Annotated in this window: 56 protein-coding genes (1 of these 56 only partly in view); 23 read left to right on the forward strand and 33 right to left on the reverse strand. The window is 50.8% G+C overall.

All coding sequences use genetic code 11. The features are described from left to right. Window positions 1-81 precede the first annotated feature (81 nt). The 5 genes from ACFQ3W_RS14700 to ACFQ3W_RS14720 all read left to right on the forward strand — a co-directional run bounded on the left by ACFQ3W_RS14700 (window position 82) and on the right by ACFQ3W_RS14720 (window position 4,757). Window positions 82-1,041: an ABC transporter permease gene (locus ACFQ3W_RS14700; protein WP_379319991.1), complete on the forward strand. Its 960-nt coding sequence runs from the start codon at window positions 82-84 to the stop codon at window positions 1,039-1,041. Continuing rightward, the gene (locus ACFQ3W_RS14705) at window positions 1,038-1,835 is read left to right on the forward strand and encodes an ABC transporter permease (protein ID WP_379319992.1); all 798 of its coding nucleotides are present in this window, start codon (window positions 1,038-1,040) and stop codon (window positions 1,833-1,835) included. The genes ACFQ3W_RS14700 and ACFQ3W_RS14705 overlap by 4 nt, the downstream gene beginning before the upstream one ends. Continuing rightward, window positions 1,832-2,962, forward strand: a complete 1,131-nt coding sequence (locus tag ACFQ3W_RS14710) for an ABC transporter ATP-binding protein (RefSeq protein WP_379319993.1) — start codon at window positions 1,832-1,834, stop codon at window positions 2,960-2,962. Before ACFQ3W_RS14705 ends, ACFQ3W_RS14710 begins: the two co-directional genes overlap by 4 nt. 12 nt (window positions 2,963-2,974) lie before the next feature. After that, window positions 2,975-3,751, forward strand: a complete 777-nt coding sequence (locus tag ACFQ3W_RS14715; RefSeq protein WP_379319994.1) for a DeoR/GlpR family DNA-binding transcription regulator — start codon at window positions 2,975-2,977, stop codon at window positions 3,749-3,751. A 118-nt stretch (window positions 3,752-3,869) separates the two neighbouring features. Next, entirely contained in the window at window positions 3,870-4,757 is an 888-nt protein-coding gene (locus tag ACFQ3W_RS14720; RefSeq protein ID WP_379319995.1) for an alkaline phosphatase family protein, read from the forward strand. 102 nt (window positions 4,758-4,859) lie between these two features. On the opposite strand, the gene ACFQ3W_RS14725 is transcribed toward ACFQ3W_RS14720, so the two are convergent. From ACFQ3W_RS14725 to ACFQ3W_RS14760, 8 genes are all read right to left on the reverse strand, one after another. After that, a complete protein-coding gene (locus ACFQ3W_RS14725; RefSeq protein ID WP_379319996.1) occupies window positions 4,860-5,030 on the reverse strand; it encodes a hypothetical protein in 171 nt (56 codons plus the stop codon). A 520-nt stretch (window positions 5,031-5,550) separates the two neighbouring features. Beyond that, the gene (locus ACFQ3W_RS14730) at window positions 5,551-6,804 is read right to left on the reverse strand and encodes a sn-glycerol-1-phosphate dehydrogenase (RefSeq protein WP_379319997.1); all 1,254 of its coding nucleotides are present in this window, start codon (window positions 6,802-6,804) and stop codon (window positions 5,551-5,553) included. Further along, complete coding sequence (locus tag ACFQ3W_RS14735; protein ID WP_379319998.1) at window positions 6,801-7,652, reverse strand: HAD-IIA family hydrolase; 852 nt, start codon at window positions 7,650-7,652, stop codon at window positions 6,801-6,803. Before ACFQ3W_RS14735 ends, ACFQ3W_RS14730 begins: the two co-directional genes overlap by 4 nt. Before the next feature lie 10 nt (window positions 7,653-7,662). Beyond that, window positions 7,663-8,442, reverse strand: a complete 780-nt coding sequence (locus tag ACFQ3W_RS14740; protein WP_379319999.1) for a glycerophosphodiester phosphodiesterase family protein — start codon at window positions 8,440-8,442, stop codon at window positions 7,663-7,665. Between the two features lie 56 nt (window positions 8,443-8,498). Continuing rightward, window positions 8,499-9,839: an ABC transporter substrate-binding protein gene (locus tag ACFQ3W_RS14745; RefSeq protein WP_379320000.1), complete on the reverse strand. Its 1,341-nt coding sequence runs from the start codon at window positions 9,837-9,839 to the stop codon at window positions 8,499-8,501. A 60-nt stretch (window positions 9,840-9,899) separates the two neighbouring features. After that, window positions 9,900-10,733 (reverse strand): carbohydrate ABC transporter permease, encoded by an 834-nt coding sequence (locus ACFQ3W_RS14750; protein WP_379320001.1) that lies wholly within the window; start codon window positions 10,731-10,733, stop codon window positions 9,900-9,902. 17 nt (window positions 10,734-10,750) lie between these two features. Next, window positions 10,751-11,629, reverse strand: a complete 879-nt coding sequence (locus ACFQ3W_RS14755) for a carbohydrate ABC transporter permease (RefSeq protein WP_379320002.1) — start codon at window positions 11,627-11,629, stop codon at window positions 10,751-10,753. Then, window positions 11,622-12,707, reverse strand: coding sequence for an ABC transporter ATP-binding protein (locus ACFQ3W_RS14760; RefSeq protein WP_379320003.1), 1,086 nt, complete (start codon window positions 12,705-12,707; stop codon window positions 11,622-11,624). The genes ACFQ3W_RS14755 and ACFQ3W_RS14760 overlap by 8 nt, the downstream gene beginning before the upstream one ends. 455 nt (window positions 12,708-13,162) lie before the next feature. On the opposite strand from ACFQ3W_RS14760, the gene ACFQ3W_RS14765 reads away from it, so the two are divergent. Then, window positions 13,163-13,924, forward strand: a complete 762-nt coding sequence (locus tag ACFQ3W_RS14765) for a DeoR/GlpR family DNA-binding transcription regulator (RefSeq protein WP_379320004.1) — start codon at window positions 13,163-13,165, stop codon at window positions 13,922-13,924. A 505-nt stretch (window positions 13,925-14,429) separates the two neighbouring features. Here the strand turns inward: ACFQ3W_RS14765 and ACFQ3W_RS14770 are convergent. The 4 genes from ACFQ3W_RS14770 to ACFQ3W_RS14785 form a co-directional block, all read right to left on the reverse strand. Continuing rightward, the gene (locus ACFQ3W_RS14770) at window positions 14,430-15,476 is read right to left on the reverse strand and encodes a 2,3-butanediol dehydrogenase (protein WP_379320005.1); all 1,047 of its coding nucleotides are present in this window, start codon (window positions 15,474-15,476) and stop codon (window positions 14,430-14,432) included. Window positions 15,477-15,732: 256 nt separating this feature from the next. Next, window positions 15,733-17,424, reverse strand: coding sequence for a methyl-accepting chemotaxis protein (locus ACFQ3W_RS14775; RefSeq protein ID WP_379320006.1), 1,692 nt, complete (start codon window positions 17,422-17,424; stop codon window positions 15,733-15,735). 118 nt (window positions 17,425-17,542) lie between these two features. After that, window positions 17,543-17,821, reverse strand: a complete 279-nt coding sequence (locus ACFQ3W_RS14780) for a hypothetical protein (protein ID WP_379320007.1) — start codon at window positions 17,819-17,821, stop codon at window positions 17,543-17,545. Between the two features lie 131 nt (window positions 17,822-17,952). Continuing rightward, complete coding sequence (locus tag ACFQ3W_RS14785; RefSeq protein WP_379320109.1) at window positions 17,953-19,551, reverse strand: bifunctional metallophosphatase/5'-nucleotidase; 1,599 nt, start codon at window positions 19,549-19,551, stop codon at window positions 17,953-17,955. Window positions 19,552-19,773: 222 nt separating this feature from the next. On the opposite strand from ACFQ3W_RS14785, the gene ACFQ3W_RS14790 reads away from it, so the two are divergent. The 4 genes from ACFQ3W_RS14790 to phnE (ACFQ3W_RS14805) all read left to right on the forward strand — a co-directional run bounded on the left by ACFQ3W_RS14790 (window position 19,774) and on the right by phnE (ACFQ3W_RS14805) (window position 23,344). Next, window positions 19,774-20,784: a phosphate/phosphite/phosphonate ABC transporter substrate-binding protein gene (locus tag ACFQ3W_RS14790; RefSeq protein ID WP_379320008.1), complete on the forward strand. Its 1,011-nt coding sequence runs from the start codon at window positions 19,774-19,776 to the stop codon at window positions 20,782-20,784. A 159-nt stretch (window positions 20,785-20,943) separates the two neighbouring features. Then, on the forward strand, window positions 20,944-21,747 hold the full coding sequence (gene phnC / locus ACFQ3W_RS14795; RefSeq protein ID WP_379320009.1) for a phosphonate ABC transporter ATP-binding protein: 804 nt from the start codon (window positions 20,944-20,946) through the stop codon (window positions 21,745-21,747). Continuing rightward, window positions 21,744-22,541: a phosphonate ABC transporter, permease protein PhnE gene (gene phnE / locus ACFQ3W_RS14800; RefSeq protein ID WP_379320010.1), complete on the forward strand. Its 798-nt coding sequence runs from the start codon at window positions 21,744-21,746 to the stop codon at window positions 22,539-22,541. The genes phnC and phnE (ACFQ3W_RS14800) overlap by 4 nt, the downstream gene beginning before the upstream one ends. Next, on the forward strand, window positions 22,538-23,344 hold the full coding sequence (gene phnE / locus ACFQ3W_RS14805; RefSeq protein WP_379320011.1) for a phosphonate ABC transporter, permease protein PhnE: 807 nt from the start codon (window positions 22,538-22,540) through the stop codon (window positions 23,342-23,344). Before phnE (ACFQ3W_RS14800) ends, phnE (ACFQ3W_RS14805) begins: the two co-directional genes overlap by 4 nt. A gap of 541 nt (window positions 23,345-23,885) precedes the next feature. Here the strand turns inward: phnE (ACFQ3W_RS14805) and ACFQ3W_RS14810 are convergent. Continuing rightward, window positions 23,886-24,380 (reverse strand): glutathione peroxidase, encoded by a 495-nt coding sequence (locus tag ACFQ3W_RS14810; protein ID WP_379320012.1) that lies wholly within the window; start codon window positions 24,378-24,380, stop codon window positions 23,886-23,888. A gap of 191 nt (window positions 24,381-24,571) precedes the next feature. On the opposite strand from ACFQ3W_RS14810, the gene ACFQ3W_RS14815 reads away from it, so the two are divergent. Together ACFQ3W_RS14815 and ACFQ3W_RS14820 are read left to right on the forward strand one after the other, a co-directional pair. Beyond that, window positions 24,572-25,024: a MarR family winged helix-turn-helix transcriptional regulator gene (locus ACFQ3W_RS14815; RefSeq protein WP_379320013.1), complete on the forward strand. Its 453-nt coding sequence runs from the start codon at window positions 24,572-24,574 to the stop codon at window positions 25,022-25,024. A gap of 94 nt (window positions 25,025-25,118) precedes the next feature. Then, the gene (locus tag ACFQ3W_RS14820; protein WP_379320014.1) at window positions 25,119-25,301 is read left to right on the forward strand and encodes a DUF2524 domain-containing protein; all 183 of its coding nucleotides are present in this window, start codon (window positions 25,119-25,121) and stop codon (window positions 25,299-25,301) included. Window positions 25,302-25,396: 95 nt separating this feature from the next. On the opposite strand, the gene ACFQ3W_RS14825 is transcribed toward ACFQ3W_RS14820, so the two are convergent. Further along, window positions 25,397-26,119 carry a glycosyltransferase gene (locus ACFQ3W_RS14825; protein ID WP_379320015.1) on the reverse strand — a complete coding sequence of 241 codons (723 nt, stop codon included), beginning with the start codon at window positions 26,117-26,119 and terminating at the stop codon, window positions 25,397-25,399. A 162-nt stretch (window positions 26,120-26,281) separates the two neighbouring features. Here ACFQ3W_RS14825 and ACFQ3W_RS14830 point away from each other — a divergent pair, with 162 nt between their 5' ends. Further along, window positions 26,282-27,553, forward strand: a complete 1,272-nt coding sequence (locus ACFQ3W_RS14830) for an MFS transporter (RefSeq protein WP_379320016.1) — start codon at window positions 26,282-26,284, stop codon at window positions 27,551-27,553. Between the two features lie 289 nt (window positions 27,554-27,842). Here the strand turns inward: ACFQ3W_RS14830 and ACFQ3W_RS14835 are convergent, their stop codons facing one another. The 10 genes from ACFQ3W_RS14835 to ACFQ3W_RS14880 all read right to left on the reverse strand — a co-directional run bounded on the left by ACFQ3W_RS14835 (window position 27,843) and on the right by ACFQ3W_RS14880 (window position 36,757). Then, window positions 27,843-28,877: a LacI family DNA-binding transcriptional regulator gene (locus tag ACFQ3W_RS14835; RefSeq protein ID WP_379320017.1), complete on the reverse strand. Its 1,035-nt coding sequence runs from the start codon at window positions 28,875-28,877 to the stop codon at window positions 27,843-27,845. A 180-nt stretch (window positions 28,878-29,057) separates the two neighbouring features. After that, window positions 29,058-29,891: a carbohydrate ABC transporter permease gene (locus tag ACFQ3W_RS14840; protein ID WP_379320018.1), complete on the reverse strand. Its 834-nt coding sequence runs from the start codon at window positions 29,889-29,891 to the stop codon at window positions 29,058-29,060. Beyond that, window positions 29,891-30,733, reverse strand: coding sequence for a carbohydrate ABC transporter permease (locus ACFQ3W_RS14845; protein ID WP_379320019.1), 843 nt, complete (start codon window positions 30,731-30,733; stop codon window positions 29,891-29,893). Before ACFQ3W_RS14845 ends, ACFQ3W_RS14840 begins: the two co-directional genes overlap by 1 nt. A gap of 121 nt (window positions 30,734-30,854) precedes the next feature. After that, complete coding sequence (locus ACFQ3W_RS14850) at window positions 30,855-32,243, reverse strand: ABC transporter substrate-binding protein (RefSeq protein ID WP_379320020.1); 1,389 nt, start codon at window positions 32,241-32,243, stop codon at window positions 30,855-30,857. 268 nt (window positions 32,244-32,511) lie between these two features. Beyond that, complete coding sequence (locus tag ACFQ3W_RS14855; RefSeq protein WP_379320021.1) at window positions 32,512-33,498, reverse strand: potassium channel family protein; 987 nt, start codon at window positions 33,496-33,498, stop codon at window positions 32,512-32,514. Between the two features lie 60 nt (window positions 33,499-33,558). Further along, a complete protein-coding gene (locus ACFQ3W_RS14860; RefSeq protein ID WP_379320022.1) occupies window positions 33,559-33,951 on the reverse strand; it encodes a DUF350 domain-containing protein in 393 nt (130 codons plus the stop codon). Next, a complete protein-coding gene (locus ACFQ3W_RS14865) occupies window positions 33,948-34,637 on the reverse strand; it encodes a signal peptide protein (protein WP_379320023.1) in 690 nt (229 codons plus the stop codon). Before ACFQ3W_RS14865 ends, ACFQ3W_RS14860 begins: the two co-directional genes overlap by 4 nt. Continuing rightward, the gene (locus ACFQ3W_RS14870; protein ID WP_379320024.1) at window positions 34,638-35,834 is read right to left on the reverse strand and encodes a glutathionylspermidine synthase family protein; all 1,197 of its coding nucleotides are present in this window, start codon (window positions 35,832-35,834) and stop codon (window positions 34,638-34,640) included. After that, window positions 35,831-36,532 (reverse strand): hypothetical protein, encoded by a 702-nt coding sequence (locus ACFQ3W_RS14875; protein WP_379320110.1) that lies wholly within the window; start codon window positions 36,530-36,532, stop codon window positions 35,831-35,833. The genes ACFQ3W_RS14870 and ACFQ3W_RS14875 overlap by 4 nt, the downstream gene beginning before the upstream one ends. 45 nt (window positions 36,533-36,577) lie before the next feature. After that, on the reverse strand, window positions 36,578-36,757 hold the full coding sequence (locus ACFQ3W_RS14880; protein WP_379320111.1) for a hypothetical protein: 180 nt from the start codon (window positions 36,755-36,757) through the stop codon (window positions 36,578-36,580). 543 nt (window positions 36,758-37,300) lie between these two features. Between ACFQ3W_RS14880 and ACFQ3W_RS14885 the strand changes: the two genes are divergently transcribed. Next, window positions 37,301-37,531 (forward strand): hypothetical protein, encoded by a 231-nt coding sequence (locus ACFQ3W_RS14885; protein ID WP_379320025.1) that lies wholly within the window; start codon window positions 37,301-37,303, stop codon window positions 37,529-37,531. Then, entirely contained in the window at window positions 37,528-37,971 is a 444-nt protein-coding gene (locus ACFQ3W_RS14890; RefSeq protein ID WP_379320026.1) for a hypothetical protein, read from the forward strand. Before ACFQ3W_RS14885 ends, ACFQ3W_RS14890 begins: the two co-directional genes overlap by 4 nt. Window positions 37,972-38,399: 428 nt before the next feature. Here ACFQ3W_RS14890 and ACFQ3W_RS14895 read toward each other — a convergent pair whose 3' ends face one another. Both ACFQ3W_RS14895 and ACFQ3W_RS14900 read right to left on the reverse strand, forming a co-directional pair. After that, entirely contained in the window at window positions 38,400-39,818 is a 1,419-nt protein-coding gene (locus ACFQ3W_RS14895) for a hypothetical protein (RefSeq protein WP_379320112.1), read from the reverse strand. Between the two features lie 171 nt (window positions 39,819-39,989). Next, window positions 39,990-41,774 (reverse strand): sigma-54 interaction domain-containing protein, encoded by a 1,785-nt coding sequence (locus ACFQ3W_RS14900; RefSeq protein ID WP_379320027.1) that lies wholly within the window; start codon window positions 41,772-41,774, stop codon window positions 39,990-39,992. A 228-nt stretch (window positions 41,775-42,002) separates the two neighbouring features. Here ACFQ3W_RS14900 and ACFQ3W_RS14905 point away from each other — a divergent pair, with 228 nt between their 5' ends. Genes ACFQ3W_RS14905 through ACFQ3W_RS14920 form a run of 4 tightly spaced genes read left to right on the forward strand, consistent with a single transcriptional unit; the run spans window position 42,003 to window position 47,218 of the window. Then, window positions 42,003-42,917: a proline dehydrogenase family protein gene (locus ACFQ3W_RS14905; protein WP_379320028.1), complete on the forward strand. Its 915-nt coding sequence runs from the start codon at window positions 42,003-42,005 to the stop codon at window positions 42,915-42,917. A 24-nt stretch (window positions 42,918-42,941) separates the two neighbouring features. Continuing rightward, complete coding sequence (pruA, locus tag ACFQ3W_RS14910; RefSeq protein ID WP_379320029.1) at window positions 42,942-44,510, forward strand: L-glutamate gamma-semialdehyde dehydrogenase; 1,569 nt, start codon at window positions 42,942-42,944, stop codon at window positions 44,508-44,510. 37 nt (window positions 44,511-44,547) lie between these two features. Then, a complete protein-coding gene (locus ACFQ3W_RS14915) occupies window positions 44,548-45,810 on the forward strand; it encodes a Glu/Leu/Phe/Val family dehydrogenase (RefSeq protein WP_379320030.1) in 1,263 nt (420 codons plus the stop codon). 4 nt (window positions 45,811-45,814) lie between these two features. Beyond that, the gene (locus tag ACFQ3W_RS14920) at window positions 45,815-47,218 is read left to right on the forward strand and encodes an NAD-dependent malic enzyme (RefSeq protein ID WP_379320031.1); all 1,404 of its coding nucleotides are present in this window, start codon (window positions 45,815-45,817) and stop codon (window positions 47,216-47,218) included. A 345-nt stretch (window positions 47,219-47,563) separates the two neighbouring features. Here the strand turns inward: ACFQ3W_RS14920 and ACFQ3W_RS14925 are convergent, their stop codons facing one another. Continuing rightward, window positions 47,564-48,175 (reverse strand): TetR/AcrR family transcriptional regulator, encoded by a 612-nt coding sequence (locus ACFQ3W_RS14925; RefSeq protein ID WP_379320032.1) that lies wholly within the window; start codon window positions 48,173-48,175, stop codon window positions 47,564-47,566. A gap of 159 nt (window positions 48,176-48,334) precedes the next feature. On the opposite strand from ACFQ3W_RS14925, the gene ACFQ3W_RS14930 reads away from it, so the two are divergent. Both ACFQ3W_RS14930 and ACFQ3W_RS14935 read left to right on the forward strand, forming a co-directional pair. Beyond that, window positions 48,335-49,222 carry an ABC transporter ATP-binding protein gene (locus ACFQ3W_RS14930; RefSeq protein ID WP_379320033.1) on the forward strand — a complete coding sequence of 296 codons (888 nt, stop codon included), beginning with the start codon at window positions 48,335-48,337 and terminating at the stop codon, window positions 49,220-49,222. Then, window positions 49,219-50,031: an ABC transporter permease subunit gene (locus ACFQ3W_RS14935; protein ID WP_379320034.1), complete on the forward strand. Its 813-nt coding sequence runs from the start codon at window positions 49,219-49,221 to the stop codon at window positions 50,029-50,031. The genes ACFQ3W_RS14930 and ACFQ3W_RS14935 overlap by 4 nt, the downstream gene beginning before the upstream one ends. 370 nt (window positions 50,032-50,401) lie before the next feature. Here ACFQ3W_RS14935 and ACFQ3W_RS14940 read toward each other — a convergent pair whose 3' ends face one another. Both ACFQ3W_RS14940 and ACFQ3W_RS14945 read right to left on the reverse strand, forming a co-directional pair. Next, window positions 50,402-51,103 (reverse strand): ABC transporter ATP-binding protein, encoded by a 702-nt coding sequence (locus ACFQ3W_RS14940; RefSeq protein WP_379320035.1) that lies wholly within the window; start codon window positions 51,101-51,103, stop codon window positions 50,402-50,404. Continuing rightward, complete coding sequence (locus ACFQ3W_RS14945; protein WP_379320036.1) at window positions 51,103-52,224, reverse strand: ABC transporter permease; 1,122 nt, start codon at window positions 52,222-52,224, stop codon at window positions 51,103-51,105. The genes ACFQ3W_RS14940 and ACFQ3W_RS14945 overlap by 1 nt, the downstream gene beginning before the upstream one ends. A 455-nt stretch (window positions 52,225-52,679) precedes the next feature. Here ACFQ3W_RS14945 and ACFQ3W_RS14950 point away from each other — a divergent pair, with 455 nt between their 5' ends. Beyond that, on the forward strand, window positions 52,680-53,096 hold the full coding sequence (locus ACFQ3W_RS14950; protein ID WP_379320037.1) for a hypothetical protein: 417 nt from the start codon (window positions 52,680-52,682) through the stop codon (window positions 53,094-53,096). Between the two features lie 207 nt (window positions 53,097-53,303). Here the strand turns inward: ACFQ3W_RS14950 and ACFQ3W_RS14955 are convergent, their stop codons facing one another. The 4 genes from ACFQ3W_RS14955 to ACFQ3W_RS14970 all read right to left on the reverse strand — a co-directional run bounded on the left by ACFQ3W_RS14955 (window position 53,304) and on the right by ACFQ3W_RS14970 (window position 56,372). Beyond that, the gene (locus tag ACFQ3W_RS14955) at window positions 53,304-53,825 is read right to left on the reverse strand and encodes a PadR family transcriptional regulator (protein ID WP_379320038.1); all 522 of its coding nucleotides are present in this window, start codon (window positions 53,823-53,825) and stop codon (window positions 53,304-53,306) included. A 93-nt stretch (window positions 53,826-53,918) separates the two neighbouring features. Continuing rightward, window positions 53,919-54,941, reverse strand: a complete 1,023-nt coding sequence (locus ACFQ3W_RS14960) for an HAAS signaling domain-containing protein (RefSeq protein ID WP_379320039.1) — start codon at window positions 54,939-54,941, stop codon at window positions 53,919-53,921. Continuing rightward, complete coding sequence (locus tag ACFQ3W_RS14965; RefSeq protein ID WP_379320040.1) at window positions 54,928-55,275, reverse strand: PadR family transcriptional regulator; 348 nt, start codon at window positions 55,273-55,275, stop codon at window positions 54,928-54,930. The genes ACFQ3W_RS14960 and ACFQ3W_RS14965 overlap by 14 nt, the downstream gene beginning before the upstream one ends. A 227-nt stretch (window positions 55,276-55,502) precedes the next feature. After that, a complete protein-coding gene (locus ACFQ3W_RS14970; RefSeq protein WP_379320041.1) occupies window positions 55,503-56,372 on the reverse strand; it encodes a M23 family metallopeptidase in 870 nt (289 codons plus the stop codon). A 320-nt stretch (window positions 56,373-56,692) separates the two neighbouring features. Between ACFQ3W_RS14970 and ACFQ3W_RS14975 the strand changes: the two genes are divergently transcribed. Then, on the forward strand, window positions 56,693-56,948 hold the 5' portion of the coding sequence (locus ACFQ3W_RS14975) for a DsrE/DsrF/DrsH-like family protein (protein WP_379320042.1). It continues 221 nt past the right edge of the window; only the first 256 of its 477 coding nucleotides appear in the window; its start codon is at window positions 56,693-56,695; its stop codon lies beyond the right edge, outside the window.

Below are 56,948 nucleotides of genomic sequence, written 5' to 3' on the forward strand. Positions count from 1 at the left end.
CATAAATGGAGGGGGCCTTGGAACAACCAAGGCGCCCCTCTTCCTTAACTCCATCCTAGTAAGAAACGTGGTGATTGCCTTATGAGAAAAAAACGCAGCACACGCGCTTGGTTACTTTTGACGCTGCTGCCTTTTGCCCTGCTGGTCGCCGGCTTCCAGCTCGTTCCCGTTGTGTCGATGCTGGTCAGCAGCTTTACAGGCGATGGCGGAGAAGGGTTTACCTTCAGCCAATATGTTACGGCGCTGACAAACGCCTATTATTATAAAGCGATCGAGAACAGCCTGTTGATCTCCCTGTTCTCCAGTCTAGCAGGGATTTTGATCGGCGCGGTGGCCGCCTACTCGATTACGCGGTTCAGCTCCGCCGCACGGGACCGGATTTTGCTCATGTCCAATATGACGTCGAACTTTGCGGGGATTCCGCTCGCTTTTGCCTATATTATTCTGCTCGGCAACAACGGTATTTTTACGCTGCTGTTTAAGGAATGGGGCCTCGATGTATTCGGCGGCTTCAACCTGTACAGCTGGGGCGGACTCATTCTCGTGTATGTGTATTTTCAAATTCCACTGGCGATTTTGCTCATGTATCCGTCGTTTTACGTCATTCGTGAGCAGTGGAAGGAAGCGGCGTCTTTGCTCGGAGCTACTACGCTGAAATTTTGGACGACGGTCGGTCTGCCCTGTATCGCTCCGGCCCTGCTCGGGACGCTTGGGATTTTGTTCGCCAATGCCATGGGGGCTTACGCCACCGCCTATGCGCTGGTCGGAAGCAATTACAACCTGCTGGCGATCCGCATCAGTTCGCTCGTGACCGGCGATGTCATCACCCGGCCGGAGCTCGGCTCGGCCTTGGCGGTGCTGCTGGCGCTTACGTCCATTGGAGCGGTGTGGCTCAACCATCTGATGACGCGAAAAGTGGCCTCTTTTAGCGGGACGGCTTCTGCTTCAGAGCGGGCAGGCGGGAAGCGCAAACGCGCCTTCCGGATGAACCGTAAAGTATCCGCCGGACCGACCGCGGCTACCGGGAGGGAAACCATATGACACGTAGGCTTGGCATGCACCGCCTGCTAATCGGGCTGGTGATGTTTTATCTGCTGCTGCCGCTGGCGGCCACCTGTTTGTATGCTTTTGCGGGAAAATGGGACCATACCCTGCTGCCCGAAACGTGGACATTCGATTGGTTCCGGCAAATGGCGCTCGATGCGCGTTTTTTGGAATCGCTGTGGAACTCGTTTTACTTATGTGCGATCGGCGTCGGACTTAGCCTTGTCGTGATGCTGCCGACCGTTTTTATCGTGACGGTATACTTTCCCCGCTGGGAGCCGCTGCTTAAAAGCATGGTCGTTCTCCCCTACGCCGTTCCTGGCATCGTTGCGGCGGTAGGCCTGATTCGTGCTTACTCCTCCGGCCCGATTGCCATTTCCGGCACGGTGTATATCATTATCGGCGCTTACTTTGTGGCGATATTGCCTTATATGTATCAAGGTTTGCGAAACAGCATGCTGACCGTGGATGCTCCATCCCTGCTCGATGCGGCGGAAACGCTCGGGGCCAGCAAAATTGCAGCTTTCCGAACGGTCATTCTTCCGAATATTTTGCCCGGTGTGCTGGTGGCGATGCTGCTGTCTTTTTCCGTGCTGTTCGGGGAATTTGTCCTGACGAACATGCTGATCGGCAGCCAGATCGAGACGGTCCAAATTTATTTGTATAAACGGCTTGCGGAAAGCGGCCATATCGCCAGCACGATCGCAATTTTGTACTTCGTATTTATTCTGATCATTTCAGCCCTGTTGACCCGGCTGGGCAACTTCATGAAGGGAGGCGTCCGGTTATGAGCTACCTGAAGCTGACCGGCATTACGAAAAAATTCGGCGGCACCCTAGTCCTGAACCAAGTCGATCTTACCGCCAGCAAGGGGGAGATGATTACCCTGCTCGGCCCTTCCGGCTGCGGCAAAAGTACACTGCTCCGCTGCATCTCCGGGCTTACTGATTTAGAGGCTGGCTCGATTGCGCTCGATGAACGGGAGCTGACCTCTCTAGCCCCGCGCGAACGCGAGGTGGGGATGGTTTTTCAATCGTATGCGCTGTTTCCAAACCTGAATGTCATGGATAACATCGGCTACGGCCTCAAAATGAAGGGGATCAAAAAAGAGGTTATCCGCGGGCGCGTCGATGAGCTGCTCAAGCTGGTTGACCTGACGGACAAGAGCCATGCCTATCCGCACGAGCTGTCGGGCGGACAGCAGCAGCGGGTCGCGCTGGCCCGGTCGCTGGCCGTTCAGCCCAAGCTGATGCTGCTCGACGAGCCGCTGAGCGCCTTGGATGCGAAAATCCGCAAAAACCTGCGGATGGAGATTCGTCAGCTGCAGCAAAAGATGGGCATGACGATGATCTTCGTCACCCACGATCAAGAAGAAGCACTGATGATTTCCGACCGGATCTGCGTCATGAATCAAGGCCGGATCGTGCAGGAGGGCAGTCCAGAGCAGATTTATACGGCTCCGCGGAGCGAATTCGTTGCCCGCTTTATCGGCAACTACAATGTGCTTGGGCCGGAGGAGGCGGTCAAGCTTAGCGGCCTCGGTGCTAAGTCTGGCGTTAGCTATGCCATTCGGCCGGAGTCGATTACGCTGATCCCTGTGGATCGCGATGGGAACCCGCTGATTGAATCGCGGGAAACGGCTGCCGCTGCGATTGCACCAGCTTCGTTAGGTCAGGGTGCTTCCGGGCGTTCCGGCTCCGGCATGGGCAATGCCCCGTTCACTTTACCGGGGAAAGTGGTCTCTCTCGTCATGCTTGGTAACATTTTGCGCTACGAGGTGGAAGCCGCCGGACTGTCCCTTACAGTAGATTGCCTGGCCGGTCAAGGGCTGGGAGCTCTTCGTCCGGGTGAACAGTCGAACGTGATCCTGAGCATAAATCCTGCCGACTGTATCCCTTTGGAGAAGGATGGTGCCTGATTCTTGTCCATTTTGGCAGAGCAACGCAAACAGGTCATATTAGAGCAGCTTAGATGCAGCGGTCAGGTCAAGGTGATTCACTTGGCGGAAAAGCTCTCCGTCTCGGAGGAGACGGTTCGACGCGATCTTCACACCCTGGAGCGAGACGGGCTGCTAAAACGCGTGTACGGCGGTGCGGTCCCGCAAAAATCGCCCGGCAATTATGAGCCGCCGTATCTCCAGCGGCAGGCGATTCATGCCGAGGAGAAAAGGGGCATCGGCCAGTGTGCCGCCGGTTTGGTGAAATCCGGCGACACGATTGCCATCGACGTCGGCACGACTACCCTGGAATTCGCCAAGTCGCTTCGCGGTTTACAGCAGTTGACGGTGCTGACTAACTCCCTCGCCGTGGCGTTTTGTCTGATGGAATCCTTGAACGCAGGGCGCATTAGCGGCAAGGTTATCGTGATCGGCGGCGAGCTAAACCCGCAGCAGCAATCGCTCTCCGGTACGGCTAGCGAGCTGATGATGAGACCTTTTACCGTTGATAAAGCTTTTCTGTCCGCCGGGGGGATTAGCCTTGACCGGGGAATCAGCGATTTTGATATCCACGAATCGAGCATGTCCCGGCTTTTTGCCGAATCGGCGAAGGAAGTCATCATTTTGGCGGACGTGAGTAAATTGGGAGAGAACGCCTTTGTGCAGATCATTCCCCTGGAGGAAGCAGATCTCATCGTCAGCAGCAGCCCACCGCCTGAAAAATGGCTGCCCTATCTGGAAACTTTTCGCGTGAACTGGATGGAAGCTTGATATAGATAAGTTGAACTAATAATTGTACGAATAGAGGCAGACGGGTGAAATATTCTTACCATCGCTTTTTCAGGATCATTTCTCCCTCTTGCCTACCCAAGGAGAGGATCGGTGGATTATGGAAAATCAATTGAATATGAACCGGATGGAGAACTGTGGTGGGGAAGGCTCAAAATGTATTGTGGTCGTTCTTGATGGTCTACGCTATAGCGCCGCTCGGAGCTGGCTCGGGTTCGTGGAGCATCTCGTGGAGTCGGGCAAAGCGGCAAGCTATAAAGTGGTGTCGGAGCTGCCAAGCCTTTCCCGCCCTCTATATGAGGTAATTTTGACGGGAACCCCGGCGTGGGAGAACGGCATTACCTCGAATCAGGTCGTTCGGCTCAGCGAGGAGGAAAGTTTGTTCCACCTCGCCCGGAATGCAGGCTTGACGACGGCTGCAGCCGCTTACCACTGGGTCAGCGAGCTGTACAACAAGGCGCCGTTCAACCCGCTGCGGGACCGTCATCAGCATGATGAATCGTATCCGATTATGCATGGCTCGTTTTACTTTGAGGACCATTACCCGGACACGCATTTGTTTGCCGACGCCGAGTTTTTGAGACAGGCGTACAATCCAGACCTACTTTACGTGCACTCGATGAATATCGATGACGCCGGGCACAAGTTTGGCGGGGACAGCAAGCAGTACGAGGGTGCGACCCGCATCGTTGACAGCATCCTCGCTCTCGCGGTTCCGGCGTGGATCGCGGCCGGCTATCAAATCATCATCACGTCGGATCACGGGATGAGCAGCTCCGGGCAGCACGGGGGTACCGCTCCCGAGGAGCGCGAAGTGCCGCTGTACGGCATTGGCAAGGCGTTCACCCCCGGCGTCTACGAGGAGCCGATACCACAGCTCGCCATCGCGCCGCTGATCGCCGGACTCCTCGGGCTGAGCCCTTCGCAGCGGATGCGGGTAGCGGCGGACATTCCGGGCGTGAAGCTGCCGGAGAGAAGCTTTGTTTAGCTCACTCAACGAAAGCCAATAATGACCTCAAAAGCCTAGTAAGCTATGTCAGCGAAAGTGAATAACGACCTCGGGCCGCTCTTGTCCGCCACTTGTCACTGATTAGACTAGGATGCTGACAAGTGGCTCCCAAATGCGTACGTAAACTCCCTCCGGTTCGTTATTCTCTTTCTTGAAGCATACAAACATAAGTGCACAAAGGCCGCTGGAGATGCTCTCTCCAGCGGCCTTTGTTTTACAACCAATGCGTCTCTTCACAGCAGCATTTTGCATATGCTCCAGTCCAACGCTTTTACGTCTCCTCTTTCCTCGCGTTTTTTCACATTTCCTCGTTTTTCATAGGTCCACGTCTCTACGTTTCCGCATTTCTACGTTTCCACATTCGCATTTCCACATTCTCTTTTTCACATTTCTACGTTTTCACATTCCAGGGTCTCACATATCTACGTCTCAAAATTTCACGCAACCCACTTCACTGACGACATCTAAATGTAAAAAGTGCATCTAATCAAGGGCCATCGGCCATTTCCTCCGATTTAGTTGCATTTTGTACATTTAAAAGCAACCTTTGCCCTAAGTAATCGCCTACTAGGCCTATTTAAATGTACTTTTTACATCTACTTTTCCCACATTGGTGAAAGACAGGGAAAATAGATGTACAAAATGCATCTAAACACCATATGGATACGCCAAAGCCCCGCACCGCCCCAAAAAAGCAGGCGACCTACCTCCAGCAGAATACGGAGAGTAAGTCGCCACTTTTAAATGGTCAGGAGATAGCCGCACCGCCAAGTCAAGTGCTCGCGACACGTCCCTCGTTGTACAGCTTCAGCAGCGTGCTCCGGCCGGGGCGCACTTGATGCGCCTCCCGGAGGCTGCGCTCCAGCAGCTCCGCTGAGATGCCGAGTTGCTCGGGAGTGGTGGGGCCGCCGACAGCGGCGAGCAGCTCGCCGAGCGTTCGGAAATCGGGAATTCTCCCGATTTCCCTGCGAATCTCCTCCCGGTTTTCGGCTAGCCGGGAGTGGGTTTCGGCGGCGGCTTCGTTTTCCCCGGCAAATAGGGAATCATCGCCCGTGTTGTCACCGCGGTCCAGCCCGAGTCCCTCCGCCGCAAGCCGGTGATACAGCTTGGAAATCTCTATGCAGGCGACGCCAACCTTGGCGCCATGCAGCAGCTGACGGCGGCGGAGGCGGAGATACTCCATCTCCCAGTAGTGCGACAAATGATGCTCCGCCCCGGAGGCCGGATGGGACTGCCCGAACAGCAGCATCGCCAGCCCGGATTCGATGAGCGCAGTCATCAGGACACGTACCCCTTCCTCGCTTCGCTTGGCAATCAGGTCCACTGAGTCTACGCATTTTTGCAGCGCAGAACGAGTGATCTCCGCGGCAAGCGGCAGGTAAGGCTCCCCGGCAACAGCAGCTCCGAACCGCCAATCGAACAGGGACGTATATTTCCCAAGCATGTCGCCAAAGCCGGCGGCCACGAGCGGTGCCGGCGCCTCTACCAGAATGTCCAAATCGGCGAAGATCGCCATCGGACCGATGGCCGGAATCGTCTGCTTCTCTCCCCGCAAAATAATCGGGGCTCCCTTCGAGTTAAATCCGTCCACCGATGGGGCCGTCGGAACCGACACGAACGGAATCCCCGTCGTATAGGCAGAATAGCGGCAAATGTCGTGCAGCGTCCCGCCGCCAACGGCGACTACGGCTTCGGCGTTATGATGCTGAATATCCAAAATCAGCTGGATGATAGAAGCCTCATCGGCGATGACGTCGCCTTCAGAGTCCGGCCGAATCATCGTCGTATGGACGGCCGGACCGGCTGCTATAGCCGCAAGCGACGCCGCAAGCTGCTTGCCAGCGGCTTCGAAAGTATTTTGATCCACCACAATGATGACACTATGGTAGTTTTTTTTCGCTAAATAATCAGCGGCCTGACGGAGCGCCCCCGGCTCCACCCGGATATCATCCAGATTGATCGCCTGACGGTATTGCTCACCCAGCCCTGCTGCCTGCTGCTGAATATGATGTAAAATATCGCTCATGAACCTGTTCCCTTCTCTTCCTGGTGAATAAAAAGCATGTCATTCACATCGCAAATGGATTCCCATATAAAATCCGGCTGGACCTGACTCATTCGCGCCATTTCCCGGTTCACCGAGCCCGTGAGCACCAATGCAGTCCGCATTCCCGCCGCAGCCCCAAGCCGAATGTCCGACTCCAGGCTGTCGCCGATGACAAGGCAGCGATCCGGAGGCAGCTCTAGCACCTCCAGCGCCGCTTGAGCCATTCTCGCCGACGGTTTTCCGACGACGACTTCCACTTCCCGGCCCGTTGTATGGACAATCGCGCCGATCATTCCAGCGACATCGATGCAATCGCCGCCGTCTCCGGGGAACATCCGGTCCGCATTCGTGGCGATGATGCGGGCACCGTGACGCACAGCCTGAAACGCCAGGTTCAAATCCCTGTAAGTCAACTGCTCGTGCAAAGTGATCAGCAGCCATGCAGCGTCCTTCGGCTTTTCCGCCAGCGCCACGCCAGCGAGCTGCAGTTCATCAATCAAACCCTGCTCGCCAAGCACCCATACTTTGCCGCCCTCTTCATCGCCAAGAGTCCGTAAAAACCTCGCAGCGACCGTGGAGGTGAGAAGGATCTCCTCCTCACTCACCTCCACCCCCATGCCGCTCAGCTTCTCCCGGCACATCCGCCGGGAAATGTTGCCGCGGTTGCTCAGGAACACCACGCGTTTTCCGGCTGCTCTGAGCACGCGAATCGTCTCTGCCGCCCCGGGAATTACCGTGTTCCCTCGATATACCGTACCGTCCAAATCAATGATAAATCCGTCAACATCAAGCCGCCCAAGGTCGTAATCCTTCCAATTCTGCACCATCCGGTCCTGCTTACGCCCCTGCCGGTACTGAGCTTATCCCCCGGCGATATTCCAGCGCCGGCAGCGGATTGTTGCAGGTCATTCCAGTTACACCGCACTCCACACTGTATTCAACCTGCTCTAGAGTATCCGGGCAATAGCTCCAAACGAGCATGCCCATCTCGCGGAACTCCTTAACACGCTCCGGGGTAAGCAGCACCATATCGAGCGCCATAACCCATATTTTCGAATAGGTGCCCCCTTCCCCGGGGATAAATCCTTTCATCACTTCGCCGGGAAATCCCTGGGTCTTCAAACCGTAAGCATCATGAACATGAGCGATAACTGCGGCATCAAAGCTCGTAAACACGCAGCGCGGCAGGTAGCCGAATTTGTCCAGCATAGCTACGGCCTGATCGGCGGCTTGAATCGCATCAGAGCTTGGCTTGATTTCCACATTAAGCAGCACGTCGGGATATGCCTGCAGCAGGGTGCACAGCTCCTCCAGCGTCGGAATTTGCAGTCCCGCAAATTCCGGACCGAACCAGCCACCCGCATCAAGGCGCTTCAATTCCTCCTGGGTATAGTCGCCAACCGGGCCGGACCCGTTCGTCGTCCGATCCAGCGTGCCGTCGTGGATCACCATGAGCACGCCATCCTTGGACAGATGCAGGTCAAATTCGATCATATCAACGCGCAAATCCAGCCCCTGGCGAAATGACAGCAGTGTATTTTCCGGGTATGCCGCTTTGTAGCCCCGATGCCCCGCCACCATCATGTAGGAAGGGTCATTTTTCAAACGCTCAATCATCGGTGATTCCTCCTCTTATGAATTGTCCCGCTCCACGTTGTTCAGCCTGGCGTCGATTAATTTTCAGCCAAAATCCGCTCTGCTTCTTTATTAAACGTGGCCAATGTCGCTGGGATATCCTTGCTGTCGTACATGATCGCTTCGATGGCGGAGAAGAACTCCTGCATCACTTCCGGCCAAGCCACATCCATATTCGTATCTACAGCATATTGCAATTGATCATAAGCCACTTTGCGGTTCGGCTCCTTCGCCCACAGCTCCTTGATTTCCGGAGATTCTACCATTTTCTTGGTAAACGGCAGATAACCCGATTGAAGAATAAACTGCAGTCCGCCCTGAGGATCGGTCTCCATCCAGCGGATGAATTCCCATGCGGCGTCTTTTTGCTTGGAACTAGACATCAGCGATACGTTCGCACCCCCGGTTGGGTTCGCAAACCTATCATTTTTCGGCAGGAAAGCCGTCACATAATCAAAATCAACGGAGCTGCTGAGACCACCGATCGCACCGGTCGATTGGAACATCATCGCCACTTTGCCCTCTGTAAACATGCCGTTCACAATGTTGCCGGAATCCTGCGCCGGCGGGTAATAAAGCGCCCCTGTGCTTTGAAGATCTTTCAAGTAGCTAAACACCTTCTCGCCCACGCCATTGCCGACAAATCCGGTAGACGTCTTTTCATCGTTAAAAAACTTTCCGCCCGCCTGGGAGATCATTGCGATGGGGTACCAGGTGTCATAAGGCATCGTTAAGCCGTAACGCGTATATTCCTTGCCCTTCTTTTCCACCAGGGCGTTCGCCACCTTCTTCAGCTCCTCCCAGGTGGTCGGAACGGCAAGCCCTTTTTTGTCCAGCAGCGTCTTGTTCACATGCAAAATCGGGGTTGAGCGGTTCAGCGGCAGCGACACCAGCTTGTCGTTAAAAATGGAATGTCCCATCAGCCCTGGCGTAAAATCATCCTTGCTCAGGCCGGATTTCTCCATGTAAGGCGTCAGGTCTTCCAGCACGTCCGAGTCCGCGAACATTTGCACATAAGCGCGCTCCAGCATGCTGACGTCAGGCGCGGTATCCGAAGCAATCGCCTGCTGCAACTTAGTTACGGTCTCGTCATAGTTGCCCTGATACGTCCCCACCACTTCAATGTCTTTATGGGAATCGTTGAACCGCTTGATCAGAGCGTCGATGTATTCGCCGTTTTTCCCGCCAAGGGAGTGCCAGAACTGAACTTTCGTTTTGCCGGCTTCGGCCGATGCAGTCTCCGTGCTGGTCGTAGCCGGATTTGCAGCTTTTCCATTCCCGGTATCCTGGCCTGCACCCGAATTTCCGCCGCCGCAGCCGGCCAAAATTCCAACCAGCACCGTTAAGGTGAGCAGCACATTCCACTTCTTTGTTCTCATGTTTCGTTTCCCTCCAATAAAATGGTTTTATTTTTTAAAAAGGGACCCCGTACGGATAAATCACTTGATCCCTGAGTAAACGAACGCCTTCACAATATGTCTGGAGCAGAACACGTACACGATCAGGATCGGTAGAACCAGCACCACGTTGCCTGCCATAATGATGTGCCAGTTGCTGATCCCCTCTGTTTCCCGCAGCATGGCGATGCCCAACGTCAGCGGCCGAATCGTCTCCGAGTTCGTCATGACGAGCGGCCAGAAATATTCGTTCCAGTGGCTGACGAAGCTGAACAAAGCGATGGTGGCGAGCGCCGGCTTAGCCATCGGAATCATGATTTTCCAAATTAGCTTGAGCTCTCCGGCATTATCCAGCCGCGCTGCCTCGATAATCTCCTCCGGGATCTGCATAAAATACTGCCGCAGCAGAAATATGCCGAACGCGTTGGACATAAACGGGATGATTTGCGGCCAAAGCGTATGAATCAGCCCAAAATCCGCCATCATCAGATACACCGGGATAAACGTGATCTGCCCGGGGATCATGAACGCCAGCAGAACGAAGCCGAACAGTATGCTTTCCCCCGCAAAACGGTATTTGGCAAAGGCATACGCAGCCGGAATCATCACCACAAACTGCAGCACGATGATGGACACGGTGATGACTACCGAATTTCTCGCATATAGCAGGAACGGTCCGGCGCTCATCGCGTCCACGAAGTTGTTCCACTGCGGCACGGCCGGAATCCAGGTCGGCGGAAACGCCAGCGTCTCCCGAAACGTCTGCAGCGAGGTGGAGATCATCCACAGGAACGGAAAAATAAACACCATCAGGATCGCGGCCTTCAGCAGCAAGCTCAGCGCCGAACCCAGGCTCCTCCATTCAAATGTCTTCACAAGCGGGCTCCTTTCCCTCATTGATAATGAACCTTCTTTGCCAGCAGTCTGAAATAGATGAAGGTCAGCACCCCGATAATCGCCATCAGGACGGTGCCGGTCGCTGCCGAATAGCCGATATTGGTCGTTCGGAATCCGTAAATGTAATAAACGAGCGTATTCGTCGCATTGTTGGGGCCGCCTCCGGTCATGATTTTGACCGTATCAAACACTTTGAAGGAGCTGATTGTCATAATGACCAGGATGAAAAACAACTGCGGCGAAATCATCGGCAGCGTAATCTTGGTAAACACCTTGAACTTGCTCGCATTGTCGAGCGCAGCCGCTTCGTAAATGCTCGGCGGTACGCTCTGCAGCGCCGCGACGATAATGAGCGTATAGTAGCCGATATTTTGCCATACCGAGACGATGATGACGGACAGGAGCGCCGTTTTGGAGCTTTGCAGCCAGTCGGAGGTCGGTAGGCCAATCATTTTCAGCATGAAATTGAGCAGCCCCTGCTCGGGGTCCATCAGCCACAGCCATACGAGCGAGATCGAGACGATGGAGACGATATGTGGGGTGAAAATCCCCGCCTGCACCAGCGCGTTGATGCGGCTTTTTTTGTTGAGCCACACCGCGATGATCAGGGACAGCACAATCGTCAGCGTGACTACGCCGGCTGTGTAAATAGCGGTATTTCCTAGCGCCTTGTAAAAATCGTCCCGAGTCAAAATTTGCTGGAAGTTATCCCAGCCGATAAACTTGCTTTTCGCCTTGTTCATCAGGTTGTATTTGTAGAAGCTCAGATATAGGAGATACAGGACAGGGTAAATGACAAACATACCGATGCCCACCATCGCAGGTGCTATCAGTACATAAGGCCGGAGCCGCTCCCACAATGAACGTTTATCCATGGCTTTTCCCTCTCAGTGCCTCCAAATAGCCGTGGATCCTCGGATCACTATCCTCTATGCGGAGTTCATCTGCTCCAAAAAAATGGATCTTGGCAGCCTCGACGCCAAGTACAACCTCTTGGTCAACCTGAAACGTGTCTTCAGGGGACTTCACCATAAAGGACAAGTCGCCCGACCTTATCTGGTAGATCGTCTCTGATCCGAGCATTTCGCGGGTGACGATGGTGCCTTGAAGGGCATAGTGCGGCGTTGGCCTGGTTTGCTCCAACTTCTCCGATGGCCACGACTCTGCCGCCGACAAACTGGCGTTCTCGGGGCGGAACCCGAATTTCACGCCATCCACGCCAAGATCGCCGACATTCATCGGCGGTACCCCGATAAACTGCGCCGTAAACAAATTACGGGGCTTATGATAAATGTCGTCTGGCGCAGCTTCCTGCTGAATCAGCCCTTTATTCATCAGCACGATCGTATCGGCCATGGACATCGCCTCGACCTGATCGTGCGTTACATACACAAACGTAGTGCCAAGCTTCTTGTGCAGCTCGATCAGCTCGATACGCATCTGAACCCGCAGCTTGGCGTCCAGGTTGGAGAGCGGTTCGTCCATGAGGAACACGGACGGCTTCTTGACCATTGCCCGAGCCAAGGCGACGCGCTGCCGCTGCCCGCCGGACAAGGCCGACGGCTTGCGGTCCAAGTATTCAAGCAAGCCCACGGTCTCGCTGATGCTTTCGACGAGCCGCACTCGCTCCGCTTTGGGAACCTTGTTGTTTTTCAGGCCAAACTCAATATTTTCCCGCACCGACATCGTGGGGTAAATTGCGTAGTTTTGAAACACCATCGCCACGCCGCGCTGGCCCGAAGGTATACGGGAAACGTCCTTGCCGTCGATAAGCACCTGCCCGGAGGTTTGCGGGCCCAGCCCAGCGATCATGCGCAGCAGCGTGGTTTTGCCGCAGCCGGACGGGCCGACGAGCACGGTAAATGCTCCATCTTCGATCGTTAGATTGAGATCCTGGATGACCGCGTTTTTCTCAAATGCTTTGGTTACACTCACAAATTGTATGGATGCCAAGTGCCATCCCCCTTATCTGAATTGGTAAAATCTATATGAAATGAGCATCAAATGTGCATTTTTTGATTTGTTTTGCTCATTTGAGCTTACTTTGATTGTAGAACCCATTCGTTTCGGGAATATAAGGACAAAATCAAGGATATGTAAACATGCTCAGAAGCACTTGACCGGACTAGTAAAGGGGGAGGAGCAAGGCAAGTTTTTTAATAGGAAGAAAGTTAATTGCGATCATGGAGAACCTACGGGAAAATCCCCTAAAATAACCGGGAAAATCGCCAATAATCGCGAATAGTCGCGGAAAATAGCCTCACATAACAGTGAAGATTGTATATTTGTTAACACGCAGCAAATATTTCTCCGGTAAAATCGATGTAAGTGTAAATAGGAAAGCCGAAAAATTTCAATAAAGATGTGCGCATTTTTGCGCATTTGATCTTGGGGAAGGAAGATGGGCCTTGCTGGCTGCGGAAAGAAAACGACGCATTGTGGAGTATGTCAGACAGTATCGAACCGCCACGGTGGCGATGCTGGCTGCGGAATTTAACGTTCATAGCGCGACCATTCGCCGGGATTTGGCAGAGATCGAGCAGGAGGGCATGCTGAGCAGAACGCACGGGGGCGTCGTTATGGAACAGTGGACGCATGACGAGCCCTCTTTTCAAGAACGAAGAAATCAGCATCTAGAGGAGAAGATACGCATTGGCCGTCACGCTGCTTCGTTGGTAGAGGACGGGGAGAACATCATCATTGATTCGGGTACAACTACACTACACATCGCTACCCATCTCGTCAATCGCTCTAATGTCACTGTCATCACGAACGATATGAACATAGCCGTCGAACTGCGCGATGCGCCGGGCATTAGGGTAATTCTCACGGGTGGGGAGTTGTATCCGTCAAGCTATATGCTTAACGGTATGTTCACGGATCATGTTCTGAAGTCATTGCATGTGGAGAAGGCTTTTATCGGAACGCCGGCACTGCATCCCCAGTACGGTCTAATGCATCCGGAAGCGCTGCTGGTGCCTGCCAAGCAAAGAATGATCGAGGCGGCCGGGGAAATTATCGTAGTCTGCGACCATACCAAAATCGGCAAGCTCTCCCTGCATACCGTTGCTCCGAACAGTGCCATCCACACCCTGATTACGGGGGAAGAGGCGACGGATTTCGACGTGAAGCCGTTTCAGGAGCGGGGGATGACCGTTTACCGGGTTTAAACCGGGCATAGTTTGTCACTGGATAAGACTTGACTTGGACGACGCCACACGATAGCCTAGGGGGCCGTAACGAACCTGAGACACACGATATTCGCCTCATTGTGCAGTCCCATCGACATCCCCAGGCTAACGAACTCAGGACACGCTATTCGCCTCATTTTGGCGGTTTTCCCAAGCTAACGAACTCAGGACACCTTATTTAGCGCCAGAGGCACCCTTTTGTCATCTTTTGAGCCAAATAAGGCCGCTGGAGTTCGTTAGATTCTCAAATCCGCATTTTTGCCTGCAATAACGCTTACTCAGTTCGTTGCAGATCCACCCTGCCCCCGCCCCGAAACTCGGGACTTGAATCCACTCGGATGCATAGAGGGAGTCCCTCTTTTTGCCAGCTCAAAGCAAATCACTACACCACCCGCAGGTGGTTTTTTATTTCGCACGCTTCGCTTACTTAAGCCACAACAAAAACCGGACCCCATAAAGGGACCCGGCTTCTCTATAATGAAGCTTATTCAGGTTTCACCAAAATTTTGACTTGGTTGCGTTCTTTCAGCAGACCTTCAAAACCTTCTTCGACCGCTTGATCCAGCTTAATGCGTTTAGTTACCAGCTTGTCGGCGCTGAAATAGCCCTGTTCCATCAGGCTGATAACTGCCGGGAATACATCACGGTAGCCGATGATACCGGTCACGGTGCGTTCTTTCAGAACAATGTTTTGCGGATGGATTGAGGCTTCTTTTTCGAAGATGCTGACGATCATTGTTTCTCCACCGATTTTCGTGGAGTTGATCGCTTGGGTCAGCACCGGAGGTACCCCGGTAACCTCAAACGATACGTCGACCCCGCCTTGCGTCCGTTTGTGGATTTCCGCAACAGCATCATATTGCTTAGGATCGATGACGATCGCTCCCATTTCCGCCGCTTTCTGTTTTCGTTCTTCCGACAGCTCGACCGCATAGATTTCAGAGGCACCCGCTGCCTTTAATGCTTCAATTACAAGCAGACCAATAGGGCCCGTACCGAATACAACGACTTTGTCGCCAACTTTAAGTTTACTAGAGCGTACAGCATGCAACGCAACTGCAGACGGCTCAACGAGAGCACCCTGCTCGTACGATACTGTATCAGGAATTTTGTGAATCATAACTTCCGGTACGGCTGCGTATTCGGAGAATCCACCACCCCCGCCGGACAGTCCATAAAAGCCCATCTTATCGCACAGATTGTATTTGCCCTGTTTGCAGGCCTCGCATGTTCCGCAGGAATAGATCGGTTCCACTACCACGCGATCTCCGACAGATGCCCGAGTGACGCCTTCACCGACTTCAACCACTTGTCCGGAAAATTCATGCCCCATCACAATCGGAGCTTTATCGCCGCTGAGCGGATGAGTTTCAAGCGGGATAAAAATCGGCCCCGCCGTATACTCGTGCAAGTCACTTCCACAAATACCGCACCACTCGACCTTTATTTTAACTTCGCCTTTAGCTGGCTTAGGTTCCTCAATGTTCTCAAGTCTCAAGTCTTTGACACCATGCCATCTTAGCGCTTTCATAAAACGTCATCCCCTAAATAGATTTGTAAAACTTCCATCTATTAGGGTACTCCTAATTTTAAAAGATTTAAAGTTATTTATTAAAATTTTATTATTTTTTGACTATGAAATGCAGCATGCCGTAGAGGCAGTACGAGGGGGATAAGTAGGGTTAACAAGCAGAGTCGCCATACCAAGCAGGATAATATGGAGCCTAATGCGGACGGAAAAGGAAAAAGAGGCAAGTCCTTTTCCGCCCGCGTAGGCGTTCTTATGTCTAGGAAACTTTAAACTTACTAAGCACCTGATGCAGCTCGTGAGATATTTGCGAGAGCACCGAGCAGGAGCGGTTGACCTCTGCCACTGCGGTGAGCTGATTTGCTGCTGAAGCCGCAACTTCCTCGGCGGAGGCGCCTGTATCGCGAGCGATATCTGCGATAACATTGACGGAGGCGGTCACTTCCTCCACCCCGGCGGAAATTTGCTCGGCCGCTGCGGCAAGCTGCTCAATCAAATCGGCGATGTGTCCGCTAGATTTAAGTATCTCCGCAAAGCTTCGGTCTGTCTCCTCCGTGATTTCAATCCCGGACTTCACTTCCCGGATAACCCCACCCATCGCCTGAAGGGATTCACGAATATTCTCTTCAATCTCTCCCATTACCTCGGCAATATGGTCCGAGGATGCCCCGGACTGTTCCGCCAGCTTTCTGATTTCCGTCGCAACGACGGCAAAGCCTCGGCCCTCTTGACCAGCGCGAGCCGCTTCAATGGACGCGTTTAACGCAAGCAGATTCGTTTGCTTGGACACGCCTTGAATCGCTTCAATCATCTCGGCGATTTTCTGCGATTTCTCGTTCAGCAGACGGATGGATGAACTGCTGGACTGAACGGAGCGATCGATAGAGCCCATCTGTTCCACCACCTGGCGGACCTGTTCGCCGCCTACCTCGGCTTGACGACGCGATTGCCCCGCCGCTTCGGCGGCTTCCGCAGCATGCTCGGCAATATTTTGCACGCCAATGGCAATCTCCTCAAAAGCTCTGGCATTCTCCATCGTACTCTGCGTTTGGTTTTCCGCCCCTTGGGCCACTTGATCAATCGCTGCAGCGATTACCGTAGATTCCTCCGTCGTTTTATCCGACGCCGCATGCAGCTCCTTCGCCGACTGGGCTACTTTTTCGGAAGCCAGCAGACCGCTCTGCACCAATTCCCTCAAATTGCTGCCCATCTGGTTAAAGCTATGGCCCAGCTTTCCGATTTCATCCCGGGATGCATCCGTAACTACCGAGGTAAAGTCGCCTTCTCCGGCGTCCTCCATCGCTTTAGCTACAGCGCCCAGACGTTTGTTGATTCTCCCTATGTATAACACAACTACAACAATGGATATGACAATGGCCACCGCGAACACGATTACAAAACGCTGAATGAATGACTTTTGGATGACGTCAATCAAATGCTGCGGAGCACCTACATAGAAAATGCCAATTACGCTGCCGTCCTTGCCTTTAACCGGCTGATAGGCAGCTTGATATGTTTTACCGACAACGACGGCCTCTCCAAAATAACTCTGACCGCCTGTCAGAACCTTTTCGGCCACTTTATCCGAGACCTTCGTGCCCACCGATCTTTTTCCATCCTGGAGCACATTGGTGGAAGCCCGCGTATCCCCCTGAAAAATCGTCACGGTATCCCCCGTCAGCTTCCCGATCTCATCGACCATTTCATAATTTTCATTGATTTTTACTTCACCTTTATACAAGGCATCGTCATGAATTTGCCAATCACCGGGATACCTGCTATCAACGTAACGCATGGCCAGCTCCAAATCACTTTTTGCCTTAGCTGTCGCAAACGTCTTAATCCCCTTCTCCATTTGCCCTACAGCTACATAACTAATTGCCGCGGAAAAAGCCAACAAAATTCCAATTACGATCAAGCTAATTTTTGTCCCGATGCTTCGAAAATTCATTACCTTCTGCCTCCCCTCACATGTTGTAATCATCATAGAGCAAACCATCAAAATATAGTAGAAAAGAAAAACCCAGCATCCCCACATTTTAGGGGCCTGGGCTTCTCTTTTTTCGACGCTAATCAAGATATCCGGCAAGTCCTTTTTCCATCAAGTAATCCATCTCCAAGTCGAGGATCGACTCTACCGTTAATTCGTCCAGCTTCAAGTCATGACGGCTCAGTACATAATCAACTAGTTCGTCGCTATCAATGTCAACCTCATCCTTTGCGCCTTTATGCGCGTTGTTGATGAAGTCCGCCTCATGTCCCAGTACAAGCCGAATATGCTCCGGGGACGCTTTAGAGCGGCTGGCAATATACTCGACGAGCTCCTGTTCGTTCACTTGATCACTCATTAGGGCCATCTCCTTTTATATAAGATGCTTCCAGTTCCTGTTTTCCAGAAATCTCATGCATTTTATTATCGTAACAGAAATCGCCCGGCATTATCCAAAAATTTCAGGGTTCCACCCAGCAGCCACCAGCATCAACCCTGAGCGACTACTTTCCAGTTATGGTCACACGCCGCTGTAATCGTTTCGCGCCGCAAAATATACTCGGCAACCAGCTCCGCCGCATCGCTTAGAATCTCCTTGACGACCGGTTTCCCACAGTACATGTCATAATTTCCGCCTCCACCGGCACGGTAATTATTCATCACCACATCGAACTCCTCGTCCTCCCGAATGTCTACACCATTCCGAGCGAATTGAACGACTCGTTGACCAATCGGGCGGGACACATCCAGCACATACTCGATGCCTTCCCACATATCGTAGTTGTAGTGCTGCGCCTTCGGCTCAATATATGCCGGGTTTACATCGATCTCCCCATCCGTGCCAATCACGAAATAATTCGCTGTCTGCTCCAATGCCTCGCGGATATCCCGCCCCGTCAGCCGCAAAACTGTCAGCGTATTGGGATACATAAAGTTCGTCAGGACGTCTCGCATCGTGATGCTGCCTTGAAAACCTTTGGATTCATTGCTAAGTAGCGAGGCATTTGAAATCTCCACACCAGATGCCTCCATTTGAACCCTATTCACGAACTCCATAAAAGGGTTATCGGCTAGCCGGCAGGCCAGCGGGCTGTGAATCGTCATGTCTCCAGTAACCTGACCGATCGGCTGATCCAGCCATTCCTGGGTTTCGGATTCCAGCTCCAAAGCCAGTTCCAATACGGCTGTGTCTGCCGCTACTGTCTCATCTGGGTACAGCAGCTCGGCCTGTCGCCGAACAATGCTCCATTTGCCGCCTTCTTCCTTATTGAAATGAACGGTGATTTTGCCGAGCGCTTGCCCGTTGCATCCTGGCTGTATAACCATAACGCCGCCAATTTCCTCCGCGATATAACGGTGTTGGTGCCCGGTAATCAAAACGTCAATCCCGGGAACTTCCATGCACATCGCATATCCTTGATTTTCTCCAGTCAGCCGTTCCGCTGGTTCCCCCGTACGCAAATCCCGTTCGAAGCCGCCATGGTAAGAAACAACGAGCAAATCCGGCTGCTCTCCCTGGCGAATCCGAGGCACCCACTGTTTTGCAGTTTCCAGCGCATCCTGGAATACCAGTCCCTCAATATGCCTTGGATTCTCCCAATGGGGGATGTAATGCGTCGTGACGCCCAAAATAGCGATTTTTATCCCTGACTCCGTCGTTTTCACGATATAAGGCTTGCCGAAGGCCGGCTGCTGTCCGTTCCCTCTATCCAAAATTCCTGCCGACAGCCACGGAAAATTCGAATCCGCCATGACGCGGCGAAGTTCATCCATACCATAATTGAATTCATGATTTCCCGGCACAGCCGCATCATAGCCTAACGCATTCAGCACCTTGACCGACGGGTGAGTCTCTTCCTTATGCTTCATATAAAAGGAACAAAGCGGTGTCCCCTGAATGATGTCCCCATTATCTATCAGCAAACCATTTTGCGACTTCTCGCGTTCACTGCGGATCATCGTCGCCAGCTTGGCCAGCCCAAGGCTGCGCTCATCACGAGAACGGTAATCAGTTGGATAAATGTATCCGTGAATATCGCTCGTTACCAGAACTTCACACGTCGCTTGCAGACCGTTTTCCCCACCCATGTTTATTTTCACAATAAATTCTCCGCCCCTCTATGTCACAATATTACAATTGGATAATTCTAGCATCATATATGTTCATTCTAGCAAAGAAATTAAAGATTTATGTAAAAACTGAATAATCCAAATTTTACGTCCGATTGACTTCCGGTTGGTGGCCCGTTAATAAATCTCTTTTATATTAATCAGGTAACCAAAAAATAGAATTGCTTGGAGGTCATCTGATTGAAAAGAATCGCGAAGCTTATTTTGCCTTTATTCTTGAGCATTTCCGTCATCAGCGCATGCGGCAACAACGCCCCGGCCAATACAAGCGGGAACGCATCCGCCGAAAGTAAGACCAATGCAACAGCGGCGAACGCCAACAGTAATTCCGACAGCAATACGGAAAAAAAATCTACCGATACCGGTTATGTACCTGAAAAGCTGACCGTTCAATTCGTCCCTTCGCAAAATGCGGATACGCTTGAAGCAAAAGCTAAACCGCTGGAAAAATTGCTGTCCGATCGCCTTGGCATTCCGGTAACAGTTAGCGTATCGACCGACTACAATACGATCATTGAAGCCATGGCTTCCAAGCAAGTGGATGTTGGCTTCCTGCCACCAACCGCTTATGTACTGGCGAAAGAGAAAGGCGCTGCAGAAGTTATGCTGCAAGCTCAGCGTTTTGGGGTTGAAGATGCGACGGGAGCTCCTACGGATAAACTGGTTGATTTTTATAAATCGATGATCATCGTTAAGAAGGATTCGCCGATTAAATCGGTAAAAGATCTGAAAGGCAAAAAGATCGCTTACCAAAACGTGACCTCCTCGGCAGGTTATGTATGGCCTGCTGCTAAGCTGATGGATGAAGGAATTGACCCGCTTTCCGACGTTACACCGGTAACCGTAAAAGGTCATGACCAAGCTGTTATCGCCGTACTGAATGGCGATGTCGATGCAGCCGCTATTTTCCAGGACGCTCGTAACACAGTGAAGAAAGATTTCCCGAAAGTATTTGATGATACGCGTGTAATCACCTATACCGAGCCGATTCCGAACGACACCATTTCCGTACGCTCCGACATGAGCCCGGAATGGGTGCAAAAGCTGAAAGATGCTTTTATTGCCATCGGTAAAGATGAAGAAGGCCATAAGGTCATCGCTGACATCTACACGCACGAAGGCTATGTAGAATCCAATGACAGTAAGTTTGATATCGTTCGTGAATACAACAAGAAGGTAAAAACCGAGTAGTCGTTTGGCTGAACCAAACAACCCAATCCCGATAAATCATGCCGTCCCCCCTACTCGTAATTCGGCATGATAAGTTGATGCGAGCCAGTCGGAGTGCCCTGCACTCGGGCTGGCTATGCGTTTTTTTAAAAGATAAACTCTCATAAAGGATGGTCCTCAGTGATAGAACTTCGCAATGTATCGAAAACATACCCGGGCGGAACCAAAGGGCTGGATCAGATCAATTTAAAAATCGATAAGGGAGAGTTTGTAGCCATCGTCGGGCTTTCGGGTGCCGGAAAATCGACGCTGCTGCGCTCCATGAATCGCCTGCATGACATCTCGGAAGGCGACATTCTGATCGGCGGGAAGTCGATTACGAAGGCGTCCGGGAAGGAGCTGCGGATGATTCGCCGGGATATCGGCATGATTTTTCAGAGCTTCAATCTCGTAAAACGCTCCTCCGTGCTTCGCAATGTATTGGCTGGAAGGGTGGGTTATCATTCTACCCTACGCACGCTATTCTGCGCGTTTCCAAAGGAAGACGTCGAACTCGCATTTCAGGCATTGAACCGGGTGAATATCGTGGAAAAAGCGTACGCCCGAGCCGACGAGCTATCCGGCGGGCAGCAGCAGCGGGTGGCCATCGCCCGTGTATTGGCACAGGAAGCGAAGATCGTCCTGGCTGACGAACCGGTCGCTTCGCTTGACCCCTTGACCACCAAACAGGTCATGGATGACCTTAAGCGGATCAATGTGGAGCTCGACATCACGACAATCGTCAATTTGCATTTCATCGATTTGGCCCGGCAGTATGCGACCCGAATCATCGGTCTTCGCGCCGGGAAAGTGGTCTTTGACGGGCCCGTTTCGGAAGCAACGGACGAGCGGTTTGCCGAAATATACGGCCGCCCGGTCGACGAGGACGAGCTTCTTGAGAAAAAGAGCGCCGGGCATACCGCTTTGGAGGAAATCCTGCAATGAATACAAATTTGGAAGCAAATCTGAAACGTCCGAAAGCCCCGAGCAAGCTGAAGCATTATTTGACGGCGCTCATCATCCTGCTTCTGCTATGGGGCAGTGCGGTGAAGACCGATGCCACACTTGGCGAGCTCATCAAAGGGGCGCCAAATATGCTCGATCTTCTGCGAGAAATGTTTCCGCCGAAATGGAGCTATTTCGACAACATCGTGGATGCAATGCTGGAGACGATTCGCATGGCGCTGATCGGTACGACCTTAGGCGCAATATTAGCCGTTCCGGTGGCGCTGCTTTGCGCCAGCAACCTGAGCCGCAGCGCCTGGATCTACCAGCCTGTCCGCTTTTTGCTGAACCTGGTGCGGACGATTCCCGACCTGCTGCTGGCGGCTATTTTTGTCGCCATTTTCGGTCTTGGGCCGCTGCCCGGCATATTCGCTCTTTCGATATTCTCCTTTGGTCTCATCGCCAAACTTACCTATGAATCGCTGGAAACGATCGACCAAGGGCCGCTCGAAGCAATGACCTCCGTCGGGGCTAATTCTATTCATAAAATCATCTTCGCCGTCATTCCGCAAATTCAAGCGCACTTCGCCTCTTATGTGCTGTATACCTTCGAAATCAACGTGCGTGCTGCCGCTGTGCTTGGTCTGGTAGGCGCCGGGGGGATCGGCCATTACTACGAAGTCACGTTAGGTTTTCTGGAATACGACAAGACGTGCATGATCATTTTGTTTACATTAGCCGTCGTTTTACTGATCGACTATATGAGTACTAAGCTGCGGGAGAAACTGATATGACAACAAATACATGGCAAGGGAAAATTCAAAAACCGAAAAAAAGCCGCTTGCGATGGCTGATTTACGTGCTGCTCGCACTCGTTTACATATGGGCCTTCGCGGGGATTCCTTTTGACGGGATCAAAGAAACCGCCGGGCAGATCACAAAATCGATTCTTTCCGGGCTGTTCTCTCCGGATTGGGACTATGTGTATCTACCCGACGGTGAAGATCTGCTGCGCGGGCTGCTTGATACGCTCGCCATCTCCATTCTGGGTACTGTTATTTCTACAATTGTCTGCGTTCCGTTTGCTTTCTGGGCCGCCACAAACATGAGCCGCTCGAGGTGGGTTTCCGGTTCGGGCAAAATGCTGCTCAGCTTCATCCGAACCTTTCCAGAGATCGTGATGGCGCTGCTGTTCATCAAAGCGGTGGGCCCCGGTTCTTTTGCAGGGGTGTTGGCTCTAGGGCTGCATTCCGTCGGGATGCTCGGCAAGCTGTTTGCCGATGAAGTCGAAAACATGGATAAAGGACCCACCGAAGCGCTGATCGCCACCGGTGCAAACCGTCTGCAAATTTTATGGTTTGCGGTGCTGCCGCAGGTGCTCCCAGGCTTTCTGTCATACACCCTGTACCGATTTGAAATTAATCTCCGCTCGGCGACCATTCTTGGCGTGATCGGAGCCGGAGGAATCGGCACGCCGCTCATCTTCGCCCTTAGCTCCCGCGATTGGGACCGTGTCGGCATTATTTTGCTCGGTATTATCGTGATGATCACGATCATCGACTGGATCTCGGGTGCGCTGCGCAAGAAGCTGGTGTAGGCTGCACAAGAACCTCTAAAACCTTGCAAGCTATGGCAGCGAAAGTAAATAACGACCTCGGACCGCTCTTGTCCGCCACTTGTCTAATGATTGGATAAGAAGGATGACAAGTGGCTCCCAAATGCGGACGCAGACTCACTCCGGTTCGTTATTTCCTTTCTTGATGCGTAGCAAAGACGAAACACAAAGACCGCTGAAACTGCTTACTTCAGCGGTCTTTCCTTATAGTTATGGAAGGGCTGACAAGACGCTTTGACCATTACCTTGGTCCTTTCATCCCACAAAAGTACACTCTCCGTTACCAGTCGCATTTAAATGTAAAAAGTGCATCTATTCGCCTGGAATTTCACGTTTTCCCCAGTTTAGTTGCATTTTGTACATTTAAAAGTAGCTTATTCCTCGGGTGCTCAACTACTAGGCCCATTTAGATGTACATTTTACATTTAGTTTCTCCGATTCGGTAAAAGTCCGCAAAATAAATGTACTAAATACAAGTCTTCATCATCACATCATCAGACTCGCTTCTCCAGCTGAGCATCTCTTAGGCATGCACGCCTTCTCCGAGCAGCGCCTTGATATGGCTCTCGATACTGGCCGGCTCATCCGTAGGGGCGAACCGCTTAACGACCTTGCCGTTTTGATCAATCAGGAACTTGGTGAAGTTCCATTTGACCGCTTTGGAGCCGAGGAGTCCAGGGGCTTCCTTGGTTAAATGCTGGAACAACGGATGGGCATTTTTCCCGTTTACGTCGATTTTGGCGTACAGTGGGAAGGATACCCCAAAATTCAGCTCGCATGCCTGAGCCACTTCTTCGTCCGTTCCCGGCTCTTGGTTGGCAAACTGACCGCAAGGAAAGCCCAATACAGCAAACCCTTGGTCCTTATAAGTATCATGCAGCTTCTGCAAACCTTTAAATTGCGGAGCGAACCCGCATTTCGTCGCTGTATTTACGATTAGAAGCACCTGCCCACGGTAAGGCTCCAGCGTCTGAACCTCTCCTTTAATCGTCTTCACTTCAATGTCGTAGATTGACATGTTTCGCCGCCTCCTAAATTTCATTAAGTATCATATGATTGAATTGTATACAATTGAATTGCTTATGTCAAATGAAATTACAAAATTTTTGCTAAGATTAATCGCTAAAAGATATTTTTGACTTAAGAATCACACAAATGTTATAATAACCCGATATAATTGTATACAATTTAATGGCAGGTGAAATAAATATGCAACCCAATGAATGGATGAAGCTGGACAATCAGCTGTGCTTTGCCTTTTATGCTTGTTCTCGTGAAATTTTGAAGCTGTATCGCCCGCTACTGTCCCCATTTGGACTTACTTATACGCAGTACATTACGTTGCTCGTATTATGGGAGCAGGACGGAATTACGGTCAAAGAGCTCGGCGCCAAGCTGTTTCTCGACTCGGGCACTCTAACTCCGCTGCTTAAGAAGATTGAAGCGATGGAACTCATTACGAGAACCCGAGACAAGACGGACGAACGTAACGTCATTATTGAATTAACCGATCAAGGGCGTACATTACAGGAGAAGATGGCTGAGATACCTCTGAAGCTCTATGAGAATACCAAAGTAGCGGAGAAGGATATCGTTGCGATGCGCGAGCATATCGGCGCTTTCCTGCACAAAATTAGTGAAGCCACGTCGGGGCAAGACTGAATAAGTCCAGCCAAATCCTCCATAATAGGGAAGTAGCCTGATCAATCACACGAAATACTCAGCCTATCCCGAAGAAATGGAGGACCCACCTACTATGCTGAACAATCTGGAAAGCAACTACGACTGCGCCCGGGCCGGAGACGACCTTCATCAGCTCAAACAGGAGCTTGCTTCGCTCCGAGGTCTTGGTGCAGAGGATCAAGAAACACAGGAAAAAATCAATCGGATCGAGAACCAGATTTCGTTTATTATGAACAAATGCGACATTAATCAATAACCTTCCCACGTCAAAACACCCCCTTATCCGTGAAGTCTTAACTTACGGCATAAGCGGGTGTTTTTTTAGAGTTTATCTGTGTTTTCCAGCCATGTCTATTTCCCGGAGCCGCCAAATTTCTGCGGAAACTGCTTTGCTATGCCGTTCGCCAGCACATCTGCAAACCGAATCAGGTGCTCTTGCACCTGATCAAAAAACGCAATATCGGCCGGCCAGTCCTTGTTCAACCTAGCGTTCAAATCATCGGTAACAAGCTGCAGATGCTTCTCCAGCAGCTCCTGAAGCTGCTTTGCCGGCCAGTTTGGATTTAGTTTGCTCAAAAATACTGCTATATCCTTCGCGTTCCAATACCAATCCAGCTTGTATTTTTCCGTATCCTCCAAATGCCCTCTCTTTATAGCGTCAAACAGCTTACCGGCAATTAAAATATGCTCCCGCAGCAGCTCGGTCAGTTTGTTCCCCGCTTCCTTCCCATAATAAGGCTTTAGAGCATTGCCGATATCCTGCTGATTTTGAAGCAGCCGAGCCAATACGGCTTCCTGGTCCTCCATCCCCGCTACGAAGCTGACGATGTAATTTCTCGTCCATATCCCATGGTCGATCCAGAACTTTCGAAGTACCGCTCTTAACTGCTCTACAGTGGTGGTAGCGGGAGTTGGCTTAGCAGCAGCCGCTTTTCCGGCAGTATGAGCCTGCGGCTCCTCCACCGGTAACGGATCACTCACGGCAGGAGCCGCAGATGCATTCGCCACGATCGGCAGCCAAATAAGCATGATGCACATACTCAGCACATAACTTTTTCCTATACGGCCCAACATTTCACCTTCTCCTTTTTGGATATAAATGGGACTTCTCGTATTATTATGGATGTAATAGCTGATTTCATGCTCAGGTATAGCTGGGTCCTGCAATTTGTGTTACGATTTCCCTGTTTCATCTCATCACAACATCTTTTTGAGAATATCGGGAGGACTCTAAATTTGGCTGTTCAACCTCAAATCAACACAAAGCAAAAGTCAAAAACCGCGGCAAGCCGAAATTATGCGCTGCAGCTGGCAACTGTATTTGTCGGATTTCTCATCTTTGGTTTTTCGGAAAATATAAAAGGGCCCGCCATTCCGCGGATGCAAATGGACTTTGGCCTGAGCGAGATGCAAATCGGCACACTGCTATCCCTAAACTCGCTGGGCTACTTGATAGCCTGTTCATTTACCACTTTTCTAACCCGGAAAATCGGGGCCAAAGCCGTCACACTACTCGCCTTCGGCTCTATGGCCGCATCGGGCATCTTGATGTATTTCACACACAGTTACCCGGCTCTGTCCGGTTCGTATTTCATTATGTATTTAGGCAACGGGATGCTAGAAATCGCCTTAGCCGTACTAGCGGCACGCATTTTCGTAGGCAATACAGGCACTATGATGAATTTGGCCCATTTTTTCTATGGGCTCAGCTCCACCGTCGCCCCAATCATTGCATCCGGATTGATGACAGTCAGCATCGGTGGCTATACACTTGATTGGCGTGGTATGTACCTGATCATGCTGTCCTTATCGATCATTCCTATGATTCCAGCGATCCTATGTCGCTTTCCGGGAGAAGAACAGCATGACGCTGCCCGGATTCCACTCGTGAAACTGGTCCGGGATCCAGGTATCTGGCTGATCGTGCTGATCCTCTCCTTTGGAGTCATTGCGGAGATGGCCGTTGGTGGCTGGCTGGTCAATTTTTTGGAAAAAGCCTATCATTGGGAAACCACAAGCGCCTCCGGCATGCTGTCAGCCTTTTTCCTGTGCTTTACATTCGCAAGGTTGTTTGCGGGTCCATTAACGGATAAAATCGGGTTCACGTTATCGCTGATCATTTTTGCCGGATTCTCCGGCGTTTGCACCTTGGCAGCCATCTTCACCGGCGAACCAGGAGCATTTCTGTTTGCTGCTGCAGGCATCGGAATTGCCCCGATCTACCCAACGGTCATGGCTCTCATCGCCAAAAAATACCGCTCCAGCAGTGACGCCGCCATTGCCTTTATCGTCACCATGCTCGGTATTGGCAGCGTGTTCGGAAATTATCTCATCGGAGCCATTATCGATTGGGGGAAGAAGCTGTTTGCGGACGGCTCTGAATCAGAGCTAAGTCTGTTGCGTGGTCTCCAGGCGGGTTATTCGTTTATCGGCATTTGTGCATTGCTATGTGCCGTGGCCAGCTTTTTTCTATACGGATATTTGAAGAAGCGCAATGAACTGTTGTAGTTTTATACATGTGGACGCTACCGCTAGATGTAAAAAGTACATTTATTTCGCCCCAAACCCTCACTATTTACGGATTAATTGCATAACATACATTTAAAAACCGTCTATATCGCAACAATCGACCGAGCGAGCCCATTTAAGTGCACTTTTTACATTTACTTTGTTCTTATCCTGGGAAAAGCGACGATTTTCCGAAAGACGAGCTTCCTCCGGCATATCCTATTCATAAACAAAAGTCCCGTTACCCTCCTGAACATCTCCAGACGGTACGGGACTTATTTTTATCTACTTAACGCGATGGCTCTATCGTGGATTTCCTGACAATGAGCTCTGCCGGAAAAACCTTGTGCGCATGCGTTATTTTCTTATTAATCAAATCGTACAGCACTTTAATCGTCTCTTCGGCTATTTCCTCGACCGGCTGCCGGATCGTCGTGATAGATGGGTTGTAATAAAAGGTGATGTCCAGCCCGTCAAAACCTGCCACGGAGTAGTCCTCCGGCACCGACTTGCCACTCTCAAAAATCGCTTTGCAAGCCCCCACGGCCAAGCTGTCGGAAACCGCAAACAGGGCAGTAAAATCTTCCCCCGACTCCAAAAGCTCCTTCGTGACTACATAGCCGTTCTCCATCGAATAGCTTTCGATATTCTCCTTCATTCGGCCCACCAGCTTCTCATTCAGCTCAAGACCGTTGTCTTCAAGCGCCTGCTTATAGCCTTCATATCTCAGCCGCCCGATACTGACGTCTGCCATGGAGGCGGTAATTATGGCGATTTTCCGGTGGCCCAGCTTACAGAGATAGTCGACCATTTTATAGCTTTCCTTGAAGTCGTCTACCGAAACCGTCGAATACTCATGAGGCTCATAACCGGGCGTCATCCCGATCGTACTGAGTACAAACGGCACGGTCAGCTGCTCCAGCTTGTCCTTGGCATGCGAGAAATTCCCGCCGAGGAATACGATTCCCTTGAGACGTTTCTCCTTCTCCAGCTCAATGGCAACCTCAATTTCATCCTGATTATCATCGACTCGCTGCAAGATAAACGAATATTTCTTCCGCTGAATTTCTTTGTCAAACACCTTGATCATCCGGTTGAAAAAAGGGTTCGTAATCCCCTTAATCAGCACGGCGATCGTTTTGGAGGCGGATCGCTTCAGATTTCGGGCGCTGTTGTTCGGAACATAGTGGTTTTCCTTAATCACCTTCATGATCATCGCTTTTGTCTCTTCGCTGATGTCAGGATGATTGTTTATTGCCCGGGAAACCGTCGTCACGCCAACCCCGCACATTTTCGCAATATCAATAATTGTTATTGAAGCCATATCCGAATCGTTCCCTCACCTTGTAATATCGGGCTGTATCTCTACAAAATATAGCAACTTCAAGTATATAACACAAGGGCGAATGCAACAAAGCAGGACTCCCGGCTGGACCTATCTATCGTCCGCTTCCGGATCATCCTGCTTTCCCCGTCTTCTAGTTAGACCACGGCACGTTGAAGGTTAACCCTTAACCGCGCCGGCAACGACACCTTCAATAATATATTTTTGACAGAGCAGGTAGAATGCGACGATCGGGAGAATCGCCAGCACCAGCATAGCCATCATAGCACCCATATCGATGGAGCCGTACCCGCCCTTCAAATACTGAATAGCGATCGGAATCGTTCTGTATTTGGTCCCGATGACCAGCATCGGCAGCAGGTAGTCGTTCCAAATCCACATCACGTTTAGAATGGCGACAGTAATAGCAATCGGCTTCAAGATCGGCAGAACGATTTTGAAGAAGGATTGTACCGGATTACATCCGTCGATCAAATCGGCCTCTTCAATTTCAAGCGGAATCGATTTAACAAAGCCGCTGAACAGGAACACCGACAGACCGGCGCCGAAGCCCAGATAAATTAGAATGATACCAACCGCATTATCCAGATGCAGCACGTTAGCCGTCTTCGTCATTGTGAACATCACCATTTGGAAAGGAACGATCATGGAAAACACGAACACATAATACATCATTTTGGTGAATCTGGATTTCACACGGGTAATGTACCAGGCTGTCATCGCCGTCAGCAGGACAATGACCGCCACGGAGCAAACCGTAATAAACAGCGACATGCCGAAGGCGTTGAAGAATCCGGTTTTGGCTACGCCGCTCGTATAGTTCTTGAACCCGACAAACGTCTGGCTGTCAGGGAGCAGAAACGGCGTGTCACTGATGAAAAACTTCCCCTTCAAGGAGTTCATCAGTACGATTAGAATCGGAGCAAGGAACACAATCGCGAGAACCAATAGGAGAACGAACAGAACAGCATCTCTTCCTTTTGTTCTTGGCATTAGTTCTCAACCTCCTTTCTTCTCGTAGCAACCAACTGAATCAGCGCTATCAAAGCGACAAGCACAAAGAACACAACCGCTTTCGCTTGACCAACGCCTTCCCAACCTACACTGCCATAAAACGTGTTATAAATATCAAGCGCCAGCATCGAGGTCTGTTTAGCCGGGGCGCCTGCCGTTAAAGCCAGGTTCTGGTCAAACAGCTTAAAGGAATTCGAAAGCGTCAGGAACAAGCAGATGGTAATGGAGGGCATCACCAGTGGAATCGTCACATTCCGCAATATACCGAAACGGGTACATCCATCGATTTTCGCGGCCTCAACCACATCCTTGGACACGTTTTGAATCCCTGCGATATAGATGATCATCATATACCCGATTAATTGCCAATTCATAAGAATCACAAGTCCCCAGAAACCGTATTTGGCGCTAAACGTCAAAGTCAGGTCGAACTTAATCAAAATACCGTTCAAAATGAGCTGCCAGATGTAGCCGAGCACAATGCCGCCGATGAGGTTAGGCATAAAGAAAATGGTTCTGAAAATGTTGGTGCCTTTCTTGCCCCGCGTTAGCAGAAGCGCCAACAGGAAGGCAAATACATTGATCGAGATAACAGCAACCACCGTAAATTTGACTGTAAACCAAAGTGAATTGAGAAAATCTTTATTTGAGAAGGCTTTGACGTAGTTGCTGAAGCCGACCCATTTTGCATCGTTAACCGTTGTAAATTCCGTGAAGGACAGATAAACGCCTAATAAAAACGGAATGATGAAAATGACCGTAAAGGTCAATATCGTCGGTAATGCAAAAAGGGCGAAATATTTTTTTATCGATTTTTGCATGGTGTTCTTCTCCTTACCCAGGTTTAAAAAAATGGCGAGTCCGATCCACTCCACACTCTCCAACAATGAATGAAGCGGCGGCGCATCAGCTCATACGCCACCGCTATAAAGTTTGATTTAATTACTTAGCCTTTTCGGCTTTCCAGGAATCCTTAACCGTTGTCACAACATCGTCCCAGGTCTTGTTGCCTTGAGCATATTGCAGCAATGCATCGCCAAATGCGTTCTTGAACTCTTCGCTCGGGAATGCGGCGAATGTCCATGGCACCGAAACAATGCCATCCTTTTGCATCCAGTTCGTAACTTCCTTTGCCAGCGGATCAGCAGGTTTTTCGTTGTCTTTGAACGTGTTAAAAGGAGTGATGAATCCGAGATCCTTCGTTACGTAGCCTTTGCCTTTGTCGCTGGAGAACAGCCATTCCAGAAACGCGATCGAAGCTTTTTGCTTTTCAGGGGACGCTTTACTGTTGATGGAGAAGTAGTTTTCCGTACCAACAGCAAGACCTTGGTTTTCTTCTCCGGACACACCGGTGTAAATCGGCAGGAACTTGATGTCATCGGCTTTAACGACGTTGCCGTCTACCTCATTAACTTGCGACCAAGCCCAGTTGCCGTTTTGCACCATTGCAGCTTGACCCAACGCGAATTCGGCCATCGAGTCAGCTACCGATTTACTTCCAAGCAGTTGCCCCTTCGTCACGGAGTTATTGATATACAGGTCAAAAATGTTTTTGAAGTTTGGATTATATTTGAACTCAATTTCTTTCGAATTCAGGCCTGCCAAAATCGTATTGCCGTATTCCTTGTTATCCTTGAACTCGTAATACAAAGGCAGGTTAGCCAAGTGAGTCTGCCATCTCCACTGCTCACCGGCAGCGAGGGATGTGGAGGCAAACACACCTTTAATGCCAAGCTTATCCTTCTTCGCCGTCATATCCTCGACAACCGATTTGAGAGTATCGAAGTTCTTCACTTCGTCCATGGAAGCAACCGAAACCGCTTTGTCCGGAAGTTCGAAGTATTTCTTCATAATAGCGTTATTGTAAATGATGCCGTAGCCTTCTACAGCGTAAGGAATCCCGAACACGCCGCCACCATCGGTCACAGCCAGATTCTTATCGGACAGATAGCTGTACAACTTCGTGTCTTTCAAGTCCAGCGCATAGTCCTTCCAGTTTTGGTATCCAACAGGGCCATTAATTTGGAAAATTGTCGGGGCGTCGGATTTGGCAATTTCGGATTTCAACGTCGTTTCATAAGTACCGGCAGCGGCGGTTACCACTTTCACCTTCACACCGGTTTCCGCTTCGTAATCCTTAGCGATCTTCTCATACACTGGAGCGATCTCCGGCTTGAAGTTCAGGAAATAGATTTCTCCTGCTTTTCCCGAAGAAGAATTGGAGCCCGAGCCACTAGATTTCGTGTCTTTGCTTTCACTACCGCAGCCAGCGATCAGCCCGGCAACTAAAGTTAAAGCCAGCAACATACTTCCAAGCTTTCCGACTTTCATTTTTGTTCCCCCTCGAAAAAATTGTTTATTTATGCGGAATGAATACGCTTCCTTAATTTTCGGCTCCGTTTCCGGTAACGATACCGAAAACCATATCGGAATCCTTTTCGGTAACGTTTTCAATCCCATGGCAATAGTAGCATACTTCCCCTAACATCGGCAATACTAAATTGTAATTAATTTAATTCTAATCTAAAAAAAGCCCCTGATTTTAATAATCAAGGGCTTTTGTCCGCTTTATTTCATTGTTATATGATAATTAATATAGTTACACTCCGGCGATCCGCCGATAGGTCGCCTCGTCAGACACAATGTAAAGCTTGGCCTCAGCCGGAATCGGCTGGTCAAGCTTGCGGTTAATGCCGAGATCGCTGCGGTCTGCAAGCAAGGTCGCCCCTAGCTGCAGTAAAGCAGTGAACGCATCTCCATACGTTTTCCACTCCGATTTGGCCGGAATCTCGTAAATATCATCGCCATACTGACGGCTTAGGAGCTGATGGATCAGATCGGAATTGCCCGCGTGCAGCGCGGAACGAACCGCCAATCTCGAGATGGCATCATAGGACAGCACGAACTCGTTCACTTGGACATGCCGAAAATTTTGAATATGTTTCTCTTGCGTCACTTCTACGGTAGTATGTACATACGGAGCCAGTCGTTCTATGCTGGAGGCGATGAGCAGCGTCTTGCCGTCGATCAAGGAGGTTTCCTCAATCCGCATATCGGCAAAAATAATCGCCGCCTGCGCATGCTCAATGCCCGCTTTTGTTAACACTTCATCCGAGGAAGGATCCCCGCTCACAAAATGAACCTGGTGCATTTCCTCTAGCGGGTGGCGGCTTGATTCGTCAATGATCACAATGTGGCTCTTAGGCGAGTAGGCCAAAATTTCCTCCACCGCGGACTCCGCTTTTTTGCTCCAATTAATCAGAACGATATGGTTTTCACCCCGAAAGCTCAAAGTTCCTGCCCCTCTCTGCCGCTGAATACTTCCCAGGGATTCGATCACTTTGCCGATCACAAGGCTGAGCAGTCCAATCCCGAAGACGTATAAGAACATCGTGAACACTTTTCCCGCCAACGTCTTGGCGAAAAAGTCGCCATAACCCACCGTGGCCATCGTCGTCATGACCCAATACAGCGCGTTAAACCACGACTCAAACGTTGACGGCTCAAGCAGGTAAGCAATCGTTGCACTTAGGGTAACAAAGAAAATGACCATAAGCGCGATCGACGTTTTGCGCATGCGCATCATTTTAGTCGTTATTCTGAGCAAAAAGTGCACCTGTCTGCCCCTTCCCCAGATTCATATAATTTAAATAATAAGGCTGCTTATGGCAAAAGCCGTACCGATGAATACAAAGCATAGCAATACCCCAACGGCCACATTCCCTTGTTTTAAGTGTTCGGAAATCGTGAACCCAGGTGTAACCAGCTCAAAAATCCAGTATGCTGCGATCAAACATACGTAGCCTACAGCGAACCACAAAATCATAAACCAGATCGAGGTATTCGTATAAGCCGCAATCCCGATAATGATGGCGGTGGCAAGAAACTTTCCGCCCAGTGCAAGGGCTACCGCCACATTCCCCTTCTTGAGCTCCTCCATATCCCGGAAAGGCGTCATCCAACTAAAAATAAGCATTCCTAACAACTGCAGTAAAATAATGACACCTACACTTACAACAATGTTAATCACAACCGTCATTTCGCCCACCCCCGGAATTTTGCAAATGCCTGATCATAATCGGCAAAATCATGTACTTCCTCCAGCACAACTGAAGCGGTTTTCTGCTTCTCTAGTGCCTTGTACCGCGCATCGTCAATCGGCTGCTTCACCCGGTTTCCGGTTGGCAGCTCCAGCACGGCAAAGTTTCTCGTTTTGCCCTTGTACTCGGTTTTGTAGACACCTACCAGCTTAACATCGGTCGTGATAGATACCTTCAAATCAGCCAGACCCTTCTGCGCCGAAGTCTGGTCAGGGTAGGATTTCAGTGTTGTCCATGACGATAGGTGAATATCGTTCTTTTTGTTTTCATCCGTGGTAAGCTCGGCGTCCATGAACTGGAGAACCCAAATTTTGTCTCCTGTCGCATAATTTCCGTCGTTCGGCAGCATGTCGTTATCCGGCAGGATCGTCATGTCGCTGCCGATCAAGTCACCCACCGTCGCCTCGACAATTTTGTAATCCCAAGGGACGCGCGCCGTATTTAACGTAACGTCAGAACCGGAATCGGTGCTGAATATGCTGTTTTGCTCGGAACAGGCGCTAAGCGTCAGCAGAGCTATGACGATGAAAAAGGACCCTAGAAACCGCCGGAAATAGGCGCTGCTGCGTTTTTGGTTTCCCCGATCCCGGTTCATCCCCGTATCTTTTCCTCGGTTAAAATGCATTTATTTCACTCCCAACGCGATAAAATGACTGGCATTGCCGGTAATAAGACCGCCTGCCCGCCCAAGGAGGCCGCAGGGCGTTCCATTAAGGACAAACATGCCGGTCAGCAGATGGAGTTCTCCCTCTGCGGTATTAATAGTCGCAAGATCCGCTCTCTTTTGATATACGGACGGAAACAGCTCGCTGCTGTCAAACCCTTCCTGGTCCTCCAGCTCCAGCTGACCTTCTGCATCAAACAGACGCACGGAACCGCCTTCACGCCCAAACATCGATTTGGATACAAAGCTGCCCGAAAACACAGGCTTGTTATAAGTCGGAAGCACATACTTAGCGATCGTCTCGCGTTCCTCCGGGTTGAACAAGAGTCCCAACTCATACAGTCCCCAAACAGCGGCCAGCAATCCTTTGGATTGCAGCAAAATGCTGTGCGGCGAGTTGAACATGGTCAGCCGCCCCGTCTCGATGGCGTAGGATAACGCTTCACCGGCGTCGTCGACCGCCATCCATTCCTTCGGATACAATGCAAACATTCGCTCGATGACGCGGTCGTCTTTGTTTTTCAAAAACCCGTTGTCTACCCACAACTCCAAGCAATTCTCGCAGCGAATATCCAGCCCGCTGTGCCGGACCAACGCTTCAATCGTCCCTGAATCCTCCAGATGCTCACCGTAAGCAACGCAGGCTGCCGTATCCGGTCGCTCTACAGCCCATGCCGCCGCGACAAGCTCCTTCATCCGCACGTTAGGTGACTCGTACCCGGCCTGCTCCAGCACCCACGGTGTGGCAATCGATGCCTCGACATAGCCTGTAGGGGTGTCGGCGTTGAGCTCAAGCAGCTTGATGCTGCCGTCATTCGCTACGGAGAAATCGAATCTCGCATACCGGCTGATGAGCCCTGGCTCAGGGAGCGGTAGATCGTCCAGCATCGCCCACAAAATCGGCGGAACCCCGATTAGCTCGTACAGGTCATGCCGTTGATAAACATAACGGACTGTTTTATCAAGGATTTGCCATAGGGATGAAGAAGCCTGCTCCAGCTCCTCATAGGTAGACCGGGACATCAACACCATTTGGTCGATCCAATAGGCCTCGTCCTCCAGATCAGCCCATGTGAAACCAAGCTCATGCAGCTGTTTGACCCGGAAAGCGCGGTCGGGATGAGGCGTGCCTACAACCTCGAATATGCTGTCCGTCATCCTCCGAAGAAGCCTCCGCTGCTGTGACTTGACGATTTGGAGCCGGAAAATGAGCTTTTGCTGGAGGAGGAACTGGACCCAAGTCCGCTCGATTTACCCCCGATTCCACCGGCCTTCGACGAGGTGGAACGTCTTACGATCGACCCGGTAGTAGAGGTTGATGTTTTCGGACGGACGACTGAACCCGCCACATGCTTGTTCTGGAACGTGTCGCTGGAATAGCTGCGGTATTTGTATGGCGTAGTCGTACCTGCGTAATAACCCCGGTGATCCTTATGCCAGCTGCTGGATGAATAGTTGGACCCGCTGTTGAATAAGAAATGGTACAGCAGCATATCATCCCAGCCGAATCCGGAGCCATAGCCCCCGTAGTTGTTGATTACAGTCGTTCCATTGCCAGTAGTATCGGTAGACCCTGCCGAGCCAGCTTGCCCGCCTTTTTCTTCATCTGACATCGGCATTGGAATGTTCCAGTCTGCATTTTTGTCAAAGTACTGCTTTACTTCTTCCGTCGACCAAGAGACGAGCTTTGGTTCGTCAGAACCGGAACTACTGCTTGTGGCCGAAACGCCCGAGCCCGGAATGAGAAAAGCATTCGCCAGCAGCGCGATGCCAAGCGAGGTAGACAGCACGCGGACAGGCTTGCCCTCCGGGGTGAAAAATTTGGATACAGATTTAGCGGATTCTTTGTTAGATATTTCTTCTTTGTTTGCCAAAACGGATTCCTCCTTACGCGAGCAGCCCTATTCGTGCCGGATCGGAACGAGCAGCAGCTCGAGTTTCCCTTCATCCAGGTTCAATCTGCCTTCCACCGTCTCGTACTCACGGCTGCCAATGACGAGATAATTTGCATGCTCCAACGCGGCCACCATATTGGCGTTCCAGGCACGCTCATCAATTTCTTTGATTTCTCCATCAGGCATTTTCTCAAACAATTTCACAGTCAAATTATTGTCCAAATTAGCCTCCACCCTTTCCGTTTAAACACTATCTAATGATACGTAAATCAGCTTTGTTAGTTTCACGTTTCCGTTAGGGAGAAACAGGGAACCGAAAGGTGAGCAACTCTGGACTGGGTTTGTACAAACAGCCGCCGGCAGTGATGCTAAGTCCATATATGGAAGTCACTTCCACCGTCCTTTTAACAGCTTACGTCCCCCGCCCGGGAAAAGCAATGATAAAATATAACAGCGCAAATCTACCCTTGGCACCCCTATTTCCGTGCACGAATGGAACAAAAAACCGGAGCACCATTTATGCCACCCTACAAAACTGGACGAACCCCGTGGGCCAACACTATACTGGATTTAGGACGAAGCACGTCCCGCACAGCTCCCTATTGGATGGAAATCGATTGGGCCAGCACCTTAACCGTCATGGTTACGGAGCTCCCTTTGGATTGTAGTCCGAGGAGCGAATGCGGGGCGTTTTTATTTTTGACGGGAAGGGGCACCGGTGTATGAGTTTTGAAGAGAGCTACGCTTTGTTTATGGAACATCATCTCGGCCGTAGGTCAGGTGAACGCCGAGGCAGGCTGGAACGGGGGCATGCACACGCGGAGTCACTGTTCTTGCGACAGGTATGGTGGCCGCTGCGAGGAGACTTCGCCGACCTCCATCCGGAGTATGAAGTCAGCGACTGGCGCGGGCGGTCCTATTTTGCCGATTTCGTCTGGCTGCCGGGTGGGGGCGAAGTGAAGTTGCTGTTCGAGATTAAGGGTTACGCCGCGCACGTCCGGGAGATGGATCGGCAAAAATACTGCCAGGAGCTGAACCGCGAAACGTTTCTGATCGCCATGGGCTACCAGGTCATCTCCTTCGCCTATGATGATGTCGAACAACGTCCGGACCTTTGCATTAACCTGCTGCGCATGGTACTCAGCCGCTACCACCCGGAGAACGCTCCCGTTTCGCGCGGTCTGCTCGCAGAAAAGGAAGTGATCCGGCTCGCCATACTGCTGGTCCGGCCGATCCGGCCGGTGGACGTGAAGCGACATTTTGAGGTAGATCACAAAACGGGGGTTCTGATGCTGCAGCGGCTGACCGAGAAGGGCTGGTTGAAACCTGTCTACCGCGGAAAAGGCGAAAGGGTTGTATGCTACGAATTAGTTCGGGGGGCGCTCAATTACCTTTCTTAAGTTAAACTAACTGGAAAAGCTCCCGTTAATTTGGGTGAAAACGGTGGGTTGGGGTGGATTAACAGGAAATCCTCCCGTTAATTTTACTAAAATCGGCTGTATGGAGGAAAATGCTTCATATTAGCAGGAGGAATTCCCTCTAATTTCTCTTCAAACGGTGATCAGTTCGAATTAGCCGGAGGATTTCCAGCTAATTTCTTTCTAACCGGTGATCCGTTCAACTAGTGAGGGGATCTCCTTCTAATTTTAGCTTTGCTTATCTTCCAAATTAGTCCGTTGTCGGCAGAGTTAACTGCGGTTACTAAAGTTCAGTTAGCCGGAATCGGAAGGTGACCCGAATAGATATCTAGTTTTAGACCACTTTTGGCGAATGGGGGACATTGGGGAGAAAAGATGTTAGGTTAGCTTAGGTTAGCCATTAGCCTTGGCTACATCAAAAACATCGCCACGACCGTCGTCACAGCGAGGCCGATGAGCACCGGCTTCAGGTTGCGGCGGGCGAGCTCAAACGGGCTCACGCCGCAGATGGCCGCAGCCGGGATGAGCGCCCACGGGATCAGCGTGCCGCCGCCGACCCAGATCGCGGCCACCTGGCCGAGCGCCGTCAGCGTGGCCGTGCCGGAGCCGATGGCGGTGCCGAACAGCTGCGCGATCGAGCCGGCCAGCGAGATGCCGGAGAAGCCGGAGCCGTCGAGGCCCGTGATCGCACCCGTGACGGCCAGCGTCACCGCCCCAACGGCGCCGTTCAGCGGCACGACGCCGGCCAGGGCGACGCCGAGGTCGTTCACGATGCCGTGCGACGCTGCGGGAAGCACCTTCCCGAACAGCTCCGTGAAGGCGGCATCGCCTAGATAGAAGAAAGCGGCGATCGGGATCACCGGTCCGAACACTTTAAAGCCGAAGACCAGCCCTTCGATCAAATAGGAGGTGACCTTTTCCAGGCCGCGCTGGCGGTGCGCCAGCAGGGTCACCGCAATGAGGATCAGCACGGCCGTCCCTCCAACCAGCGCCGTCGCGTCGCCTCCCTGCAGCTTTAGCAGGAGCATCGCCACCACGGCGGCGGCAAACAGAAGCGGGATGAGCACGGCCAGCCATCGTTTGGCCCGTGGGCTGATCACTACCCGGTCCCCCTTTTCCAGCGTCCGGTCCTCTCCCAAAGCCCCAGCGGCGCTACCGGGTGAGACGAGACCGCTTCGCCAGGTCCCTTTTTGCATATCCCTCCGCATCATCCAAAATGCCGTGACCGTGCTCACCAGCCCCATCACGATGACAAGCGGGACGCTGGCCGTCATGACGCTGCCTACGGGAATGCCTGCAGCATCGGCGGTCAGCTTCGGCGCGCCTTGAATAATGTAATCGCCGGAAAGAGCGATTCCATGCCCGAACAGATTCATGGCAACGGCCGCGCCAAGCGCCGGCAGCCCCACGCGAATCGCCACCGGCAGCAGCACCGCTCCGATCAAGGCAACCGCCGGAGAAGGCCAGAAAAAGAAGGACGTCACCATCATGATGATGCCTATCCCCCAATAGGCCACTCCCGGTGTGCGGATAAAACGTGTCAGCGGCGCTACCATCGTTTCATTGATTCCCGTGCGGATCAGCACCCTGCTCATCGCCACGATAATCGAGATAATCATGATCGTGCCCATCAGTTCCTTAGTCGCATAGATGAACGAGTTGAATATCCCCGAAACCGAGCCGCTAAGCGTTTCCGTTGCCAGCAGCCCCAGCGCAAAAATACCCGCTACGCAGATCATCGTCGTATCGCGCCGCTTGATCAGCAGCACCATAATGAACACAATGAACGCCAAATACACATAGTGAATCGCCGTCAGCTCTATCCCTATCATAGACACACGCCTCTTTTCCCCACAGCTTAGTGCTATATGCTATGCAGAGGGTTAAGATGGGGTTCAGCCTAGAGCGGACCGAAGCTAGTGTTTGGAGTTTGCATGTTCCGTACTGTGTGTTGCGTGCTGTATTCGGCACACTGCTCGCTGCTACGCGAACTGCTGCATCTACACCAAATTGTATTCTCTGATTTTTTTGTACAACGTTCCTCGGGAGATGCCGAGCAGCTTGGCCGCGTTGCTCTTATTGCCGGCGGAGCGCTCGAGCGCCTCCTTCATCAGGACAATTTCTTCGTCCACGGATATTTTAGGACGCAGCATCTTCTCCATGCCCTCGACATTCGTCGGCCCGGAGACATGGGCGGCTTCCGCCTTCCCCGCTGCCTTCAGCGTCAGCTGTGTCTGCTTCTGTTGGAGCGCCTCTGGCAAATGCTCCAGTGTAATCTGGTCATTTTCGCTCAAAATGACGCAGCGTTCTATCGTGGCCCGCAGCTCTGTCATGTTGCCCGGCCACTCGTAATTGGTAAAAGCGAGCATGACCTCCGGCGATATGGCCGGGATCGGCTTCTGGTATTGCAGCGAAAAGACGCGTAAGTAAAGCTGCACCAGATTAGCGAGGTCCTCCTTGCGTTCCCGTAGCGGTGGCACCTTGATCGAGACGACATTTAGCGCATAAAACAAGTCAGCCCGGAACTTTCCTTCCTGCACCAGCCGCTCTAGATCCTGACTTGTCGCCGCTAAGATGCGAGTGGATACCGTGAGCTCCTCCCGCCCGCCGATCCGCGCCAGCGCATGTCGTTGTATGAACTGGCAAAGCTTATCTTGAATGTCCATGGAGAGGCATTCGATTTCGTTGAGGAACAGAGAACCTCCGTCCGCAGCTTCGAGCTTTCCCGCCTCAAAGGACGGTTTTCCCGAAAAAGCGCCGCCTTGAAAGCCGAACAGCTCCGACTCGACAAGCCCGGCGGGAATGGCGCCGCAGTTTAGCGATAGGAAAGGGCCTCCGGCCCTTGAGCTCGCCCGGTGGATCACCCTGGCCAGCTGCTCTTTTCCCGCCCCGGTCTCTCCCATCAGCAGCACGGAGGAGTCGGTCTCCGCCACCTTTCTGGCAATTTTGACGACCTTCCCCATGCTTTCGCCGCGGCTGGTGATCAAAGCAAACGGATCGGAGTCGCCGATTTTATGCGTCAGCAGACGGGAATGGACCGTGGTCAGCTCATCGTTCAGTTTCACAAGATGGGTAATATCCTGCTCGGTGGCGACCCCGCCGATGATTTCCCCGTGCTCGTCAAAAATCGGCGAAGCATTGATCAGCACATGGGTATCCGGACGCGGACGATGGTAGGTGTTGCGCATCCGTCTGCCCTTATCCAGAATTTTTAGCACGACGAGTGATTCCGGATCAAAATGCTCGCCGATGGTGCGTCCGACAATACTTGGCTTTCGAATGCCGTACATCTCCTCTGCAATCGCGTTCCAGCCGATGACCGTCCCGTTTCGATCAACAACCGTAACGGCGTCGCTCACCGTTTCCAGCAGTGTCTGAAAATAAGCAGACGCCTGCAGCTGCAAGTGCCAAGCCGCTTGGATCAGCTGCGCCAGCATGCAGTAGCCGGCTGGGCTGCCTGCTTCGTCAACGATTATGACGGCGGGTCTTCCGCCGAATGCGCTCGGCTGCATGCCGGACAGCTCATTCATCAGCGCATGAAGCTCCTGCTCCCCACAAGCTGCGGCCGTAAAGGACTCGCCGTGCTCAGCCAGAAAATGTTCAATACTGCCTGAAGCCTGCGAAAGCCATCCTACGTCCCAAGGGGTAAACAGGTAGTAAGAGGCCTGCTGTACAACAACCGCTGCCCGGCCCTCCCGAAGGACCGCAAGCAGCGCGCTTGTTGTCTCCTCCCCCTTCAGCCAGCCAAAATCTCTAATAATCTCTAATTGTTCATGATTGAACATACAGTACCTCACCACGAAAGGAATTTATTTGTAAATCTAACATGAAACTTGGCAAAGGTTCAACTGACTAACGCCTTTTTTGGCAAAACTATACACTAAAACTGTTCATTTTTATACACTTTTTTAATAGCAAAAAAATATTTTGTTTATTTTCTATTCATCTATTGTTCAAATATTTAAAATATTGTATATTTTGTGTACAAAATCATATGGGAAAGGATGGGTTCTATGGAGGCTTTAATGAGAACTGTGTTCCAGGCCTTTGCCAAAAGCCAATCCGCCAACAAAATGGCCCGCAGATACGGCCTCAGGTTCGGGGCCAGCCGATTTGTCGCCGGAGAATCGATCGAGCAGGCGATCACCGCTGTGAAGGCGTTGGGTGATACCGGCAGAGAAGCTACGCTCGACCATCTGGGTGAGTTCGTATCCACAGAATCGGAAGCCAATCTGTCGACCGATATGTGTCTGCGAACCTTGGATGCTATCGAGAATTCACGGGTGAAGGCCAACCTTTCGCTGAAGCTGACTTCGCTTGGACTTGGGATCAGCGAGGAGTTGTGCGTCAGGAACCTGAAAACCATACTGGGCAGGGCCAGCATGTACGGTATTTTCGTCCGCATCGACATGGAGGATTACGTCCAATGCGAGAAGACGATTCGCATATATAAACAGCTGCGCCAGCAATTCGACAACGTCGGCGTCGTCATTCAAGCTTATTTATACCGCTCGCTCAAGGACATTGAAGATCTTAAAGAGCTTAAGGCCAATCTCAGACTCGTCAAGGGGGCTTACAAGGAATCGCCCAAGGTGGCCTATCCTGACAAAGCCGACGTCGACAACAATTTCAAAACACTCATTTCCACTCACCTCAAGAATGGCAACTACACCGCAATTGCATCACACGACCCGCAAATTATCGACTTCACAAAACAATTCATCAAAGAATCGAACATACCGCTTAGCCAATTTGAATTTCAAATGCTGTACGGCATCCGCGAGGAGCTGCAGCTTCAGCTCGCAAAGGAAGGCTACAAGGTGCGAGTTTACGTCCCCTATGGCAATGACTGGTTTGGCTATTTCATGCGCCGTTTAGCCGAGCGCCCGGCCAATGTCTGGTTTGTCCTGAAAAACCTTTTTAAATAAGCGATAGAAAAGGAGAATGTTCATATGAGCATAGCTGCAAAATTGGAAGCCTTCCGTAACGAACCCTTTACCGATTTTAAGCAGGAGGCGAGCAAGCAGGCTATGGAAGCGGCCATCGCCAAAGTCCGGTCCGAACTCGGACGGGAATACCCCCTTCACATTGGGGAGGAGCGGATTTACACCGAAGACAAAATTCGGTCCGTGAACCCGGGAAACCTTGACGAAACGATCGGGTACATGAGCAAAGCTAATCAGGAGCTGGCTGAGAAAGCGATGCAGACGGCGCTGAGTACTTTTGAAACGTGGAAAAAAGTCCCGGCAAAGGAACGCGCAGCGTATTTGCTGAAGGCTGCCGAGCTGATGCAGGAGCGTAAAGCTGAATTCTCCGCTCTGATGGTGCTGGAGGCCGGAAAAAACTACGCTGAGGCAGATGCCGATACGGCGGAAGCCATCGATTTTCTGAACTTTTATGCTCGTGAAATGATCCGTCTTAGCGAAATTAATGAAACGATGCCTTTGACCCAAGTAGAAGGCGAGGACAATCGCCTTACTTATATTCCGCTGGGCGTTGGCGTCATTATCCCGCCCTGGAACTTTCCGCTCGCTATTTGCGCCGGGATGACCTCCGCAGCGATCGTCGCCGGGAACACCGTGCTGCTCAAGCCAGCCTCAAACACACCGGTCATCGCCTATCATTTCGTCCAGCTTATGGAGGAAGTCGGACTACCTGCAGGGGTACTGAACTTCATTCCGGGCAGCGGCGCCGAAGTGGGAGACTATTTGACGACCCACCCAAAAACCCGGTTTGTAAGCTTCACCGGCTCCAAAGAGGTCGGCCTGCGCATCAGCAAGCTGGCGGCCGATACCGCGCCTGGGCAGATTTGGATTAAGCGTTTGGTTGCCGAAATGGGCGGTAAAGACGGCATCGTTGTAGATGAAACCGCCGATCTGGACGCGGCAGCGCAAGCGATCGTCTCCTCAGCCTTTGGCTTCCAGGGGCAGAAATGCTCCGCAGGGTCACGCGCTTTTGTCGTCGAGGAAGTGTATGACCAGGTAGTAGAAAAGGTTGTACAACTGACGCAGCAGCTTCGCGTCGGACTACCGGAGCACAATTTCCCGATCGGACCGGTCATTGATGAAGGGTCATTTCAAAAGATTCTCGATTATATCGAAATCGGCAAGCAGGAAGGGCAGCTTCTCTGCGGCGGCTCAAAGGCCGAAGGCAACGGCTACTATATCGAGCCGACGGTATTCGCCGATGTTTCGGGGAACGCGCGCATTATGCAGGAGGAAATTTTCGGTCCGGTGCTGGCAATCGGCAAGGCCAAGGACTGGAAAGAAGCAATCGAACTATACAACGATACGGAATTCGGCTTGACGGGCGCCTTTTTCTCTCGGGATGAGGACCGGATTGCCGAGGCATTGGACACGATGCACTGCGGCAACCTGTACGTCAATCGGAAATGTACAGGCGCGTTGGTTGGAGCGCATCCGTTCGGCGGCTTCAATATGTCCGGCACCGACTCCAAGGCGGGCGGCTACGACTATCTGCTGCTGTTCACGCAAGCCAAGCTGACCTCCCGTAAAAAATAAAAAGCCAGTCTGCTGGCTATAAAAGGGGACAAACGTCATGAATGTGAGCCAAAAAAGCAAGGAGAACAAAGACGTTTTTACCAGTACGCAGGAGGTCATCCGAACCGCGCTGCAAACGATGAATGAGCCTCCCGCGATGTACGATTTGCTGAAGGAACCGATGCGCATGCTTACCGTACGGATTCCTGTGAAAATGGATGACGGTTCGGTCAAGGTGTTTACCGGCTACCGCGCCCAGCATAATGACTCAATCGGGCCGACCAAAGGCGGCGTAAGATTCCATCCCGATGTGACGGAGGAGGAAGTCAAGGCGCTGTCGATGTGGATGAGCATCAAATGCGGTATCGTCAACCTGCCTTACGGCGGCGGCAAAGGCGGCATTCCGTGCGACCCGCGCACGATGTCGATGCGGGAGCTGGAGGGGCTGAGCCGGGGATATGTCCGGGCGATCAGCCAAATCGTGGGGCCGACCAAGGACATCCCCGCGCCGGACGTATACACCAACGCCCAAGTTATGGCGTGGATGATGGATGAGTACAGCCGAATCCGCGAGTTTGATTCTCCGAGCTTTATTACCGGCAAGCCGATCGTGCTGGGTGGCTCATATGGCAGAGAATCGTCTACCGCACTAGGCGTCACTATCGTTTTGCAGGAAGCGGTAAACATGGCCGGCATGAACGTAAAAGGGTCCCGCATCATTATTCAGGGATTCGGCAATGCCGGCAGCTTCCTCGCCAAATTCCTGCACGATGCCGGAGCGATTATCGTCGGAATTTCCGATGCACGCGGGGCTTTATATAATCAGGAAGGGCTCGATATCCTCGAGCTGCTGGATAGACGGGATTCGTTCGGAACGGTATCTCACCTGTTCCCGGATCGCATTACGAACCAGGAATTGCTGGTAAAGGAGTGCGACATCTTAATCCCGGCAGCGATCGAAAACCAAATTACAGAGCAAAACGCGCATGAAATAAAAGCAAAAATTGTGGTTGAAGCTGCCAACGGGCCGACAACCTACGCAGCTACGGAAATCTTAACGGAACGCGGCGTGCTGATTGTTCCGGACGTACTAGCCAGTGCCGGCGGTGTTGTGGTTTCCTACTTTGAATGGGTGCAGAACAATCAAGGTTACTATTGGCCACTTGAGGAAATTAACGAGAAGCTGGCCAATATCCTGACTTCCTCCTTTCAAAAGGTGTACCAAACCGCGCAAACCAGGGGGATTAATATGCGGCTGGCGGCTTACATTGTCGGCCTAAAGAGAATTACGGAAGCTGTAAAATGGCGGGGGTGGATTTAAATTTATGGCACAAACGCTCATCATTGTCAGGTTGGAGCTGGATCATGAACAAGCCAGCTTTGGAGATGTCGCCGGAGCAATCAGCCAAGCCGGTGGAGATATCACCTCCATCGACGTGATTTCTTCGGGCAAGGGATCATCCATTCGCGATATTACGGTAGATACGGGAGACCAAGAAGAAGCTACCGTGGTCCAGGCGCTTCGCAAGCTGCAGGGAGTAAAGCTGATCAACGTCTCCGACCGCACCTTCCTCATGCACCTCGGAGGAAAAATAGCGATTGAGCCAACGCTGCCGATCCGCAATCGCGACGATTTGTCCCAGGTCTACACACCTGGCGTGGCCAAGGTTTGTGCTGCGATTCATGAGAGTCAGAGTAAGGCTTATTCATTGACGATTAAACGCAACACGGTAGCCGTCATTACCGATGGGACGGCCGTGCTTGGGCTTGGCGATATCGGCCCCTACGCGGCTGCGCCGGTTATGGAGGGCAAAGCCATGCTGTTTAAGCAGCTTGCCGGGGTCGATGCGTTCCCAATATGCCTGGATACGACCGATTCAGAAGAAATCATTCGTACCATTAAAGCGGTAAGCCCAATTTTTGGTGGCATTAACCTGGAGGATATCAGCTCTCCACGCTGTTTTGAAATCGAGCGGCGGCTGGCGGAGGAACTGGATATTCCGGTATTCCATGACGACCAGCACGGAACCGCAGTCGTGGTCACCGCCGGGCTGATCAACGCTCTAAAGGTTGTCGGCAAGGAGATGAACGAAGTCCGGGTTGTGGTGAGCGGAGTTGGGGCCGCAGGCGTCTGTATCTGCAAAATGCTCCTTGCCGCGGGGGTAACGAAGCTCGTTCCCGTCGACAAGGAAGGAGCGATCGTGAACGGCGGCAAGTACGACCATCCGATGTGGCAATGGCTGGCCGAGCAACCTCAAGTGGAGAAGCAGCCGGGCTCCTTGCAGGAGGTCCTGCGCGGCGCCGATGTATTTATCGGTGTATCTACCGGCGGACTGCTTACCGGAGATCACATCAAGACGATGAACGAGCGGCCGATTGTATTTGCTCTTGCCAATCCAGTGCCCGAAGTTAAACCTGAGGAGGCGCTGGCGCATGCAGCCGTCGTGGCTACCGGGCGCAGCGATTACCCGAACCAGATCAACAATGTGCTCGTATTCCCTGGCGTGTTCCGCGGAGCGCTGGACTGCCGGGCTAAGGAGATTAACGAGCCGATGAAGCTGGCGGCGGCTGAAGCGATAGCCTCCGCAGTTTCGGACATGGAGCGGAATGAACAATACATCATTCCGAGTATTTTCAACGATCACGTCGTTCCGCTTGTTCGCAAAGCGATCGTTCAGGCAGCCATCGCCACGAAGGTGGCCCGGAGAATCCCACCGGATTTCCGGTAATATCAGCCCCTTTTCCGGTAGGATCGACCTCTCCTTGAGTTTAATTGTAAAATGTACATTTAAATTCACACATTTTTGCTCATTTTGCTATTTAGCTGCATTTTGTACATTTAATTCTTAGTAAATTTGCAATTTGGGGCCGCTGTACCCCCATTAGATGCACTTTTTACATTTATTTATAGGCTATGATCAATTTCAGCAAGTTTAAGTGTATAGATTGCAATTACTACGACTATCAGAGATACTTCGGCAACATAAATAAGCGCGACCGTTCTATGCAAAAAAACAGCAAATAGCCGTAATGTCGCGGGTTCCGCAGCATTACGGCTTATTTTGTCTATCTACCTATTCCGTCTCTGACGGTTCCCGGCCACAGATCCCATAGAAAAACACATGCACCAATTCCTCGAAAATTTTCTCGACATTCCCCATCTGCTGAACGGTTTCCATCAGCTGTTTGGATTGATCCAGGAACATCTGAATATACAAAATGACCGCCTCGGAGGATACCTTGTCCGAAACTTCCCCTGTTTTCTTCCCATCCTCAATTAATCGCATCATGAGCGGCACCGCTCGCTTGGTGTATTCCTCTTCAATGTAATGGAACATTTCCTGGTCGTCGATGAGGAGTTCCTTAATCATATGTAGGGGAATCGTTTTGTAAGATTCCTTCTCCATTAACAAAAGATATTGGAGTTTATCTCGAAAGGTTAGGGCATCATTGTTCAAGCATTCCTCAAATTCGCGAAGGCTTCCTTCCACATAGTCCTTGAGGACCTCATGCAGCAAGCCCTCTTTACTGCCGTAGTAGTTATATATCGTCACCTGCGAGACCTTGGCGGCCTTCGCAATATCGGCGATGCGTATCCGTCCGGGTTCCCAGGTTTTGAGCAATTCCAGCGTCGTATTTTTGATTTTCGCCTTGATTAAAGAGGCCCTCTTTTCGAAACCGTTCATCTTTTTCTCGTTCACTTCCTGTATATTAATTTATATTATGAAATTAATTTATAAATATATTTCATAAAATCATTGACCAGTGAGAATTCTAGGTATATTATAACATATGAAATAAATTATTAATATTATTTCACGGTTTTTACTTTTGGAGGTGCTCTCATGTTAACCGTTCAGGATTTAACGAAACGTTTTTCAAATGGGAAGGGCATTTTTGACGTGACCTTTTCGGTCCATAAAGGCGAGGTATTTGGCTTCCTGGGTCCTAACGGAGCCGGTAAGTCCACGACGATTCGCCACATCATGGGGTTTATGAAGCCGGATAAGGGAGTTGTGAAGGTAAACGGACTGGACACCTGGAAAGAACAAGGCGCAGTTCAGAAATATATCGGGTATCTGCCTGGAGAAATATCTTTTATCGATGGGATGACGGGTAAATCGTTTCTCGAATTCATGGGGAATATGCAGGGGATGAAGGATACGTCCAAACGGACCCAGCTTATCGAGCGCCTGCAATTTGATGTGAACACGCCGATCCGCAAAATGTCCAAAGGGATGAAGCAAAAGGTCGGCATTGTCGCCGCACTGATGCATGATCCGGAGGTGATTATTCTGGATGAGCCGACATCCGGGCTGGACCCGCTGATGCAGCGGATCTTCATCGATATCGTACTGGAGGAGAAGGCGCGCGGCAAAACTTTCCTCATGTCCTCACACAGTTTTCCGGAAATTGAGCGTACCTGCGATCGGGCGGCCATCATTAAGGATGGTAAAATCATTACCGTGAAGGATATCCATGAGCTGCAGTCGATGCAGCGAAAGCTGTTCCAGGTTGTTTTTGAAAATGAATCTGATGCTAGTGCTTTCCTGGCCTCGGGTCTGCCGATCGAATCGCATGACGCACACCGTGTGATCGTCGCTGTTCAGGGCAACTACAATGCATTCATCACTGAAACGGCAAAATACAACGTCCGCAGCATCGATGTGTTTACCCAAAACTTGGAGGATATCTTCATGAATTACTATGACCGAAAGGAGAATCTGCAATGAACTTCTCCCTTTATAAACAGATGATGAAGGTCAATTTAAAAGGAATTATGAACTATGCCTTCGGCTCGGCATTTTATATTTTGCTTATGTTTTGGCTGTACCCCTCCATCGCGGGAAATACGGATGCCATCAATGAAATGATTAAGGCGATGCCGGAAGGGGTAGGAAACGCTTTTGGTTTGCAGGGCGGCTTCAGTACTGCCGATTCGTTCATTTCCGGGGAGTATTACGAGCTGATTCTCGTGATCATCCTCTCCATCTTCTGTGTCGCCGTATCGACGCATCTCATGGCGAAGTTAGTAGACCAGGGCTCCATGGCCTACTTGTTATCCACCCCCACCACACGGGGGAAAATCGCCTTTACACAAGCCAGCGTTCTAGTGACCGGGCTGTTTACGATCATGGCTGTTACTACAGCGGCCGGCTTCATCGGAAACGCCTGGTTTCTGAAAGGAAAAGTTGCGTTGAATGAGGCCAAATTTTTAGAAATCAATCTGATGGCGTTTCTGCTGTTTTTCGCTGTCAGCGGCATTTCGTTCCTGGTTTCCGCGGCTTTGAACGATGAGAAGCAAGCGGTTGGCCTTTCCGGCGCGTTGACCTTCGGATTTTTCACCTTAAACCTGCTGGGTAAAATCAGCGACAAAATCGAGTGGATGCGAAACATCTCCATCTTCTCCTTGTACCGTCCTAACGAGATCGTAAGCGCTAATGCTAGCTGGGGCCTACCCGCCGTCCTATTAACGCTCATCGGCTTAGCCACCTTTGCAATCGGCATCCAGCTATTTCGCAAACGGGATCTTCCTTTGTAAAGAGGTGCATAGGGTGGTATGCCGCCCATGATGTAAGCCTGTACCCGCAAGATTAAGTTGAGTAGATGTATAAAGTGCAGCTATTTTCAGCCCTTTCGCCCCATTTGTAGGTTTAGTTGTGAAACATGCATCTAAAATAGGGGTGAATGCAGACTGTTGCCTACTTTCGGCGTTATAAATGTACTTTTTACATCTACTTGGTAGAAAAAAAGTTATTCGTTCCAATTAGATGTACAAAGTGCAACTACTGCACCGCCAGCAAAAGGTTGGACTCTAGCCAGTGTTACTGGGTCCTAGAAATTCCCCACTAACCCCAAATAAAGCCCTGTTCGCAATGAACAGGGCTTTATCATTAGGCTATTCTGACGGATCAAACGGTCACTAGCTCCGGCTTTTTCGCCGCAGGCGTCAGTTTTCCATCCTCCATCCGGTACACCTTGTCGCAGTATTGGAGCATGCGCTCGTCATGGGTAACCATGATGCCGGCTTTATTTTTCGCCTTCACCTCTTTAGCAATCAGCTGTACGACCTCGTGCGCTCTTTGGGTATCCAGGCTGGCCGTGGGCTCGTCCGCCAAAATGACCGAAGGATTGTTCATGAAGGCGCGGGCGATCGCCGTGCGCTGACGTTCCCCGCCGGACAGCTGATCTGGATAATTTTTCAGCTTGTTCCCAAGACCCAGGTCTTCAAGTAATTCCCTGGCGTATTTTTTATCGCTTGCGGTTACTTTTCCGCTCATTCTTTTTACAACCAGCAGTTGGTCAAGCACATTCAAGTAAGGCACCAGGTTGGAGGTTTGAAGAATAAACCCGATTTCCTTCAGCCGAATACTTGATAAAGCGTGTGGTTTTAGCTTAGTCAGATCCTGACTGTTTAACCTCACTTCCCCTTCCGACGCTTGAAGCAAAGCCCCAGCAATCGATAGAAACGTACTTTTGCCTGATCCGGAAGGACCGATGACCGCAATAAACTCACCCTGCTCAACGGTAAGAGATATCTTGTTCAGAGCCGTGATTTGGCTCACGCCTTCCTGATAATATTTAGAAACATCACGAAGCTGAATTCTTGACATTATTCAACCCTCCCAATCGCTTGCAATGGATCAATTTTTGTAATTTTTCGAACTGACATTAAAGAGCTAATAACAGATATGGCAAGCAGTACTAGCGCATAAACAACAACCAGCTTTGGATCCAGCGCAAACGGCATACCTTCCGGCAAAATCAATGCCGTGCCATAAGTTAATAGGATACCGATGGCAATACTGACCAAGGACAAAAGGAACACTTGAGATACGATGGCTTTGCCAAGGAAACCGTTGCTTGAGCCGATCGCCTTCATGATTCCGAATTGATTCGATTTTTGGAGCGTCAGCACATAGAAAAATACGCCAAGCACGAACGCAGAAATAGCCAGCAGGAAGACGAGCATCATCATAATGGTACCGTTCTCTTCCTTATATCCGGGCAGTCCCTTTACCGCTTCCGCCTTCGTTGCAACCTCAATTTTTGAAATGGCGCTTTCTATGGAGGATGCGCTGATATCTTTGCCCTGCAGCATAACAGCATTCACCGGATCTTTGATCCCTTGATCGGACCCTGGTGCAGCAAAGTGTATGGTGCGCCATTTGCTCATATCTGCAAAAACGACCGGTACGTGATTGTATGTTTCGTTGTGGACAAAACCGGCGATCTTCATCTGCTCCGGCGAACCTTCCAGCGTTAGTGTGTCGCCGAGCTTGTAGCCCTTATCCTTTAACGTGTCATTGACGATGACTTCATCCGGTTTATCTGCACTTAGCGGATTTCCCTCTACAATTTTCGGTTCCAAAAAGCTGCCCGGCTCGATCCCCAAAATAGTAATGTCGACCTTCTCATCATCCGCGGAAGCCGCCTCCTTAAGGATGGTCGCTATCGAGCCGCCCATCGGGGCTGCAGCGGTGACACCCTGCTGCTGCTCCAGCTCCTTCACTAGCGATTCGCTAAGCATCGACCGGCTCATGGAAGCTCTGGAGCCCTTCTCAAAAGTGACGAAATCAGCTTTCATATTTTTGAAGGAAGCCGCGCTTAGCGTGGACAGGCCATTGCCTAGTCCGGACAAAATAAATACGAGCCATGCAATAAGAACGGTAATGATCCCGATCATCAGAAAACGAAATTTACCATGCTTTAGTTCTTTTAATGCAAGAAACAAGGCGATTCACTCCTCTACGAGTTACATAAATGTTAAATAGTCACGTCTGACTAATGAGAAAAATATACACCACTTTTTTCATATAGTCAAATATGACTATTCTCATTATGACTAGGTGATTAAAGTAAAAGCTCTCCCTACGCAGGTAACCAAATTATGGCTTCGCCTTTTCCTCAGGTTGGACTTTCAACAACTGGATTATGCATTCTGCTAGGCACGCATAATAGAAAAGACGAGAAAAGGTACACCCCGGCAATAACACCGAATTAATGCGGCTGTACGTGTTATTCTCGCCTTTTCCTATGATCCATACTGACACGGTAATATGTTCATATAACATAGTCTTAGTGACAAGGATGTGGTATTTTTTTCCTTTACATATATAGTAATTTAATTTATTATATGGTATTAATATAATCTGGTGTAATATAATATATTTCAAGGAGGATTTATCTATGAAAGGTCGTTTTAAAGCATTGCTTCTGGCACCAATCATGCTATTTTCGATTACTGGCTCAGCCTTTGCAGAAGATGCGATAATTTCCAACAACGGCGAAAGAATGCCTTTAAGTGCTAATGTCCGCATTTCTGAGGGCTTAAAAAATTCTGCACCGCCAGTTATCTTACCAAATCAATTGACTGTTGTTTCTGAGAACATAGGGATTTTAAATTTACAAAAAAACATTACAGTTTCAAGAGACTTCGCTGCAAATGAGACTATTCCCTCATCAATTATCTATTCTGAGGACAACGGATCTCAAGGCAGATGGGGAGGAACTCTATCAAGAACAAACGATCCTGCGCCTGTACCACTTGCAGGCGGGGGACTTAGAGTTTATTACAAAGGTACCGTTTATAAGGATATAAACTAAAAAAATCTGCTCATACGCTTCGGCTTGCTTTCAGGCAGGTTGCGAAGCAGATTCTTGTCTTTCACCAAATGGATAATGCGTTCTTCTAAAACACGTAAAACAAAGAGGCTGCCTCAAAAGTAGTGACTCGAGACAGCCTCTATTCGATATGGTGACCATTGATAGCGGACATACAGCTCGAAGGCCTCTATTCTCCATTTTCTTCGCTTACGAATGATTGAAAAAATCCGACTCCACCGTTTGCTCCAGGAAAGCGATCTCTGCCTCAAGCATCGTGATTTTATGCTTAATGGCCAGATTCACTCCCGTTACATTACCGTGCGAAGGCGTTTGCTGCAGCTCAGCAAGCATTTTCTTATCTTTATCCAGCTTCTGGCGCAAGGCAGATCGCGCCTGGTCCCCCGGAAGATGATTAATGAACATAAGCCCGATATCCCCGCGATAATTGACGGTCTCGGCAGAGGACAGGTTATTGATCAGTAATTTATAAAAATACTGTTTTCCCTGTTCGTTGATCGAATACACCTTTCGCGGCGGCCTGTTCCCTTCTTGCTCCGTCTGGACTTCGATATACCCTTGCTGGCTAAGTTTATCTAATGTCGCATACGCGGTCGGCTTCTTCATATCTGTAACCGTGCTTAGATTTCTCTCGATAAATTCGTTGATTTGATAGCCATGCTGGCTTTGCGCCATCAGCAAACCGAGCAAAATGAGCGATCGATGCTCCATACCTACAGGCCTCCTTTCTGAACTTCATTATAGCGAATCAAGATATAGAGCGCCAGCAGAAACAGCTACTCCTGGAATACGGACTGGCATACACTATTTCGCAGATTGCTTACGAATGCCCGCTTTACGAAACCCTTGATAAGCGTCTACAACCGCCCCAATCAGAAAAGCAATGACCACCACCCAAAAGAACGAATAGGATGATAGGCTGCCATCGGATAAGCTAGTCAGGCCGAAAATGTCCTCCATTTTTCTCAAAAATACCGGGGAGAACAGTTGTGGATGGCTGATCATCTCTGCTAACAGCACTAAAGTTACGCCGTGAGTCGCCGCATTAAGCACCGCAATCGGAAAGTTCCATTTGCCGACGATCCACTTGTATACCCCTAGAGCAACGCCAAGAGCCAGGATCAACACGATAGATGGCCAATAAGAGAGCAGAACATCCTGATTAAAAACAGGGGCCGTTAGCTTTAATCCGGCTCCTCCGTTCTCATAAATCCCAAGCAGCCGGTCGGCATTAAAATATACGCAGCCGAAAATGGCCGTCCACAGCAGGCCGTAGAACACCTCTTTTTTAGGAATAACCTTTTCCTTAGGAATGTAGCGAACATTTTTCAAATCGTCCGGTGTCCATTCTTTCCGGCTGCCCTTGGCAGACGCTAGACCTCCTGAACCACTGCGCTCCAGAATAACAACCACAAGCGTGATCCAGAACACACTTTGGACTCCGGCCTCCACCATCCCCCATACGGCCTTTTCGACTAAAGCTGTGAGGTTCGTAACATTCACCGGATTTCCGGAATAAGACAAAAGCTGGTCAGCTATCAATGATATCAAAGTAACCGCTGCGACAATCGGCAAAATGATCTTCAAGAGCTGGATGTAATAAGCATAATAGCGCGGCCCGATCAGGTACATCGGCTGATCCTTGTACTCGCTTGCGAGGACAGCCGGATCCCCCAGCTTCGTCAAAGCTTGCTTCACTTCCTCCTCCCCATAACCATCCGGAAGCATATCCTCAATCGTCGACCGCAGTTCCAAAGCGATATCGTCTCGGCTCCGCTCCGGCAATCTTCGTACGACTTCCTCAATGTACAGCTCAATCAGATTCATCGTTTCTCTCTCCCTTTAACAATGTGGACAGCTCCTGGGAGGTCTTCTCCCACTCCAGCTTCAACTGTTCAAAAATGTCCAGACCATAGCTGCTCAGCACGTAATACCTGCGCGGCCTGCTCTCCGACGTATCCCAGCTGCTCGTGACCAGTTCCTGCTTCTCCAGTCGGCGCAATAACGGATACAACGTACTTTGATCTATCGTAATCCCTGATTTTTCGAGCAACTGGACCAGGGAATATCCATACTGAGGCGTTCTCAGCTGGCTCAATACCGCTAATGTCAGCGTTCCTCTCCGAAGCTCCGTAATTAAGGAATTCAGTAAAGGATTCATCCTTTCACCTCTCTGTTGGTATACTGTGTGTCGTACACCATGCTTTATACTATGCATCATACACTATTGTTGTCACAACAGCAAATTGAATTTTCAAGTATACGAAAAAAAAGACAGCCGTCAGACTGTCTTCTTCCGTTTTATGAAGGTTATAAGTGCTGAAAGCATCGTCGGTACTTGCGTTTACCGCGCTTTTTGCCCGCCGTAATTGTTCGATAAGCCTTTACCTATCGGTTGGCCTCCCACCAGCGCAGATATGGATAAGGGTCAATTGCTTTCCATGGCGCAGGGCTTGTCTGATAAATTCCAAAGTGCAGATGAGGTACGAATTTGCCGGATGTGCCTACCGGACCATAACCGGTGCTGCCGACATAGCCGATCAGTTGGCCTTTTGTCACTTTGCTGCCTGTGCCGATGCCGCTCGCATACCCCGCAAGATGCGCATAATAAAAGGTGGTAGAATCATCGGTGCGAACGGTAAGCCGCCAGCCGCCCAGTTCACTCCAGCCATAGTTGATCACCTGACCATCTGCCGCGCTATATATTTTCGTCCATTCCTCGGCGAAAATATCGACGCCTTCATGCGACCGCTGCGCTGAGCCGCTGGCGGCCCAATCCCGCCCTTCCCCAAAGTTGTTGACGAGCGGACTGTACGTGCCCTTTGCTAACGGGAACAAAGCGTCTACATAACGCGACGGTTGGGTCACCGCCGCATCCGGAGTAGACTGTACCCCGGCTGGAAGCAGAATCTGCAAACCCGTCCATATGTTATTCGGATTTGATAACTGCGGATTTGCTTGAATGAGGGCGTCTAATGAGCAGTTTAATTTTTGGCTGATCAACCACAACGTTTCTTCGTTCTGGACGGTGTATGTGGTTGGTCCCGGCACCTGCAGTATTTGACCGGGATAAATAGCATCACTTGATAGCTGATTCATTGTTTTCAGTTGTGTGGTAGTGAACTGATACGCAGTTGCGATTTTCCATAGTGAATCACCTGACTTCACGGTGTAGCTAGCCGCGTGGGAAGCGCTACCAAAAAGCAGTGTGCCTGTAATCGCCACCGCAAGCCCCAGCGTCCATTTCCTTTTAATCATCGAAGTTCAACCCCTATGCTGTTTGATGATGGACTGACTCCATGGTACCTAAAAAACAGCAAGAGTTTAAGCGGTGGATTTTGGAAATAGATTCATGTGTAAAAAAATATTGGATAAAATTTTAGATAAAATACCGGCATATGTATTTCACATGCATAAAACAGGAAATATTGCCCACCTTAAGCAGTGAATTTCCTGCAGGGAGGGTCCCATGGATTTAGCGTGGATATGGAAATCGGCTTTGCTGGTCCGACTCAGGTCGACCCTGAATTACAATAAAAGATGAACCGGAGGAGATCCGGATGAGGAGGCAGCATGTCATGAGCAAAAGAATGAATCTGCTGATGTTCAGCGGAGATTACGATAAAGCGATGGCCGGGCTGATCCTAGCCAATACCGCACGGGAGATCGATGTGGAGGTTACGATGTTCTTTGCCTTCTGGGGGCTCTTCCTCGTGCGCGATCCCGACAAAATGACACTGGATGACAAATCGTTATACGAGAAAATTATGAGCCTGATGACCCCAAAGGGACCAGAGGAGCTGCCGTTGTCCAAGATGAATTTTAGTGGTCTCG

The sequence above is a fragment of the Paenibacillus puldeungensis genome, assembly GCF_042678945.1.
Taxonomy (GTDB): Bacteria; Bacillota; Bacilli; order Paenibacillales; family Paenibacillaceae; genus Fontibacillus; species Fontibacillus puldeungensis.

Coding starts and splice junctions, on each gene's coding strand:
- ACFQ3W_RS14700 (WP_379319991.1), top strand. CDS start 82: ATGAGAAAAAAACGCAGCACACGCGCTTGGTTACTTTTGACGCTGCTG.
- ACFQ3W_RS14705 (WP_379319992.1), top strand. CDS start 1,038: ATGACACGTAGGCTTGGCATGCACCGCCTGCTAATCGGGCTGGTGATG.
- ACFQ3W_RS14710 (WP_379319993.1), top strand. CDS start 1,832: ATGAGCTACCTGAAGCTGACCGGCATTACGAAAAAATTCGGCGGCACC.
- ACFQ3W_RS14720 (WP_379319995.1), top strand. CDS start 3,870: ATGGAAAATCAATTGAATATGAACCGGATGGAGAACTGTGGTGGGGAA.
- ACFQ3W_RS14725 (WP_379319996.1), bottom strand. CDS start 5,030: ATGCAAAATGCTGCTGTGAAGAGACGCATTGGTTGTAAAACAAAGGCC.
- ACFQ3W_RS14730 (WP_379319997.1), bottom strand. CDS start 6,804: ATGAGCGATATTTTACATCATATTCAGCAGCAGGCAGCAGGGCTGGGT.
- ACFQ3W_RS14735 (WP_379319998.1), bottom strand. CDS start 7,652: ATGGTGCAGAATTGGAAGGATTACGACCTTGGGCGGCTTGATGTTGAC.
- ACFQ3W_RS14740 (WP_379319999.1), bottom strand. CDS start 8,442: ATGATTGAGCGTTTGAAAAATGACCCTTCCTACATGATGGTGGCGGGG.
- ACFQ3W_RS14745 (WP_379320000.1), bottom strand. CDS start 9,839: ATGAGAACAAAGAAGTGGAATGTGCTGCTCACCTTAACGGTGCTGGTT.
- ACFQ3W_RS14755 (WP_379320002.1), bottom strand. CDS start 11,629: ATGGATAAACGTTCATTGTGGGAGCGGCTCCGGCCTTATGTACTGATA.
- ACFQ3W_RS14770 (WP_379320005.1), bottom strand. CDS start 15,476: ATGAAAGCGCTAAGATGGCATGGTGTCAAAGACTTGAGACTTGAGAAC.
- ACFQ3W_RS14775 (WP_379320006.1), bottom strand. CDS start 17,424: ATGAATTTTCGAAGCATCGGGACAAAAATTAGCTTGATCGTAATTGGA.
- ACFQ3W_RS14780 (WP_379320007.1), bottom strand. CDS start 17,821: ATGAGTGATCAAGTGAACGAACAGGAGCTCGTCGAGTATATTGCCAGC.
- ACFQ3W_RS14785 (WP_379320109.1), bottom strand. CDS start 19,551: ATGGGTGGGGAAAACGGTCTGCAAGCGACGTGTGAAGTTCTGGTAACG.
- phnE (WP_379320010.1), top strand. CDS start 21,744: ATGAATACAAATTTGGAAGCAAATCTGAAACGTCCGAAAGCCCCGAGC.
- phnE (WP_379320011.1), top strand. CDS start 22,538: ATGACAACAAATACATGGCAAGGGAAAATTCAAAAACCGAAAAAAAGC.
- ACFQ3W_RS14810 (WP_379320012.1), bottom strand. CDS start 24,380: ATGTCAATCTACGACATTGAAGTGAAGACGATTAAAGGAGAGGTTCAG.
- ACFQ3W_RS14815 (WP_379320013.1), top strand. CDS start 24,572: ATGCAACCCAATGAATGGATGAAGCTGGACAATCAGCTGTGCTTTGCC.
- ACFQ3W_RS14820 (WP_379320014.1), top strand. CDS start 25,119: ATGCTGAACAATCTGGAAAGCAACTACGACTGCGCCCGGGCCGGAGAC.
- ACFQ3W_RS14825 (WP_379320015.1), bottom strand. CDS start 26,119: ATGTTGGGCCGTATAGGAAAAAGTTATGTGCTGAGTATGTGCATCATG.
- ACFQ3W_RS14835 (WP_379320017.1), bottom strand. CDS start 28,877: ATGGCTTCAATAACAATTATTGATATTGCGAAAATGTGCGGGGTTGGC.
- ACFQ3W_RS14840 (WP_379320018.1), bottom strand. CDS start 29,891: ATGCCAAGAACAAAAGGAAGAGATGCTGTTCTGTTCGTTCTCCTATTG.
- ACFQ3W_RS14845 (WP_379320019.1), bottom strand. CDS start 30,733: ATGCAAAAATCGATAAAAAAATATTTCGCCCTTTTTGCATTACCGACG.
- ACFQ3W_RS14850 (WP_379320020.1), bottom strand. CDS start 32,243: ATGAAAGTCGGAAAGCTTGGAAGTATGTTGCTGGCTTTAACTTTAGTT.
- ACFQ3W_RS14855 (WP_379320021.1), bottom strand. CDS start 33,498: ATGATGCGCATGCGCAAAACGTCGATCGCGCTTATGGTCATTTTCTTT.
- ACFQ3W_RS14860 (WP_379320022.1), bottom strand. CDS start 33,951: ATGACGGTTGTGATTAACATTGTTGTAAGTGTAGGTGTCATTATTTTA.
- ACFQ3W_RS14865 (WP_379320023.1), bottom strand. CDS start 34,637: ATGCATTTTAACCGAGGAAAAGATACGGGGATGAACCGGGATCGGGGA.
- ACFQ3W_RS14870 (WP_379320024.1), bottom strand. CDS start 35,834: ATGACGGACAGCATATTCGAGGTTGTAGGCACGCCTCATCCCGACCGC.
- ACFQ3W_RS14880 (WP_379320111.1), bottom strand. CDS start 36,757: ATGCCTGATGGAGAAATCAAAGAAATTGATGAGCGTGCCTGGAACGCC.
- ACFQ3W_RS14900 (WP_379320027.1), bottom strand. CDS start 41,774: ATGTTCAATCATGAACAATTAGAGATTATTAGAGATTTTGGCTGGCTG.
- ACFQ3W_RS14905 (WP_379320028.1), top strand. CDS start 42,003: ATGGAGGCTTTAATGAGAACTGTGTTCCAGGCCTTTGCCAAAAGCCAA.
- pruA (WP_379320029.1), top strand. CDS start 42,942: ATGAGCATAGCTGCAAAATTGGAAGCCTTCCGTAACGAACCCTTTACC.
- ACFQ3W_RS14915 (WP_379320030.1), top strand. CDS start 44,548: ATGAATGTGAGCCAAAAAAGCAAGGAGAACAAAGACGTTTTTACCAGT.
- ACFQ3W_RS14920 (WP_379320031.1), top strand. CDS start 45,815: ATGGCACAAACGCTCATCATTGTCAGGTTGGAGCTGGATCATGAACAA.
- ACFQ3W_RS14925 (WP_379320032.1), bottom strand. CDS start 48,175: ATGAACGGTTTCGAAAAGAGGGCCTCTTTAATCAAGGCGAAAATCAAA.
- ACFQ3W_RS14930 (WP_379320033.1), top strand. CDS start 48,335: ATGTTAACCGTTCAGGATTTAACGAAACGTTTTTCAAATGGGAAGGGC.
- ACFQ3W_RS14935 (WP_379320034.1), top strand. CDS start 49,219: ATGAACTTCTCCCTTTATAAACAGATGATGAAGGTCAATTTAAAAGGA.
- ACFQ3W_RS14940 (WP_379320035.1), bottom strand. CDS start 51,103: ATGTCAAGAATTCAGCTTCGTGATGTTTCTAAATATTATCAGGAAGGC.
- ACFQ3W_RS14950 (WP_379320037.1), top strand. CDS start 52,680: ATGAAAGGTCGTTTTAAAGCATTGCTTCTGGCACCAATCATGCTATTT.
- ACFQ3W_RS14955 (WP_379320038.1), bottom strand. CDS start 53,825: ATGGAGCATCGATCGCTCATTTTGCTCGGTTTGCTGATGGCGCAAAGC.
- ACFQ3W_RS14960 (WP_379320039.1), bottom strand. CDS start 54,941: ATGAATCTGATTGAGCTGTACATTGAGGAAGTCGTACGAAGATTGCCG.
- ACFQ3W_RS14965 (WP_379320040.1), bottom strand. CDS start 55,275: ATGAATCCTTTACTGAATTCCTTAATTACGGAGCTTCGGAGAGGAACG.
- ACFQ3W_RS14970 (WP_379320041.1), bottom strand. CDS start 56,372: ATGATTAAAAGGAAATGGACGCTGGGGCTTGCGGTGGCGATTACAGGC.